Source organism: Bdellovibrio reynosensis, assembly GCF_022814725.1.
Classification (GTDB): domain Bacteria; phylum Bdellovibrionota; class Bdellovibrionia; order Bdellovibrionales; family Bdellovibrionaceae; genus Bdellovibrio; species Bdellovibrio reynosensis.
The window spans coordinates 2,704,998-2,762,188 of the sequence record NZ_CP093442.1 but is presented as its reverse complement, the minus strand read 5'-3'; the positions used below and the strand labels follow the sequence as shown (position 1 = coordinate 2,762,188).

Annotated in this window: 57 protein-coding genes, 1 tRNA gene and 1 other RNA gene (2 of these 59 cut by a window edge); 30 read left to right on the top strand and 29 right to left on the bottom strand. The window is 42.3% G+C overall.

The genetic code is table 11. From position 1 onward, the window contains the following. On the bottom strand, window positions 1-365 hold the 5' portion of the coding sequence (locus MNR06_RS12945; protein ID WP_243536724.1) for a hypothetical protein. 544 nt of this gene lie to the left of the window's left edge; 365 of the gene's 909 nt are visible here — the first part of the coding sequence; it begins with the start codon at window positions 363-365; the stop codon falls past the left edge of the window. A 151-nt stretch (window positions 366-516) separates the two neighbouring features. Continuing rightward, window positions 517-1,767: a hypothetical protein gene (locus MNR06_RS12940; protein WP_243536723.1), complete on the bottom strand. Its 1,251-nt coding sequence runs from the start codon at window positions 1,765-1,767 to the stop codon at window positions 517-519. Window positions 1,768-1,890: 123 nt separating this feature from the next. On the opposite strand from MNR06_RS12940, the gene MNR06_RS12935 reads away from it, so the two are divergent. Then, window positions 1,891-2,583 carry a phosphatase PAP2 family protein gene (locus MNR06_RS12935; protein WP_243536721.1) on the top strand — a complete coding sequence of 231 codons (693 nt, stop codon included), beginning with the start codon at window positions 1,891-1,893 and terminating at the stop codon, window positions 2,581-2,583. On the opposite strand, the gene MNR06_RS12930 is transcribed toward MNR06_RS12935, so the two are convergent. Beyond that, a complete protein-coding gene (locus tag MNR06_RS12930) occupies window positions 2,580-3,335 on the bottom strand; it encodes a M48 family metallopeptidase (RefSeq protein WP_407933182.1) in 756 nt (251 codons plus the stop codon). The genes MNR06_RS12935 and MNR06_RS12930 overlap by 4 nt on opposite strands. 80 nt (window positions 3,336-3,415) lie before the next feature. Here MNR06_RS12930 and MNR06_RS12925 point away from each other — a divergent pair, with 80 nt between their 5' ends. The 3 genes from MNR06_RS12925 to MNR06_RS12915 all read left to right on the top strand — a co-directional run bounded on the left by MNR06_RS12925 (window position 3,416) and on the right by MNR06_RS12915 (window position 6,100). Then, window positions 3,416-4,390, top strand: coding sequence for a serine/threonine protein kinase (locus MNR06_RS12925; protein WP_243536717.1), 975 nt, complete (start codon window positions 3,416-3,418; stop codon window positions 4,388-4,390). 179 nt (window positions 4,391-4,569) lie between these two features. After that, entirely contained in the window at window positions 4,570-5,436 is an 867-nt protein-coding gene (locus tag MNR06_RS12920; RefSeq protein ID WP_243536715.1) for a LysR family transcriptional regulator, read from the top strand. 364 nt (window positions 5,437-5,800) lie between these two features. After that, complete coding sequence (locus tag MNR06_RS12915) at window positions 5,801-6,100, top strand: hypothetical protein (protein WP_243536713.1); 300 nt, start codon at window positions 5,801-5,803, stop codon at window positions 6,098-6,100. A gap of 35 nt (window positions 6,101-6,135) precedes the next feature. On the opposite strand, the gene MNR06_RS12910 is transcribed toward MNR06_RS12915, so the two are convergent. Both MNR06_RS12910 and MNR06_RS12905 read right to left on the bottom strand, forming a co-directional pair. Continuing rightward, complete coding sequence (locus MNR06_RS12910; RefSeq protein ID WP_243536710.1) at window positions 6,136-6,543, bottom strand: COG4315 family predicted lipoprotein; 408 nt, start codon at window positions 6,541-6,543, stop codon at window positions 6,136-6,138. A 116-nt stretch (window positions 6,544-6,659) separates the two neighbouring features. Further along, entirely contained in the window at window positions 6,660-7,310 is a 651-nt protein-coding gene (locus MNR06_RS12905; RefSeq protein ID WP_243536708.1) for a hypothetical protein, read from the bottom strand. Window positions 7,311-7,508: 198 nt separating this feature from the next. On the opposite strand from MNR06_RS12905, the gene MNR06_RS12900 reads away from it, so the two are divergent. After that, entirely contained in the window at window positions 7,509-8,738 is a 1,230-nt protein-coding gene (locus MNR06_RS12900) for an isocitrate dehydrogenase (NADP(+)) (RefSeq protein ID WP_243536706.1), read from the top strand. A 194-nt stretch (window positions 8,739-8,932) separates the two neighbouring features. Further along, window positions 8,933-9,502: a lipocalin family protein gene (locus MNR06_RS12895; RefSeq protein ID WP_243536704.1), complete on the top strand. Its 570-nt coding sequence runs from the start codon at window positions 8,933-8,935 to the stop codon at window positions 9,500-9,502. 52 nt (window positions 9,503-9,554) lie between these two features. Here MNR06_RS12895 and MNR06_RS12890 read toward each other — a convergent pair whose 3' ends face one another. Further along, window positions 9,555-9,926: a hypothetical protein gene (locus MNR06_RS12890; protein ID WP_243536702.1), complete on the bottom strand. Its 372-nt coding sequence runs from the start codon at window positions 9,924-9,926 to the stop codon at window positions 9,555-9,557. Window positions 9,927-10,359: 433 nt separating this feature from the next. Here MNR06_RS12890 and ffs point away from each other — a divergent pair. The 8 genes from ffs to MNR06_RS12850 all read left to right on the top strand — a co-directional run bounded on the left by ffs (window position 10,360) and on the right by MNR06_RS12850 (window position 16,103). Further along, window positions 10,360-10,457, top strand: an RNA gene (gene ffs, locus MNR06_RS12885) — signal recognition particle sRNA small type. A gap of 48 nt (window positions 10,458-10,505) precedes the next feature. Then, entirely contained in the window at window positions 10,506-12,281 is a 1,776-nt protein-coding gene (dnaX, locus tag MNR06_RS12880; protein WP_243536700.1) for a DNA polymerase III subunit gamma/tau, read from the top strand. Window position 12,282: 1 nt separating this feature from the next. Beyond that, window positions 12,283-12,606: a YbaB/EbfC family nucleoid-associated protein gene (locus MNR06_RS12875; protein ID WP_243536698.1), complete on the top strand. Its 324-nt coding sequence runs from the start codon at window positions 12,283-12,285 to the stop codon at window positions 12,604-12,606. After that, window positions 12,607-13,221 (top strand): recombination mediator RecR, encoded by a 615-nt coding sequence (gene recR, locus MNR06_RS12870; RefSeq protein WP_243536696.1) that lies wholly within the window; start codon window positions 12,607-12,609, stop codon window positions 13,219-13,221. Next, the gene (gene mglA, locus MNR06_RS12865; protein WP_243536694.1) at window positions 13,221-13,814 is read left to right on the top strand and encodes a GTPase MglA; all 594 of its coding nucleotides are present in this window, start codon (window positions 13,221-13,223) and stop codon (window positions 13,812-13,814) included. Before recR ends, mglA begins: the two co-directional genes overlap by 1 nt. 316 nt (window positions 13,815-14,130) lie before the next feature. After that, on the top strand, window positions 14,131-15,096 hold the full coding sequence (gene nadA / locus MNR06_RS12860) for a quinolinate synthase NadA (protein ID WP_243536692.1): 966 nt from the start codon (window positions 14,131-14,133) through the stop codon (window positions 15,094-15,096). Window positions 15,097-15,115: 19 nt separating this feature from the next. Then, entirely contained in the window at window positions 15,116-15,646 is a 531-nt protein-coding gene (locus tag MNR06_RS12855; protein ID WP_243536690.1) for a 4'-phosphopantetheinyl transferase family protein, read from the top strand. A 64-nt stretch (window positions 15,647-15,710) separates the two neighbouring features. Beyond that, window positions 15,711-16,103: a hypothetical protein gene (locus MNR06_RS12850; protein ID WP_243536688.1), complete on the top strand. Its 393-nt coding sequence runs from the start codon at window positions 15,711-15,713 to the stop codon at window positions 16,101-16,103. 32 nt (window positions 16,104-16,135) lie between these two features. Here MNR06_RS12850 and MNR06_RS12845 read toward each other — a convergent pair whose 3' ends face one another. The 3 genes from MNR06_RS12845 to MNR06_RS12835 all read right to left on the bottom strand — a co-directional run bounded on the left by MNR06_RS12845 (window position 16,136) and on the right by MNR06_RS12835 (window position 18,095). Then, window positions 16,136-16,561 (bottom strand): hypothetical protein, encoded by a 426-nt coding sequence (locus tag MNR06_RS12845; protein WP_243536686.1) that lies wholly within the window; start codon window positions 16,559-16,561, stop codon window positions 16,136-16,138. A 72-nt stretch (window positions 16,562-16,633) separates the two neighbouring features. After that, on the bottom strand, window positions 16,634-17,272 hold the full coding sequence (locus MNR06_RS12840; protein WP_243536684.1) for a hypothetical protein: 639 nt from the start codon (window positions 17,270-17,272) through the stop codon (window positions 16,634-16,636). A 94-nt stretch (window positions 17,273-17,366) separates the two neighbouring features. Next, window positions 17,367-18,095: a L,D-transpeptidase gene (locus MNR06_RS12835; RefSeq protein ID WP_243536682.1), complete on the bottom strand. Its 729-nt coding sequence runs from the start codon at window positions 18,093-18,095 to the stop codon at window positions 17,367-17,369. A gap of 280 nt (window positions 18,096-18,375) precedes the next feature. Between MNR06_RS12835 and MNR06_RS12830 the strand changes: the two genes are divergently transcribed. Then, window positions 18,376-20,544: an adenylate/guanylate cyclase domain-containing protein gene (locus MNR06_RS12830; protein ID WP_243536680.1), complete on the top strand. Its 2,169-nt coding sequence runs from the start codon at window positions 18,376-18,378 to the stop codon at window positions 20,542-20,544. 1 nt (window position 20,545) lies between these two features. Here the strand turns inward: MNR06_RS12830 and MNR06_RS12825 are convergent, their stop codons facing one another. Both MNR06_RS12825 and MNR06_RS12820 read right to left on the bottom strand, forming a co-directional pair. Beyond that, window positions 20,546-21,826 (bottom strand): MFS transporter, encoded by a 1,281-nt coding sequence (locus MNR06_RS12825; RefSeq protein ID WP_243536678.1) that lies wholly within the window; start codon window positions 21,824-21,826, stop codon window positions 20,546-20,548. A 331-nt stretch (window positions 21,827-22,157) separates the two neighbouring features. Then, entirely contained in the window at window positions 22,158-22,328 is a 171-nt protein-coding gene (locus MNR06_RS12820) for a hypothetical protein (protein ID WP_243536676.1), read from the bottom strand. 276 nt (window positions 22,329-22,604) lie between these two features. On the opposite strand from MNR06_RS12820, the gene MNR06_RS12815 reads away from it, so the two are divergent. The 5 genes from MNR06_RS12815 to MNR06_RS12795 all read left to right on the top strand — a co-directional run bounded on the left by MNR06_RS12815 (window position 22,605) and on the right by MNR06_RS12795 (window position 26,937). After that, window positions 22,605-22,913, top strand: a complete 309-nt coding sequence (locus MNR06_RS12815) for an RNA recognition motif domain-containing protein (RefSeq protein ID WP_243536674.1) — start codon at window positions 22,605-22,607, stop codon at window positions 22,911-22,913. Window positions 22,914-22,948: 35 nt separating this feature from the next. Continuing rightward, the gene (gene infA, locus MNR06_RS12810; RefSeq protein ID WP_243536673.1) at window positions 22,949-23,170 is read left to right on the top strand and encodes a translation initiation factor IF-1; all 222 of its coding nucleotides are present in this window, start codon (window positions 22,949-22,951) and stop codon (window positions 23,168-23,170) included. Between the two features lie 173 nt (window positions 23,171-23,343). Continuing rightward, complete coding sequence (locus tag MNR06_RS12805) at window positions 23,344-24,522, top strand: sensor histidine kinase (protein ID WP_243536672.1); 1,179 nt, start codon at window positions 23,344-23,346, stop codon at window positions 24,520-24,522. Window positions 24,523-24,690: 168 nt separating this feature from the next. Then, window positions 24,691-25,500 (top strand): DUF3187 family protein, encoded by an 810-nt coding sequence (locus MNR06_RS12800; protein WP_243536671.1) that lies wholly within the window; start codon window positions 24,691-24,693, stop codon window positions 25,498-25,500. A gap of 6 nt (window positions 25,501-25,506) precedes the next feature. Then, window positions 25,507-26,937, top strand: coding sequence for a HAMP domain-containing methyl-accepting chemotaxis protein (locus MNR06_RS12795; protein WP_243536670.1), 1,431 nt, complete (start codon window positions 25,507-25,509; stop codon window positions 26,935-26,937). 187 nt (window positions 26,938-27,124) lie between these two features. On the opposite strand, the gene MNR06_RS12790 is transcribed toward MNR06_RS12795, so the two are convergent. The 4 genes from MNR06_RS12790 to lon form a co-directional block, all read right to left on the bottom strand. Continuing rightward, window positions 27,125-27,200: transfer RNA gene (locus MNR06_RS12790), tRNA-Val, on the bottom strand. Between the two features lie 56 nt (window positions 27,201-27,256). Then, a complete protein-coding gene (locus MNR06_RS12785; protein ID WP_243536669.1) occupies window positions 27,257-27,832 on the bottom strand; it encodes a hypothetical protein in 576 nt (191 codons plus the stop codon). A gap of 9 nt (window positions 27,833-27,841) precedes the next feature. Next, window positions 27,842-28,945, bottom strand: a complete 1,104-nt coding sequence (locus MNR06_RS12780; RefSeq protein ID WP_243536668.1) for a winged helix-turn-helix domain-containing protein — start codon at window positions 28,943-28,945, stop codon at window positions 27,842-27,844. 484 nt (window positions 28,946-29,429) lie between these two features. Further along, window positions 29,430-31,952: an endopeptidase La gene (gene lon / locus MNR06_RS12775; RefSeq protein ID WP_243536667.1), complete on the bottom strand. Its 2,523-nt coding sequence runs from the start codon at window positions 31,950-31,952 to the stop codon at window positions 29,430-29,432. A 407-nt stretch (window positions 31,953-32,359) separates the two neighbouring features. Between lon and MNR06_RS12770 the strand changes: the two genes are divergently transcribed. Beyond that, a complete protein-coding gene (locus tag MNR06_RS12770; RefSeq protein WP_243536666.1) occupies window positions 32,360-33,817 on the top strand; it encodes a sensor histidine kinase in 1,458 nt (485 codons plus the stop codon). Next, window positions 33,814-34,200, top strand: a complete 387-nt coding sequence (locus tag MNR06_RS12765) for a response regulator (RefSeq protein ID WP_243536665.1) — start codon at window positions 33,814-33,816, stop codon at window positions 34,198-34,200. The genes MNR06_RS12770 and MNR06_RS12765 overlap by 4 nt, the downstream gene beginning before the upstream one ends. On the opposite strand, the gene MNR06_RS12760 is transcribed toward MNR06_RS12765, so the two are convergent. Next, complete coding sequence (locus tag MNR06_RS12760; protein WP_243536664.1) at window positions 34,197-34,433, bottom strand: hypothetical protein; 237 nt, start codon at window positions 34,431-34,433, stop codon at window positions 34,197-34,199. The genes MNR06_RS12765 and MNR06_RS12760 overlap by 4 nt on opposite strands. A 226-nt stretch (window positions 34,434-34,659) precedes the next feature. Here MNR06_RS12760 and MNR06_RS12755 point away from each other — a divergent pair, with 226 nt between their 5' ends. Together MNR06_RS12755 and MNR06_RS12750 are read left to right on the top strand one after the other, a co-directional pair. Next, the gene (locus MNR06_RS12755; RefSeq protein WP_243536663.1) at window positions 34,660-36,471 is read left to right on the top strand and encodes a hypothetical protein; all 1,812 of its coding nucleotides are present in this window, start codon (window positions 34,660-34,662) and stop codon (window positions 36,469-36,471) included. 131 nt (window positions 36,472-36,602) lie between these two features. Further along, window positions 36,603-38,624 (top strand): hypothetical protein, encoded by a 2,022-nt coding sequence (locus MNR06_RS12750; RefSeq protein WP_243536662.1) that lies wholly within the window; start codon window positions 36,603-36,605, stop codon window positions 38,622-38,624. Window positions 38,625-38,708: 84 nt separating this feature from the next. Here the strand turns inward: MNR06_RS12750 and clpX are convergent, their stop codons facing one another. Both clpX and MNR06_RS12740 read right to left on the bottom strand, forming a co-directional pair. Beyond that, entirely contained in the window at window positions 38,709-40,004 is a 1,296-nt protein-coding gene (gene clpX / locus MNR06_RS12745; protein WP_243536661.1) for an ATP-dependent Clp protease ATP-binding subunit ClpX, read from the bottom strand. 6 nt (window positions 40,005-40,010) lie between these two features. Further along, window positions 40,011-40,649, bottom strand: coding sequence for an ATP-dependent Clp protease proteolytic subunit (locus MNR06_RS12740; protein WP_243536660.1), 639 nt, complete (start codon window positions 40,647-40,649; stop codon window positions 40,011-40,013). A 117-nt stretch (window positions 40,650-40,766) separates the two neighbouring features. Between MNR06_RS12740 and MNR06_RS12735 the strand changes: the two genes are divergently transcribed. Continuing rightward, window positions 40,767-42,266 (top strand): leucyl aminopeptidase, encoded by a 1,500-nt coding sequence (locus MNR06_RS12735; protein WP_243536658.1) that lies wholly within the window; start codon window positions 40,767-40,769, stop codon window positions 42,264-42,266. Between the two features lie 112 nt (window positions 42,267-42,378). On the opposite strand, the gene MNR06_RS12730 is transcribed toward MNR06_RS12735, so the two are convergent. Then, window positions 42,379-43,011, bottom strand: coding sequence for a hypothetical protein (locus tag MNR06_RS12730; protein WP_243536656.1), 633 nt, complete (start codon window positions 43,009-43,011; stop codon window positions 42,379-42,381). A gap of 228 nt (window positions 43,012-43,239) precedes the next feature. On the opposite strand from MNR06_RS12730, the gene MNR06_RS12725 reads away from it, so the two are divergent. Both MNR06_RS12725 and MNR06_RS12720 read left to right on the top strand, forming a co-directional pair. Next, window positions 43,240-43,989, top strand: a complete 750-nt coding sequence (locus tag MNR06_RS12725; protein ID WP_243536654.1) for a TIGR02147 family protein — start codon at window positions 43,240-43,242, stop codon at window positions 43,987-43,989. After that, window positions 43,986-45,227, top strand: a complete 1,242-nt coding sequence (locus tag MNR06_RS12720; protein ID WP_243536652.1) for a hypothetical protein — start codon at window positions 43,986-43,988, stop codon at window positions 45,225-45,227. Before MNR06_RS12725 ends, MNR06_RS12720 begins: the two co-directional genes overlap by 4 nt. Here MNR06_RS12720 and gshA read toward each other — a convergent pair. Genes gshA through MNR06_RS12700 form a run of 4 tightly spaced genes read right to left on the bottom strand, consistent with a single transcriptional unit; the run spans window position 45,224 to window position 49,560 of the window. Then, window positions 45,224-46,486, bottom strand: coding sequence for a glutamate--cysteine ligase (gene gshA, locus MNR06_RS12715; RefSeq protein ID WP_243536650.1), 1,263 nt, complete (start codon window positions 46,484-46,486; stop codon window positions 45,224-45,226). The two genes, MNR06_RS12720 and gshA, sit on opposite strands and share 4 nt — an antisense overlap. Window positions 46,487-46,505: 19 nt before the next feature. Then, complete coding sequence (locus tag MNR06_RS12710) at window positions 46,506-47,618, bottom strand: tetratricopeptide repeat protein (protein WP_243536648.1); 1,113 nt, start codon at window positions 47,616-47,618, stop codon at window positions 46,506-46,508. Then, the gene (locus tag MNR06_RS12705; RefSeq protein ID WP_243536646.1) at window positions 47,615-48,694 is read right to left on the bottom strand and encodes an ArsA family ATPase; all 1,080 of its coding nucleotides are present in this window, start codon (window positions 48,692-48,694) and stop codon (window positions 47,615-47,617) included. The genes MNR06_RS12710 and MNR06_RS12705 overlap by 4 nt, the downstream gene beginning before the upstream one ends. Next, a complete protein-coding gene (locus MNR06_RS12700) occupies window positions 48,691-49,560 on the bottom strand; it encodes an ArsA family ATPase (protein ID WP_243536643.1) in 870 nt (289 codons plus the stop codon). Before MNR06_RS12700 ends, MNR06_RS12705 begins: the two co-directional genes overlap by 4 nt. 115 nt (window positions 49,561-49,675) lie before the next feature. Between MNR06_RS12700 and tig the strand changes: the two genes are divergently transcribed. After that, entirely contained in the window at window positions 49,676-50,989 is a 1,314-nt protein-coding gene (gene tig / locus MNR06_RS12695; protein ID WP_243536641.1) for a trigger factor, read from the top strand. A gap of 195 nt (window positions 50,990-51,184) precedes the next feature. Here the strand turns inward: tig and MNR06_RS12690 are convergent, their stop codons facing one another. From MNR06_RS12690 to MNR06_RS12665, 6 genes are all read right to left on the bottom strand, one after another. Then, entirely contained in the window at window positions 51,185-51,748 is a 564-nt protein-coding gene (locus MNR06_RS12690) for a hypothetical protein (RefSeq protein ID WP_243536639.1), read from the bottom strand. Between the two features lie 65 nt (window positions 51,749-51,813). Continuing rightward, window positions 51,814-53,193, bottom strand: coding sequence for a S41 family peptidase (locus MNR06_RS12685; protein ID WP_243536638.1), 1,380 nt, complete (start codon window positions 53,191-53,193; stop codon window positions 51,814-51,816). A gap of 4 nt (window positions 53,194-53,197) precedes the next feature. Then, entirely contained in the window at window positions 53,198-54,313 is a 1,116-nt protein-coding gene (locus tag MNR06_RS12680) for a murein hydrolase activator EnvC family protein (protein WP_243536636.1), read from the bottom strand. Between the two features lie 2 nt (window positions 54,314-54,315). Beyond that, window positions 54,316-55,212, bottom strand: coding sequence for a cell division protein FtsX (locus MNR06_RS12675; protein ID WP_243536634.1), 897 nt, complete (start codon window positions 55,210-55,212; stop codon window positions 54,316-54,318). Then, the gene (ftsE, locus tag MNR06_RS12670) at window positions 55,209-55,871 is read right to left on the bottom strand and encodes a cell division ATP-binding protein FtsE (protein WP_243536632.1); all 663 of its coding nucleotides are present in this window, start codon (window positions 55,869-55,871) and stop codon (window positions 55,209-55,211) included. The genes MNR06_RS12675 and ftsE overlap by 4 nt, the downstream gene beginning before the upstream one ends. Before the next feature lie 81 nt (window positions 55,872-55,952). Further along, on the bottom strand, window positions 55,953-56,213 hold the full coding sequence (locus MNR06_RS12665; protein WP_243536630.1) for a hypothetical protein: 261 nt from the start codon (window positions 56,211-56,213) through the stop codon (window positions 55,953-55,955). A gap of 108 nt (window positions 56,214-56,321) precedes the next feature. Between MNR06_RS12665 and mscL the strand changes: the two genes are divergently transcribed. Together mscL and MNR06_RS12655 are read left to right on the top strand one after the other, a co-directional pair. Then, window positions 56,322-56,753: a large conductance mechanosensitive channel protein MscL gene (gene mscL, locus MNR06_RS12660; protein ID WP_243536628.1), complete on the top strand. Its 432-nt coding sequence runs from the start codon at window positions 56,322-56,324 to the stop codon at window positions 56,751-56,753. Between the two features lie 88 nt (window positions 56,754-56,841). Next, window positions 56,842-57,191 carry the 5' end (the start) of a hypothetical protein gene (locus MNR06_RS12655; RefSeq protein WP_243536626.1) on the top strand. The gene runs 820 nt beyond the window's last position, so the window shows 350 of its 1,170 coding nt (coding positions 1-350); its start codon is at window positions 56,842-56,844; its stop codon lies off the right edge, out of view.

The window sequence follows — 57,191 nt, the reverse complement described above, 5'->3', positions numbered from 1 at the left end:
TCAGCAAGCAATGCGATTTCAGCGCGAGGCCCACTTCGGCGCACATCAACTTCAACGGACTCAACCGTGTATCCGCGATATTGTTCTGTGATACCGGCTAAGTGACGAAGCTCTAAAGTTTCGTTGGCAAGACGGCGGTTAAGATAGATGATTTTTTGTTCTTGTCGGCCGGAACCATTTCCAAAGTCATCACGGCCGGGAAAAGAGTCACCGGGTTGATTAAAATCATCACCGGGATAACGGGGTCCTTCGTGCCGGGGTGTGCCTGGCGGTTGTCGTGGCCCCGGTACGATAAAAGCTTCAGCAGCTAAAGAAGTTAAAGTGATTCCAGCAAAAGCGAGCAATAAAGAATTTTTTAGAGTCATTGTGTCCCCCAATGGTTTTAAGTAGTTCCCCGAAAGCCTTCTAAAGCAACCGCCATACCAAGTTTTTTAGGAACACTTTGACACCAATAAAAAAGGCCCAAGATTGGGGATCTTAGGCCTAGGGGGGAAGGAACTATTGGGACTTTGGGATTTATTTTAAATTTTCGTCAGACAACTCAACGATCGGTTTAATCGTTCTCATGAACGTAACTAAGAACTGATCTTGAGCATGGCTGCCACGTTGTCTCATCTTAACAAGAATTTTCACTTGGCCTAAACCATTGTTAGCTACCATACGAGCTTCACCAACGGAGTTTGCATAGTTTAACTTAGCGCTGTTAAGAGAAATCAAATCTAGAGAGTCATCGTCTTCTTTGGCGATACGCGAAAGTTTCACGTTCACGCGGGTGCCAGTTTCTGGCGCAAGCAATGGACCAGCAAAACCTAGAAGCTCACCGTTTCTTGCTTTAATTGTTAATGCAACACCCGAACGGCCATTGACAACTTCCCAAGAATTCATCGTTACAGATTTAATTGTGTTATCGTGATTCAGTCTTTTAATGCTGGAGTGGACAAGTTCACGAATAACTAAATATTCTGGATTGTTTGAATACTCGCCCGGTAGATCAAAATGAACGTCTGCTTTAGAATTTCTAAAGACGATATTAGCGATCGCACTGTTTGGACTTTGACCAATCTTAAGTCTCGCGAAAGTAGTTTCACAACCGCCATCCATATCAAGACACTTAATTGTCCCGTCAACTGGACGAATACCTGTAGCAATTTCGCCATTAGCGCTAATCACCGTAGTTAATGCAGAAGCATATTCGTCTTCTGCTAGATAACCAGCTAAATTATAGACTTTAACTTCGCTACCCTCTTGAATTTTCAAGGTGACTGCCGTGTCTCTAGTTGCTTTATCAACAGTCATCTTTGCAGAAACGATCGAAGCCGCTGCTTCAAGGTTTAATCTGCGAGTATCGTGATTTACTTTTTGATTACGTGCTCTAAGAAAGTTCAACAGCTCATCTGTCGAAGTAGAAGTATAGTTCAAACCTTCTGCCGTTGTTCCACCCGTCAGTCTTTTCGAAAGACCTTTACGATCCACGTTTGAAGCATCGTTAGCTTTATAGTCTTCAGGCAATTGATATTTATCTTTAACCTCTGGGATTGAATCAACAACCGGTGGAACTTTATTTACCGGAGGAGGATTTAGTTCAGTTCCTTTAGGCTCAGGCAAACCGCCACCTAAGTTGCCAGTTGTATCTTGAGTTTCGGTTTTAGTTTGCGCTTTAACTGCGCCCGGACCGACAAGTTCTTTTTTCTTACCACATGCTGATAAGGCTAAAGTCGCCAAAAGCGCAGAAGTGATCACGGCGTGCTTAGTCATTGTTGGGAACATAAAAACCTCCAAATAAATCGTCGCTGTCCCAATAAGCAAGCACTGGGCCAGTTTTCGTCACCCCTCATCAGGCCTTGTATTGCGATTGGTTTAGGTTTTACACTCGGTTTTGGAAGGAATTACATGCGTGTACAACAATTCGGCGACTTGCTAGCGGATCCTAAAAGGCTTACTAAGCATCTAATAAAAGTGATCGTGATTTCTTTTATTTTTGCACTTATTGCGATGTACTTTCTTGATCAAAAAGTATCTGCATTTTTTGCAGTTCAAGAGGTAAAAGCATCGATCCGAGCTCCCGCTCGCTTCCTTACAGATTTCGCCTTAGCGGAATATTGGTTAATTTTGGCACTCAGTGTGTGGGCTTTTGCTAAATGGGTTGCTCCTCGCACGAAACTTTTTGATGGGTATGCGCAAAAAGTAGAATTCTTCCGTCGTTGGGGAATAAACTTTTTTGCCGCGCAAATTTTTGCTGGCATCGTCACCCATGTAATCAAGTTTTCAGTGGGAAGACAAAGGCCGCATAAGACCCCCGATTTCGATCCTTATGTTTTTACTCCAATGACGACTCACTGGCATTGGCATTCTTTTTCTTCAGGCCATTCCCAAGTCATCTTCACTGTGGCAACTATGATGAGCGTGGCTTTTCCAAAATTCCGTTGGTTCTGGATTCCGCTAGCAATTCTAATCTGTCTTACTCGGGTCGTAGTTCACGATCACTTCTTAAGTGACATTATTTTTGGAGCTTGCGTGGGGTATGTGGGAAGTTTGCTTTCTATGTTCTATATGCAAACTAAAACTAAAGCAGGACTTTATTAATTTGTTTCCGTAAGGAATTCCACGAGATATTGGGATTCCCTTAGTGCCTTCATAATATCTTTATAGTTCTCGGAATACTTTTCCACCAACCCCCAGAATCTGTCTGAGTGATTCATATGCTCTAGGTGAGCAAGTTCATGAATGATGACGTAATCAATTATTTCTTCAGCAAACACGATCAGACGCCAATTCAAGTTTATGGATTTTCTTGAAGTACAACTTCCCCAGCGAGTTCTTTGTTCGCGGAATTTAAGTTGTGCGGGATGCAGATTCATTTGTTCTGCCCAATACTTTACACGCTCCGACAGATGTTGAACTGCTTCGCGTTTATAAAAATGCCTAATTTCTTTTAAAGCCGTGGGGTGTTCTTCAATTAATGTTGTTGCGCTCCAGCTATTGCGCGGAATATGAAGCAACAAATTTTCATCAGTGACCGAAACGAAGGCTTTCTTATTTAACGTGATGACCACTTTCAATTTTCGCTCTTTACCTAAAAACGGAAAAGTTTCTAGAGATCTGATGCGTTTATCAGGAAACTTTTCTTCGATGGCGGCAAACTTTTCGAAGGTTTTTTCAATCCAATCTTTTTTAGACATCAAAAAGTCCACGATCATTTTCTGACTGGTACTTTTTGCTGCCATGACTTTGATGGGCTTCTTCGGATAGATGTATATAGAAACAGAACGGCGAAAATTTCGTCGATGCACTTCAACAGGCCATTTTGCGAATAGGAAGGTTTCTTTACCGCTCATCAAGTCAGAGAATGACTTATGCCAGCTTCAGTGGCAAGTTTGTTAACTGATAGTGAGCTGTTTTCAAAATTATAGGTGCTATGGATAAAAATGCTTCCTTCTACGATTTAAGCCCTGAAAAGGTTCTGCAAGCTGCAGAAGCAGCGGGCTTCTATCCGACCGGCGAATTCACTCAGCTTAATTCCTATGAAAACCGCGTGTTTGATATTAAGTTAGAAGAACTTCCTTCGAAGGGCTCACTAACTAAAAACGTCATCGCAAAATTTTATCGCCCCAACCGGTGGAGCAAAGAAGCTATCGCCGAAGAACACGAATTTTTACTTTCTTTGCAAGCGGAAGGCATACCCGCAGTCGCCCCGCTTTTACAGGGTCGTGATTCGACTATTTCGGAAGCAGACGGCATGTATGTGACTTTCTTCCCAAAAGTTTTAGGAAGAATGCCGCAAGAATTCTTGCAAGGTGAGTTGCAAAAAGTGGGACGTCTGATGGCGCAAGTTCACAATGTAGGTGCAAAAAAATCAGCTCCTCACCGTCCCATCCTTGATACAAGTTATTATGGTGGTTGGATTACCTTAGATGATTTACAAAACTGGATCACCCCAGAACTGCGTGATCGCTATACCATAGCTGCTGAAGATATTCTTTTTGCTATCGACGATAGCTTTGATACTTCAGAATTTATCCGAATTCATGGTGACTGCCATAAGGGAAATCTTTTAAACAACGGCAAAGAATTTTTCTTAGTCGACTTTGATGATTTCGTAAACGGTCCCGTTATCCAAGATTTTTGGATGCTTTTATCAGGTGATAACGAAACTTTGGATGAAGAAAAAATGCAAATCATCCAAGGTTATGAAGAGCTGCGCGAGTTTCCTGACCATCAATGGTCATGGATTCCACTTTTGCGTGGTTTAAGAATTATATCCTACGCTGGTTGGATTGCAAAACGCTGGGATGATCCGAGCTTCCCGCGCTTGTTCCCTGAGTTTAATACTTATCGCTACTGGGCTGAAGAAGTTGAAGCCTTAGAAAAAATCGCCTGGCAGATCCGCTAGGTTCATTTATACCTAACAACAAAAACTAATAACTTATCCACAATCCCAATGTGGATAAGATCCTTTGCTATTGCAGTTTCTAGAGAACTTTAGTGCTGCATTTATTTTTTGTAAAAAATGAAATTATCTTAAATAAAGTATTTGAAAAAATCATAAATAATCATTTATTATCATTATTAATGAGTTTACTCAGCCCTTCCCTTGAAGCCTTCTGGGCCGTTGTCAAAGCTGGCACGGTCCTGGAGGCGGCTACTTTAGTGAATCTCACCCAGACCGGGGTGACTCAAAGAATCCGGAGCTTGGAAAAGCAACTGGGTGTGACGTTATTTACCAGATCCAGAAAAGGCATGCGTTTAACCGCAGAAGGCGAAGCCCTTCTTCGTTACGTGCAGGCAGCAAGTGATTTAGAAGGGGAAACTCTTTCTAATCTCAGTGGTAAAAGCGCGACAGCCGTGACAGAAGTTTGTATTAGCGGCCCAACAAGCATCCTTCGTTCACGCCTGGTTGAGGAAACAGGTAGCGTACTAAAAAAATACCCGCAACTGCGCTTGCGTTTTGATTTCAGTGAAGACGGCGATGTTTTAGGAAAATTAAAATCAGGTTTTGCTCATATTGGTATTTTGCCGAAAGCTGATCTTGTTAAAGAGTTAAGCTCAAAGCCGCTTAATAGCGAACGCTATCTTCTTTATGGATCTACAAGATGGAAGAAAAGAAAGTTCGAAGACATTCTAGAAAACGAATCCATCATAGATTTAAAGCCGGAAAGCTCACTGACATTTGATCTTCTTAAAAAGAACAGAGTCAGTAAATTTTCCAAACACCGTCACTTCGCAAATCATCTTGATTCCATCGTCACACTGGCCGAGCAAGAAGCAGGATACTGCGCTTTAAGTGAAGAGTTTGCGAAACCCTATGTTAAATCCGGATCTCTGTTCTGTTTAAATCATTCTGTATGCCTAGAGCGTCCGATGGTGATGGCTTGGTATGGTCGTTCAGCAATGGCTCCTTATTTTAAAAATCTGATTGATGTGCTTTCGAAAAAATAAAGTTCCAAGATGGAACTGATTTTCTCTCTACATTTCAATCATTTCAGTTTACTTTTTTAAGTTTCTCTAAGATATTAGCGATCACTCTATTGAAAGGAGGCCATCATGGTTATGATGTCGATTGAAAATCATATTAGTTCTCAGTGTGTATACGGAACAGACGTGGCCTCCACCAATCAATTCTAAAGCACCAAGTTCTAATTCATTTAAAAAACTTGAACTTTACCTAAGATCGATAAAATCGATTTGGTTTTATTTTTCTTAGTCTTTAACCCAAAACAATTATTCAACTCTTGCGTGAGCTCTGCACAACGGCCTTTGTCGTAGCGCTTTCGCAAGCATTATCAATCCTGAGGAGGAAGCTATGAACGCACTATTGCGTAAGAAAAAAGAATGGGAATTCCAGAACGAGCGATACTTATTAAAGCTCGTTGAAACCTCAGCTGATATGTCGATTGAAAGCGTAAAAAAGGCCGGTCTACTAACAAGCTTCCTCGTGTACCTAGTGTACAAAATCTTAGGAGGAATGCTTGCGATAGCATCTGCTATGTTCAGAGGACCGCTACTGGTACGCTACTCTGCTCCAGAAAAAATGTATGAGCAGGTTGAATTATCGACTTATCAACTTGAGTCCCGCATCCGAAACCCTTTTATGCAAGGGTAATTCATTAAGGGAGATCCCACGGGGTCTCCCTTTTTTTATTTTCCGATATCGCCAACAACAATTGAGTGCCAAACTCCCCCGACTGCATTACCTAAATCATCACCAACAGAGCGATCATAGGCGTAGGTATAAACCGGGCGACCCTCGTAGGTGAGTTGTTGTCGACCATTCATTCTTATGATTTTTCCTAAAGGTCCACTTAAGCTTGCCGCATCCTGATCAGTAAGCAAATAAGGCGGCCACACTTCGGCACAATCCCCGTTGCAGGCTGGAACTGTTTGATTTAGATCCGCATCGAAAACATAAAGGGTTCTTCGGTATGCATCGGCTACAAGTTGCTCGCCTTGAGAGTTTGTCACGAGTGACGTCAAAGTTGACGCTGAAGCCACTAATGAAATGAGTGATAAACAAAGAACTGCAATGAAGATAATAAAAATTTTCACGGGGTCCCCCAAATTTATAAATATCCTGGGGAGCGGTACCATCTAAGTCTAAATAAATTCAAGCCCGTTGTGATGAATCACCACATTAGCAAAATTCAATATTCTTCATTCTGCCCTTAGTTGTCTCGGTCGATCCACATGGCCCATGGAACAAAAATCCACATTGCTAAAGCAGGTGCTGCAATCATAATTCCTGTTGCTTCACTTGGTGGAGGCGGTCCAAAGGAAGCAAAGCCAAAGATAGTTAGTAAAAAGGCAGCGAAGACAGCTAAGCCTATTTTTCTCGCCGTTGTTTTTGGCGGATATGATTTAAGATAAATAAAAACCCCGACAAAGAAGAATAACAATTCAACAAACACCGTGGCAGGGATTGAATTCCACAATCCCAGACCGACTTTTTGGGACAAATCATCGGTGATTGGTAGATCAGGACGGTGGGAAATGTAATCCAGTATCCAATGACTGAAAACCACCGCACCCAAAATCACCGCGCACAATTTCTTAGGGTTTACGAGAAAATAAACAATGGCTGCAAGAGCAGAAAGAAGAAGGCTCCCCACCAAACTGTGCGAATACGGATAGGATTCGAAATTTAAATAATTATAGGCGGTCGCTCCTGGCTGTACAGAAACTTTCTCAATTCCCAATAACACTAACATTGGCCAAACAAGGTCCATCAACTGACAGCCAAGAACCAAAGTCCCTAAAGAAATTTTGGGTGCAATCTTTTTGGCAGCAAAGGCGACTCCAAAGTGACTTAGGAACATGGGTAGATTTCTCCTTTGGCTTGAAGGAAAAACATAACCCTATTTAAGTTCCTGCGACCAGCAATTTGTGACCGACCTTGTCATTACTGGGTCTAGAGTGGGTTTGACAGATTTTCAGGCTATTTTTCTTTGAAACAAAAGCCTGTTCATTCTATATTCCCAGAGCTTTTAGCAATCAAAGAACAAAGGACCCGACCTATGAATAAAATCAAAGTTGCCAATCCCGTCGTTGAACTCGATGGCGATGAGATGACAAGAATCATCTGGAAATTCATCAAAGAAAAACTAATCCTTCCTTACCTAGATATCGACATTAAGTACTACGATTTGGGCATGGAACATCGTGACGCTACCAACGACCAAGTAACTGTTGATGCTGCTGAGGCGATCAAAAAGTACAACGTAGGTATCAAGTGCGCGACTATCACTCCTGACGAAGCTCGCGTAAAAGAATTCAATTTGAAACAAATGTGGAAATCACCAAACGGCACTATCCGTAACATTTTGGACGGTACTGTTTTCCGTGAACCAATCATCTGCAAAAACGTACCTCGCCTAGTTCCTAACTGGACAGCACCAATCTGCATCGGTCGTCACGCTTTCGGTGATCAATACCGTGCAACTGATTTCGTGACTAAAGGTAAAGGTAAATTGACTGTGACTTTCCAACCTGAAAACGGTGGCGAAACAATCACTCACGAAGTTTACAACTTCAAAGGCGACGGCGTTGCTTTGACTATGTACAACACTGACGAATCCATCACTGGTTTCGCTCGTTCGTGCTTCAACCAAGCTCTTTCTAAAAAATGGCCTTTGTACCTTTCTACTAAGAATACAATCTTGAAAAAGTACGATGGTCGTTTCAAAGACATCTTTGAAGAAATCTACCAAAAAGAATTCAAAGCAAAATTCGACGTTGCTGGCATCACATACGAACACCGTTTGATCGATGACATGGTTGCATCTGCTTTGAAATGGAATGGTAACTTCGTATGGGCTTGTAAGAACTACGACGGCGACGTTCAATCAGATACCGTTGCTCAAGGTTTTGGCTCTTTAGGTTTAATGACTTCAGTTCTAGTGACTCCAGACGGAAAAACAATGGAATCTGAAGCTGCCCACGGAACAGTGACTCGTCACTACCGTCAGCACCAACAAGGTAAACCAACTTCTACAAATCCAATTGCTTCTATCTTTGCTTGGACTCGTGGTCTTGAGCACCGTGGAAACTTGGATAACAACACTGATCTAGTGAAGTTCGCTCAGACTTTAGAAAAAGTTTGCGTAGAAACAGTTGAAGCTGGCTACATGACTAAAGACCTTGCAGTTTGCATCTACGGCGACAAAGTTCCTGCAGACAAATACATGAACACTGAGCCGTTCCTTGAAAAGCTTGATTCAAACTTGAAAAAAGCTCTTTCAATGTAATTAGATTTTTAAATCTGATTCCCAAAAAGCCCTTGGATAAAACCAGGGGCTTTTTTTTGACCTTGGCCTGTGCGACGAAATACCTATTCATTAAAAACTCGATAATCGCCTGACTTAAGACAGCTGTATTTCACCACTCCCGTTTAGAAGCTGCTAAGGACAACATATAATTAAGAAAACAAAAGAGGTGGCTAATGAAACTCTTAATAGTTTTATTCCTATTCCTTGCTGCGTTTTCTTTAGAAGCAAAACCCTTAGAAACCGTGATGTACGTGGATCTAGCAAGATACCAAGGCACCTGGCACGAAATCGCCTCCATCCCTCAATTCTTCCAAAGAAAATGCGTTAAAGACACAACCGCTGAATACACTGTGCTATCAAGAGAAGAAATTAGAGTTTTAAATTCCTGCACAACTGAAAAAGACGAACGCATAGTTGCTGAAGGCCGAGGAAAAGTAGTTGAACCAAAAACCAACGCGAAACTAAAAGTCACCTTCGCCAACTTCAAGGACAAATACATTTATCTGCTAGCAGGAAATTATTGGATCATTAAATTAGACGACGATTACCAAATCGCCGTAGTAGGGCACCCTACAAGAAAATACGGATGGATCCTTTCAAGAACCCCTGGGATTCCCGACGACACACTCGCTGACTTAACCAGATTCCTAGAAGATCGGGACTACGACACCTGCGACTTTTTTACGACCCCACAAGAGGGCGGCCTGACAGAAAAAAGAAAATTGTGTGACATAGGAAAATAAAAAAGCCCAGCCGGAAAACGACTGAGCTCCATAGATTTTCAAATGTAGAAAACTATTTTACTCGAACCTTAACTTTGTACTTCGAAGTCGAAGAACAAGTAGACTCCATAGCCACAGTAGTACAAGTCATCTTCCCGCAGCTTAAAGAAAGAACTTGGTTTTCTTTGTTAAGATCTTTCGTTTCAGCTTTCCAATCAGCACAAGCCTTTTTCCAATTAGCACGAGCCTCTTTCAAAAGCGGAGCCGCCTCCCCTTCAAGTTCATCTTCGTTAGTGACGATTTCAAATTCACGATCGGTGTTGCGACCTTTTTTAACTTCAATGGTAGTAGAAGATTCACCATCAGCAGGAATGTCTTTAACCCCAATAGTTTGAGCAGAAGCAAGAAACGGAAGAATGATCAAAGCGCAAATAAGGTTTTTCATAAGATCTCCTTTAGAAAAAATCCTATCATCGCAAAATAAAGCACTCCCATCAGTAACGCGCTGTAGACCCAAAAAAGAAGCAGGCACCTTCCGGTACTGCGAAGTGCCAAAGGCACCAGCCTACCCTCGAGGGCGCATAGCGCACGAGCAAACCGCGAAGTGCGCCAAGCGCACCAGCCAGAAACCCTGCTCAGATGGAAGCAGTTCTATCTGACGGAACTTTCCTACGAGGACCTCGGTTCCATCGAGGGAATCTTTGGAGGTAAATTCCTGTTGGTCGGCCTTCGCGGGGCCTGGATGGCCCTCCCCGAAGGGGAAGCGACGAGGCCTGGAAGGCCGTGCCGATCAGCAGGAATTTACCTCCAAAGATTCCCTCGATGGCACAGAGAGTTATCGAATGAAACAAGCCCCCGAGTCAGGTAAACCTGCCCATGGCCGGGTCCCATACAATAGCGCCCTTGACGAATCCGCTAGGTCCGGAAGGAAGCAACGGCACTCGAGGGACTATGTGATATGGGGTGCTCGGCCACTTTTTTGTTCTGACTAAGTCAGAATCAAGTCTGCTACGTAGGGGTAATTTTGTCTTATCAGGTGATTGCACGCAAATGGCGTCCACAATCTTTCACTGACGTCGTCGGGCAAAATCATATTACCCAAACTCTGACCAATGCTCTGAAAAATGGCCGCCTTCCTCACGCACTTCTTTTCACAGGTCCTCGTGGTACTGGTAAAACTTCCTCTGCGCGAATCTTAGCTAAGGCCCTTCGTTGCCCGAATGCTCAAGGTTTTGTGCCATGTAACGAGTGTTACTCTTGTAAAGAAATTGCGTCGGGTTCTAGCGTTGACGTGATCGAAATCGATGGAGCTTCCAACAACGGTGTTGATGCCATTCGTGAACTTCGCGAAACCGTGGCATTCATGCCTTCAAGTGGCAGCTACAAAATCTACATCATCGACGAAGTTCACATGTTGTCGACAAGTGCCTTCAATGCTCTTTTAAAAACTTTAGAAGAGCCACCAAGCCATGTGGTTTTCATTATGGCGACAACTGAAGTGCACAAAATCCCGCAAACGATTTTGTCGCGCTGTCAGCGTTTTGATTTTAGAAGAATTTCCACTCGCCAAATCACGGAAAGATTAAAACTGATCTGTGATCAAGAAGGCGTTTCAGCTGAAGATGAAGCTTTGTGGGTGATCGCCCGCCAAGGTGACGGTTCCATGCGTGATTCGCAAAGTTTATTAGACCAAGTGATCACGTTTGCAAATGGTGCTCTTACTCGCGCGAACGTTGTCGAAATTCTTGGTCTTACTGATCGCGCGCTTTTATTTGAAACAGTAAACGCCCTGATCGATCGCGACTCCCAAGCAGTTTTAAAAGTGATCGAAAAAATCGCCGCTGCTGGTTTTGAACCGCATTTATTCTCTCAAGATCTTTTAGAAATGATCCGCAATCTGTTGTTGGTGAAGGTTTCTGAAAGCCAAGCGGGTCAAATTTTAGAAATGCCTGATTCTGAATTACAAACTTTAACTGAAATGTCGCAGAGACTTTCTGAAGAAGACATTCACATGCTCTTCGACATGGCTTTAAAGGGCGGTAACGATATTCCCCGTGCCCAAGATCCAAGAATCGTTTTAGAAGTGACGCTTTTGAGAATGGCTTCTGCCCCTAAGCTTGTTGATTTGAAAACTTTGTTACAGGGCGGTCTTCCATCTTCTCACAGCGCAGGTGGGGCCAGGCCCTACACTCCGCCGGTAGCTCCTGCCGTTAAAGGACATCGCAGACTGAATGAATCGCAAAAAGTCAGTGATGCCCCTGCAGGATTAGAGGCGATGAAAGCAGCTCTGGATAAAAAAGCTGCGGCTCCTAAAACAACTCCACAACCAACAAAAGCTGAAGCCCCTGCGAGTGCAGAAGCATCACCTAAAGTGGCAACAGGAAGCACTCCTGCTGAAAAATGGGTGAACTTTGTTGAACTGATTCGCCAAGATGATGCTCTGTTTGCTGCGAAGGTTGAAAATTTACTTTTTGCGAAAGAAGAAGGAAAGCTGATCAGCCTTGGCGTTCCTGCAAAATTAGCGTTTTTAAAAGAGCAAATGGCTGACCCGCAAGTGCGCAAAAAACTTCAAGGATTTATTGATTCGTACTGGGGTGGTGGGTATTCTTTTGAGGTATTAATGACACGCGATCAAGTCGGAGAATCTGCTCAGGCTTTGCAGCAAAAAAAGGTGCAAATGGCTGAAGAAGATCTTCGCAATAAGATCGCTGAAAACCCTATGGTGAAAGCCGCCCAAGATGTTTTCAAAGGGCAAATCAAATCCATAGTGGACACTAAGCGCGACGGCGCAGGGAGATAATATGAAAGGCATGCCTGGTGGAATGGCTCAGCTGATGAAGCAAGCCAATCAAATGCAAATGAAAATGAAAAAGGCTCAAGAAGAGCTTTCTAAGAAAGAATATGAAGCTTCTTCTGGTGGTGGGGCTGTAAAAGTTAAAGTAAACGGCGATCATCTTCTTACTTCTTTGACTATCGATGCAGAAGTGTTGAAAGCTGGCGACGTAGAAATGCTTCAAGACATGATTTTGTCTTGCACGAACGAAGCAATCAAAACTGCCAAAGATACATCTTCAAAAGAGATGGAAAAAATCACTGGCGGCATGAATATTCCAGGGATGTTCTAGTTGTTACACATTGGCGCTTTAGAAAAATTAGTCCATGAGTTGAGCCGTCTTCCCGGTATCGGGCCAAAGACTGCTCAGCGCTTGGCTTATTTTATTCTAAAGACCAATAACGACTACCCTGAGCATTTAAGCGAAGCCCTTCTTCGCGTAAAGGCAGAGATCCACGAATGCCCACGTTGTTTTAACTACACGGATTCAGATCTTTGCCGTTATTGTGAAGACGCTCACCGCGCTGACGACTCAATCTGTGTGGTCGAAGAACCTGCTGATATCATGAGAATTGAATCTTCGGGCGCTTTCCGCGGTCGTTACCATGTTCTTCACGGAGCTATTTCTCCGCTAGAAGGCATTGGTCCCCAAGAATTGAAAATTAAAGAACTAATTGAGCGTATCGACGAAGGAATCAAGGGCAACGGCCCGGTGATTAAAGAGGTTATCCTAGCGTTGGATGCCGATCTTGAAGGCGATACGACCATTTTGTACTTAGCAAAGCAACTTCAAGGGAAAGGTTTGAAACTTTCTCGCATTGCCCATGGAGTTCCTATTGGCAGCGACATCGATTTCATAGATGATAGAACTATGGGTCGCGCCCTGCAAAACAGAGTGGAGCTGTAATGTCCTTTATTAACTACAATGCTAAAGAAATTCACTGCAAAGTTGTCTATTACGGTCCTTCATTGGGCGGTAAAACAACGAACATTCAGTGGGTTTACCAAAAAACGGCTGAGGATCAAAAATCCAAGCTGGTGGCATTGAATACCGACATTGAGCGTACACTGTTCTTTGACTTCCTACCTTTGAACGTCGGTGAAATCCGAGGCTTTAAGACGCGCTTTCACTTATATACTGTTCCAGGTCAGGTTGTTTACGATGCATCAAGAAAGCTGATCCTAAAAGGTCTTGATGGAGTCATCTTCGTCGCTGACTCGCAAATTGAGCGTATGGATGAAAACTTAGAGTCTCTAAGAAATCTAGAGCGCAACCTTGAACAACAAGGCTATGACATCCGCGAAATCCCTTTGATCATGCAATACAATAAGCGGGATCTTCCAAATGTAGCTTCTTTAGCTGAAATGAGAAGCGCCCTAAATCCTTACAATGCCCCTGAAATCGAAGGCTGCGCATCTGAGGGAAAAGGTGTATTTGAATCGCTTAAAACTGCTTCTAAATCTATTATTAACGTCCTTAAAGGCGGAACTACGCTTTAGAAACACGAACGCTTGAGATTGGGAGGGAGCTCTTTGCTCTTCGGACAGTCCTCGCTCGTGATTTTTCTCGTTTTTTACTCGGCTTTTGCCCTCGTCTGCGGAACTTGATCAAAGATTTCCCTCCCAATCTCAAGCTCTGTGCTTTAAATCGTTTTTAGCATTAAGAAGAAATTCGAGAAGTTGGCAGTTTTAGCTTCTTCAACAGAGAAGTCTTGTTGGGTATGGCTTTTGGGCTAGTCAAAGGGGCTATTTCGGGAGTATATGAGCCCTCTCAAGGTTTGTTTTTGATAGAATGAAACCTTAAAGGGATTGGGTTATGGCTTACGATATTGTGGCTGATATTCAGCGACTTAAAAAAGAAAAAAACGCAGTCATTCTTGCTCACTACTATGAAGACGGAGACATCCAAGATGTGGCCGACTATGTGGGCGACAGTTTTTATTTAGCTAAGATGGGGCAACAAGTTCAGCAGGATACAATCTTGTTAGCTGGTGTTGTGTTCATGGCTGAAAGTGTGAAGATCTTAAATCCTACTAAGACTGTTTTAGTTCCTGATATGGAAGCGAGCTGTTCCCTTGTTAAGGGTGCGCCCTATGACAAGTACCTAGCTTGGCGCCAACAATATCCAGATGCGGTTGCTGTGACCTACATCAACTCTAGCGCCGAAGTTAAATCCATCTCTGATGTGATCATCACTTCTTCCAACGCTCAGCAAATCGTTGAATCAATTCCTAAAGATCGCAAAATCCTATTTGGCCCAGATCAACACTTGGGTCGTTGGTTATCTAAAAAACTAGGTCGTGACTTTGAATACTGGAATGGCGCTTGTGAAGTGCACGTTCTATTTAATGCAAAACGCCTGGTTGAATTGATCGCTCAACACCCAGATGCCGTCGTCATCGCGCATCCAGAGTGTGATGATTCCGTTCTTCAGTACGCAAGCGTGATTGGCTCTACCTCTCGCCTGCTGGAAGAAGTAGAAAAAAATCCAGCAAAGAAATTCATCGTGGCAACTGAAACAGGAATCTTCCATCAGATGCAAAAAAAACGTCCCGATGTTGAACTGATTCAAGCTCCGGTTCTTGATTCTGGCTGTTCATGCAATAACTGCCCTTACATGAAGATGAACAACATGGAAAAAATCAAATGGGCTTTAGAAACTTACAAGCCAGAAGTAAAACTTGATGAAGCTTTACGCCTGAAAGCCAAAGTTTCCTTAGACCGCATGATGGATATCACTAGCGGCAAACAAGTCTCTTGGCCTGAGGCATTCACAGTTTAGTCTTATACGGGGACTTGTTATGACTCTTTCAAAAAGCGTTATCGAGTCCCTGCAAAAATATCTGCAAAATTCTGATTTAAATATTTATACAGACGAATGCTGGGGATCAAAAAACCCTGGGCATCGTGAGCTTATTCACAGCTTCCGCAGTTCCTTGGGTCTTACCGAAAAAATCTTTTCATCCATTTCCCATTGTGCGGATGTGGGAGTCTTAGCTAGCTGCACTTTCCCAATTGGTGTTGATGTGGAATTAAAAACCAGAGTGTCTGAAGCCGTGATAGCGCGCATTTCATCAGAGGGTGAACTTCACGCTGCTCCATCCTTTTCCGCTTTGTGGTGCGCGAAGGAAGCCGCTTTCAAGGCTCTAAAAACCTTCGAACAGCCCTCGGTAGTCTCTGCAATTACTGTAGGGGACTGGCAAAAAATTGATTCTCATCTTGAGACATTCAAATTACTGAACGCCGCAAACTTCAATTCTCCCTCTGAAAATAGAGGCGTATGCATTCACACCGACACTCACTCTTACAGCTTTTTTATATTTCACTCTTAACTTTGGTCCAGGACTGCCGAAGAGTTTAGTAAGAAGGATATTGAACTCTTTAAGGTAGGTAAAAATGGGAAGCACAAAAACAAATCGCAGAGTGGCTCCAAGGAAAGAAGTCTCTCCCATTCATATTTCATATCTCACGTCGCTGGATGACTTTGCAAAAATCGCAAAGAATAGTGAGATCGTAGAAGCTTCATCAACGGGACTTTTGCTTTTGATAAAAAGAGAAGATTTAATCCCGCAAGCTTTACGCAAAAATCTGACTTTAGATGCTTTGATCGGTGATCGTGTATTCATGCATCTTGAAGAAATGAATCTGGAAGTTTCAGGTATCATCACACGAACGCAGCTTTTAGGTAAAAAAGGTTTCTATGTGGCTGTTGATTACAGTGATGAGGCGCCAGAGTACTGGCGTGAATGTCTGATGGATTTATTGCCGAATCCAGGCGAATTGGATTAATTAAAAAGGGACCTCGCGGTCCCTTTTTTTATTTACGGAATATATCTTAGCACTGGGTTCGCCAAGCCAGGAACAGTTGTCGCAAAAACTTTAAAGGTCATAACTTTTCCAGGAACTTTGCTATTCGCAACCCAAGCACTTGGCGCCGAAACCAGAGTCGGCATTCCTTTGTAAGTCACCTCATAGATGCTCATTATATTTATCGAGATTTCAGCAAGAGTCGTAGGCTCACTAGGATGCATTCCGCGATCCATCCACGCACAGTAGCCTTGGGGTAAGCTATCAGTATATTTCGTTGGTGACTGCTTAAACGACATCCAAGAAAGCACATTGCTTGAATTTAGAGATCTCCAAACAGCACCCATATCGGACATTTTGCACTTAAGTTCATAAGTAGTATTTGCAGATGCGATCGAACCGAAAAAAACAAAAACTAAAACGGCGCCTAGAAATTTCATAAGGACACCTCCTTCATAGGAAGCAAGTACCCTTTAATCCGTCACCATTCAAATTTCATTAGGGAAATCTAACTAAGCTAAATCAACGAAGGCTGGCAAACCCTTTTCAGACACAAGTGCCACCGAATAATGTGGCGGCAAGAACCAGCTGATCGCTTCAGCGATGCCTTGATGCTCTCTGGTTGGTGGGTTGCCTAGTGATTCTAAAGAGAATGCCAGATCGTAGTGTTTACGATCCATGCTCATCACTAGAATTTTTGGACGATGAACACCTTGGTCTCTAAAGAATTCTTTTAAGATGTTACGAACATATTGTGGAAGATAATGGGGCGCCGGCGGACCCGCATGAAGTTTTTGACCTTCCTGTAGTTCCAATGTTCCAACGGGGCTTTCTTCAGCGGTTCTATAGAACAAACCTGTTTCTTTAAAATGCCAAAGCATGCCGTAAGTAAAAACATAATCAGGATAGTCTTTACGAGGGTTCACAACTAAGCCCACGCCTTTTAGTGCTGTCCACTGCATGATCTTATTTGCGGATTCTGTAGCGTCAGGCCCAGTTTCAGCCAAAAGATATGGCCAGTTATCAGGTCCTTTTTGAGGAGCATCATGAAGAAGCTTTAGGTTTCCCTTCGTCACTGCCATGAAAAAATCGATTTCCCATTGATGGTCACGTTTTTCGTCAGGGATGTTCACTAAATCTAAAAGTTCCATGGTGGGCTCCAAATAAAAAGGCAGGTACCAAAATACCTGCCTTTTCTATGCCCCTTTTTAAAAGAGGTCAAGACTGTGTCCGTCGAAGTAAAATCTAGTATTCTTCAACAATCACAAGGGTTTTATAGCCACGCTCATAACGAACCTGGCCATATTGGTCGCGAAGAGGTTGCCCAGTTTTAGTATCCAGTACTGGGATGTGGCCTCTGTCTGCTGCAACAACAGTCGCATGAATTTGGTAAATAGTATTTTTATGAACGCGCACACAACCAGAAGAAGCGCGTTGGCCTAACATAGCCTCGCCCGCTGATTCACCGCCAGAAAGATCTGGTGGCACTTGGTGAACTGCTAAACCGCGTTTTTCATTAAAGAACATAGCGTAAGGCATTTTGAATTTGCTTTCGCCTGATCTGTAGTTTGGTCCTTCAATGCGTTTAACAGAATAAAAACCGCGAGTCGTGTGTCTCCAGTGAGAAGAAGTAGCACCTTTAAAGATTTTGTTAACTACACCACGAACTGCACCGATTTTTTCGATGTCTTCGCGACCCGTAGAAACATCCGTTGTAAGGATCAGTTGGCGGTTTGTGTAAAGACGAAGTGTTTGCGCCGTTGGACCTTTAGCAGCTTTGTTGATCACGATGACGTTCGTGTATTCGTTAAGGTAGGTATTACCTTTAAAGTAAGCGGCTTCGTTGAATAGACGCCCTACTGGAGCTTCATAAGTATCTTCAATCATAAGATTCTTTTTTGATTGAGCGAACGATTGAACCGAAAGCAACATTGCCACTAACAAAAGAGAGAAGACAGTAACTAGTCTTTTCATGAACGATAACTCCTGCAATTCACGAATTGCGAAAATTCTATTAATTCAAGCCGGAGGAGGTTTAACAAAATCTTTTCAAACCGCGTACAAATTTTGGTCACGTTGTAACAAATGGCCTGTCAGAAAAAATTTTCCCAATGACCTAAATGCTCTGAAAGGACCAGTTAACTAGCTAAAATCGAAGGGCTTTTCCCAGACCTAAGAACAGAATCCCGAGCCCTCCTATTCATTTAAAGCCACTTTATGTCGATCACTTTTGAGGCTTAAGGAGTTTATTATCGTGGCATTTCTAAGGTACTTTTCATTCGCAGCGATCTTCGTGTTGGGACTTGTTCTGACTCCTGCAGCTTTAGCGACCGCTAATCCTGAGCAACTCCGCGCCCTTAAAGACAAATTAGCCCAAGAATCCCCTAAGGGTTCATGCCTTTCATCTTTACCTTTAGCTCGTTCTATTTATGCCCTTGATGCCAAAGACCTAGCAGCCTTGCAAACCATCGCAGAGTGCACGCAATCAGAACAAAGCATTGGTCGGTATGCTTCTGAAACAAAACAGATCTTTGAACAATCTAAGATCCTATCCATCGTTCCAAAGTTATTGGATATGGCGCAGGTCAAAGACCTGGTGCCGATCCTGCGCGAAGTGGAAGTGAAAAAGGATAAAGACATCTCAGACTATCTGATGATCAATGAGATCTATGAGCGTTTGGGAGATCCAGAAAAACAGATCAGCACTTTGCAGGAAGCTATCAAAGCCGCGCCTGGCGATCCTCGTCCGCTATTGATGTTAGCTTCAAAACAATTTGAAAGCGGACATCGTGATGAGGCTGAAGGCTTGTTTAAAACCTACATCGAAAAAGCAGCAGACCATCCGGGCCGTATTTACTTGATGGCCTATGTGTTGGCATTAGTTTATCCAACTGCTCTTAGTATTTCGATCGTTGCTTTGATTTGGATGTTGGGACTTGTTCTAGCGTACAGAAAAATTCGCGCTTTCAGTGACTGGCAAGAATTCAATATCGGGATGCCGCTGATTATTCTTTTTATTCCGCCATTACTAGCATTCCGCTTCTGGCAAACTGGCAAAGCCTTACCAGTAGGTGCTTTACTTTTGGTTGTCGCAGTTCAAGTGTTCTTACTTTTCAAACCATTGTTATCGATGGTGTACTCCCCGATTTTTAAATTTATCGGTAAGTTATTTTATTTCGTGTTGAATGGTACGTTATTAGCTAAAAAACTGCAGCAGATGTCAGCGGGAACAAGAGTTCTCATTTCTTTCACAACACTTGTCGTGTTAGGAACGATTGCGCCGACAATTGATATCCCAGATTTAAAATACGGTATCATCACTTTCTGTTCGTTAGTTCTATACGCAACAATCGGTTCGTTGATGGTGAGCTTTCTGCATTCACGCCAAAGTCTTTCTGTATCTTTGCGCTGGATTGGTATCGCAGCGACATTCCCGTATCTGATTTCTTACTTTGTTTCTAACTGGGCAACGTTAGGCGCTCCGTTACTAATTGGCCAAATGCCATCCGCAAAAGTGGTAGATGGCTTAGTTAGCTACTTAGTTTTCTGGGGAGTTTCTCTTTTCTCTGCTTTGCACTTAGGAAAAATTATCGCCCAAGCCTTCACTCAACCTCTGACTGAGATGATGGAAAAAGTAGCGATGATTGAAAAAGGTCAATTCGACACAAAAGTAAGAGTCTTTTCCCAAGACGAAATCGGTCACCTAGGTCACGCGATCAATCGCATGGGTGCGGGATTAGAAAAACGTGAAAAGATCGAAAAGACTTTCAGAAAATACGTAGATCACCAAGTGGCAGATAGAATTCTAGATGGTTTAGAAACAGAAATGCGCATCGACGGTCAAAGCGTAGATGCAGTTGTGATGTTCGCCGATATCCGTGGCTTCACATCGCTTTCTGAAAAGACGAGCCCACAAGAAGTCGTAAAAATGTTAAACCACTTCTTTGAACGCATGGTTAAAATCGTTCAAAATCACGGCGGAGTTATCGATAAATTTATTGGTGATAACTTAATGGCCGTTTGGGGCGTACCAAACTCAATTGAAAACAAAGAACAAAAAGCAGTCGACGCAGCTTTAGAGATGTTAAGACAAGTAGATAGCATCAATGAAGAACTAAGATCCCAAGGCTTACCAGAGATCGGCGTGGGCATCGGCTTAAACACAGGCTTAGTAGTAGCAGGCAGTATCGGCAGCTCAGACCGCATGGAATATACAGTGGTAGGTGACACGGTAAACACCGCACAGAGAGCGGAATCCACAGCAAAACGGCAACAATTAGTGGTCACAGATAAAATGTACGAAAAGATAGGAACAAAGTTGGTTGCCACTCCCCTTGAACCAATAAAGGTAAAAGGAAAAGAGCAATTACAACAGTGGTGGCATGTCACTGATGTAAATAGCTCTCAAAGATATGCAAGCTAGGCTAAGTTGCCTGGCTCGAGTTATTTCTTTTCACAGATAGAAATAAAAGCCACATTGCTCCGAGGGCAAAAATAAACTCCAAAGTTCCAACTGCAATAAACAACAAACTTAAGCCTGCCCCAACCTGTGAGGCTAAGGCTTTCGGTAGCCAAAAAGCTGCTAATGAATCGGTAAAGTAACCAGCAGAAAATCCCCCGACAGCAACAGCAATGGGATAGAGGCCTTGTCCTAAAACACGACGTGCTCCAAAAATTCGCCCCTGGACAGATTTGTCTACTCGTTCCTGCCAATAAGTCTGATTACAAGCATTGATAATTGGAGTTAGAAATGAGCGAATTGAAAAACCAATAGCTAAACCAAGAATCCCCAGGCCAAATCCGATAGATATTCTACCTGCTAAAGCTCCTAAAGCAGTTAAACAGAATATTAAAAAAGTAATTTTCTTAGCAGGAAAGGTGCTTTGCCAAACTCCACCAAGAACGGCTGCAGCACCCATAAAGGAACTTACCAGCGCTAATGAAGAATTATCACCTAAAAATCGCGTAAGTATAAAAGCCGATACGAGTCCTCCGGTAATTCCATTAAGAAAATTTTGAATCGTGAAAAAGATTTGCATGCTTAATAGGGATCTATTGTTGAATATCTGCTCAAACCCCAACACCAAATTTTTTGCAAAGGAAATAGATTTAGAAACTTGAATCGAAGATGATTTCTTTGAAGGCAGAAAAACAACTGGAAATAAAGCAAACATAAATGAAAACGCATCAGCGCATAGCAAAGTCTCAACTCCAACCAGAGAAATAGCGGCAGCAGCTAACGGCGGGCCTACAACCAACGGTAAGCTTTCAAAAATAGAAGCTACGCCGTTAAATCTCCCGAGAGAAGATTCATCTACTAGTTCAACCACTGAGGCTTGAAACGTCAAATTTTTAATGCTGTCAAATATACCCATCGCAGCCATCAAAATATATAGCTGCGCCATTGATCCACCGATTCTGAAATGAAAAACCAGAAGAATTGAAATCACTAATAACGAGGTATTTGATAGCAAAAGAAGACTTCTCTTAGGGAACCGATCAACCAGAGGCCCGGCAAATAGACTAAAATAAATCTGCGCGAAAAACTTCCAGAAGACTAATCCAGCCATTGCAGAAGCGCTGCCGGTTTTATTAAAAACAGACGTCGCAACTCCAAAGGATGTTAAGGACGAACCTAACAAAGATAGAAATTCACCGGTCCACAGAAAAATAAAAGGAAAGTGCTTGTTTTTAAATACTTGCATTGGAAACTTCAGAATTATTCACTTCAATTAAAAATTAATCGTAAGTCGTGGACATAGTCGTAACTTAAGGCCGAAGAATAGTGCCGGTAGGAGTGTTGACTGCTTTTTCATATTTCCTCCCTGGAAAGTTAGTAAAACACTACTCAGCAAGGATGGTGCCAGGAATTTTTAAAATTGCTGGTTTTAAAAGGATCTGGAGAAAAGACCCATCTAAGATCTAAGAATTTGGTCCTCATTTCCAGATAGATGGTATCAATTTAAAAAATAAAAGAAGGTGACACTCCTTAGAAAAAGAGTGTCGGAGTTAGTTTTCAACACCCGATAACCTTTTCTATTTTTCTTTGCGAATACCTTTAAAAGGTTTTTCATCTGCTTTCTGATCCAAAAACTTTCCATCAGGCCCACGCTTAGTCCAATGATCCGTCTTTGAATTATTAACTTGAGAACGACCTCTGACTGCGCCATTACGGTGTCCATCACCTTTAGGGGGATTTGTAGCCATGTGATTCCTCCTGATAGATAGTTCAATGATGATCTAGCTGATTTACCGATCAATATGTAAATTCACCGAGCCTACTGCCATTTGAAACATTCTCCCTAAGATTCACAGACTAGACGCGCTCAAGTCAGTGGTGTTCGATATGGCAAAATTAAAAATTTAAAAGTATCTTTGCCCACATAAAGGTGGTGTATGGTGATCTAAATAGTCGTTCACTTAATTCATTAGATTTCCTTTTGTCTTTCTTCGAATGGCCCCGAGCTTTTTTAGGAGGCAAAAATGGGAAAAAAATTATACGTAGGCAACCTTTCATACAATATCAGTGACGAACATTTGGCTGATCTTTTTGCACAATACGGACAAGTCGAATCTGCACGCATCGTTATGGACCGTGATTCTGGTCGCAGCAAAGGTTTCGCTTTTGTTGAGATGTCGAGCGACTCTGAAGCACAAACTGCAATGGAAAAACTTAATGGCAGCGAACAATCTGGAAGAGCTTTAAACGTAAGTGAAGCAAAGCCAATGGCTCCAAGAGACAGCAACCGCAGCAGCGGACGTAGCAGCTATAACAATCGTTCTCGTTACTAAAAAAAGAACTTTCCTTTCACTGAAAGGAGGTTCCTTTGGCGAAAGACGATCTAGTAAGCATTGACGGAAAAGTTTCAAGTCTATCCGGCGGCGGGGTTTATTATATAACGTTGGAAAACGGTGTTGATATCTCAGCAAAGCTGTGTGGAAAGATGAAAAAGTTTAAAATCAAAGTTGTGGTCGGAGACAGAGTGACAGTTGGCATGTCACCTTACGATCCCACCCACGGTTTAATTCTTCATCGACATAAATTCTAAAGTGCATTTTAAAGAGAACGGATAGATACCGTTCTCTTTTTTTATTCATCCTGCGATATTTTTTTTTCGCAAATTTGAATTATTGTAGTTACTGATTCAATACAGATTAAACATCCAAGTTTCCTCGGCTACCATTGATTTATTTTATCGCAAAGTCAGAAGGACACATCTTCATGGAGCCAACTTCCCCAGAGCGAGATACTTTTGGAAAAAGCACGGCTGTCAATAAAAAGGCCGCCGACGTGCTAAGGACTAACCGTGAAAAGATTCGTGCTGAATGGGAGAAAAATGTACGGTCGGTATTAGTATCCCAAGCAAAGGATAAAAGTTCGGCTGAAATGTCAAATACGCTGCAACTGTTTTTAAATGAAGTTATTCAAAAAATTGAAAGAAATGACAATCCCGAGCATGCAGACATTTACAAAGGAATGTCTGGCGAACACGGTGGGCTTCGCGCAACTTTTCGCGGATACTTCCTTCCTGACCTTTTTAAAGAGTTTAGCATCTTACGTCAGATCATAAATAAAGAGCTCCACGACCACAAAGTCCTTTCGTATGAGGTTCGCTCGATAATAGATGAATCGATAGATAGTGTTATTTCTTCTGCGGCTACAGAATTTGCCAGTGTTCAAAAACAAGGAATACAGGATGCTTTATTTGATGCTGAGGTCAGCAATCGAGATCTTGACCAATTTGCCTCAGTCGCGGCCCATGATTTAAAGTCGCCACTTGCAACAATCGCAGGTTATCTAGAGCTTCTTAAAGACGAATTAAAGGAGCCCCCCGAAAGTGACTCGATCAAATATATAGAAACAATGCAAAAGGCCTCAGCAAGAATGATGCGGCTGATTGATTCCCTACTCAACTATTCAAGACTATCTACTCCCGTTAAAGAATTTAAAAGTGTAGATATTAATGAAATTTTAAAATCTACTGAGCAAAATCTAAAAAAAATAGTGCAAGAAACCGGCGCCACCATAGATTATGAAAATCTTCCCCTGGTTCTAGGTGATGAGGATTTCATTAATCAGCTTTTTCAAAATTTAATATCAAACAGCATAAAATTCCGACGTGCAGAGCCCCCGAAAATAATTATTACCGCCGAGGATGACGGGGGTATGTGGAAATTCATTCTGCAAGATAACGGTATCGGTTTTGATCCCACCTATAAGACTGAAATATTTAAATTATATAAAAAGCTTCATGGCAATGACACCTATCAAGGATCAGGAATCGGATTGGCAACATGTCGAAAAGTTGTCGAACTGCACGGAGGAAAAATATGGGCAGATTCGAGCCCTGGCAAAGGAACAATATTTTATTTTACACTTCCAAAAGGACCAAAGAATTAGTGTCACAGCCCACTATCATCGTTCTTTCGTTTCGGTATAGATGAAGGAATGTATGAAGCAAACCCTGATCTAGATTAGTGTTGGTTGAAATCTAGACTTATTTTTTCTACCTGAACCTGATCAGTTTTTTTACCCTAAGTGCATCTTAATAATAAAAAGGAAGTGCACGTGCTAGGTAAAACAATATTAAAAATTTTTGTTCCATTCTTAATAACTCCGGTTGTCGTTTTTGCGGCACCGGTGAAAGACAATTCATTCTTAATCGAAGAAGCCTATAACCAGGAAGAAGGCGTACTTCAATTCATCCAAGGTTTTCAATATTCCGATCGCAGCAACGATTGGAACTATACTTTCACTAATGAGATTCCGCTTGGGGGCGAGGCCCACCAGATTTCTTACGTAATTCCTGTAAATAAAAGTTTAGACCAAAACGGCGCAGATCAAACTGGCATCGATGATGTGCTAATCAATTACAGATACCAACTTTTTAACAATCAAATGATTTCAATGGCGCCCCGTCTGTCACTGATTATGCCTACGGGCGATTATCAAAAAGGTTTTGGTTCCGGAGTTTTAGGTCTTCAATTCAACCAATCCGTTTCAATCACCCTGAACGATAAATGGGCAAACCATTGGAACCTGGGTTTCACCTATCTGCCCGATGCAAAAAATGCTGCCGACCAAAAAGCATCATTGTTCGGATATAATTTCGCTAGCAGTGTTGTCTATTTCATGACAGAGAAAACCAATCTACTTTGCGAGTTTGTGTTTAACAGTCAGGAAGAAGTGATAGGCGAAGGTCAAAAGGCAGAAGGCACCTCATACCTGCTTGTTCCCGGAATCCGCACAGCCTTTGATGTCGGAGAAGAAACAGAAATTGTTCCGGGCCTAGGTGCGGTGTTTGGTTTGGGACCATCCGCCGTTGAACATGAAACTGGTGTGTTCGTTTATTTATCGGTTGAATCAAAACTTTGGTAGCGCTTAATGAAGTTCACTTTGAAGACTCAACTATGGATGTTGTGTGGCGGCTTTTTAGTTATCCTTCTTTTAGTCGCCATAATTTCTAACTTCAGCTCATCACATTTAACCACACAGTTTGATAACGTGGCCAATGTGCAACTGCCTGCAGTTAGGAATATGACCCTGGCAGATATGATGCATGACGGGCTAAGATCCGTGGTACTAGCTTCCTTGGTGGCTGCCGAAAGCAAAGATGAACAAGGATTAAAAGAAGCCATTGAAGAGGCCAAAGCTAAAGCTGCTGACTTCACAGCCTATTTAGAAAACTTAGAAAGACTTCCACTAAATCAAGATACAAAGGCCGCCATTCTGGAAACAAAACCCAGAATGAACACCTATATTGATCAAACAAATAAAATCGTTCAATCCGCAGCCAATGAAGGCTATGAAAGCGCAAAAACTTTACTTCCAGAGTTTGATAAGAGCTTTAAAGACCTTGAAGGCCGAATGGAAACCTTGGGTGAATTGATTGAAAAAGACGCCGCCAAAGCGCACGCCTCGGGTGGCATTTATACTACTCTGAATATAGTAATATCAATTATCGGAGTTCTGTTTTGCTTGGTGTTTGGATCTTTCATTACGATTGGTTTGATTAAGACCATGAATGCATTTTCGCAAAAAATCCATCACGCTGGCAGTTCGCTAGAAACAGCAAGCTTTCAATTAAGTAGTGCAAGTCAGGTGCTAGCAACAGGAGCCAGCGAATCCGCTGCTTCATTAGAGGAAACTGTCGCCTCGTTAGAAGAACTTTCAAGCATGGTTCGACTGAATTCCGAAAACGCAGCAAAAGCCTCAGAACTTTCAAATGAAAGCGTTGAACAATCAAGGTTAGGATCAGACGCGATCAAAAAATTAACAACCTCTATGGGCGAGATCCAAGAATCCTCAAAGAAAATGGAAGAGATCATTAAGGTCATTGACGACATCGCTTTTCAGACCAATCTATTAGCGCTAAACGCCTCAGTAGAAGCTGCAAGAGCCGGAGAAATGGGTAAAGGCTTCGCAGTCGTAGCAGAAGCCGTAAGAAGCCTAGCCGCAAGAAGTGCCGAATCAGCAAAAGACATTTCAAAGATGATCCAAAATAGCGTAACGAGAACACAAGAAGGCGGACAAGCCGCCGAACAAAGCGCAACACTGATAGAAAAATTCTTCGAATCAGCAAAATCCGTCAGCGAATTAAACAATCAAATCAGCGAAGCCAGCAAAGAACAAGCAATGGGCATATCGCAAATAAACCAAGCAATGAACAAAGTAGATCAATCTTCACAAAGCAACGCCCAAGTAGCTCAAGAGGTAGCCCAAAACAGCGAAGAAATGTCAGGCCTATCGAAAAGAATGAACGAAATAGTAGAAGACCTAAACCAACTAATCTCAGGCCAAAGAAATCAAACCTAAAGGAGTTTTCTGCCAAAGGCAGAAAACGACAATCCATCCACAAAAAACACGGAGTAAATTGCCGGCGGCAATTTACGACTAAACCCAAAAACGACAATCGAAGGCGGGAAACTTTAGAAACTACTCCAGCGAAGCTGGAGTGCTAACGGCACAAATAAAAAAACCGCCAGAGGGCGGTTGTTTTATTTGGTAGGGAGTACAGGATTCGAACCTGCGACATCCACCTTGTAAGGGTGGCGCTCTACCAACTGAGCTAACTCCCTATTGTGTAGAAGGACCACTTTGTAACAAGGGTCCGACCTCAATACAATATCTTTTTTTAAAAATCCTGATTTTTTATATCTTCCATGCAAGTTTTTTGCGTCAGGTACGCTGAGACCTTCATAATTTGCATATGAACCATCTCTTCAGGGCCTTTATTATCCAGAGCACCCATTGAAAGAACCATAACGCCTTGAACAGCAACGCGGCCTTTTAATGGTGGAATTGGAGAATCGCTTTCCTTAAACGCTGTCAACTGCACACGGTAAGTAGTTCCCGCTTTGCTAGTCATTTGCGCCAATACTTTTTGTTTATTTTCGATGCCTACGCCCGTAGCTAGCAAGCGGCAAGTGTCACCATCGTACTGCTTCACTTGAAGCTGACGAAGACCCGTGCTCTTCTGACGAACTACTTTTAAAGCAAAGTAAGATACGAACTCGTCTTGCTCTACTTTCCATAGACCTTGGATATCTTGCCAAGGGAATGGTTGAGCCAAGCTCCATGGCCATGGAACCCAACGATCATCGCTGGCTGGCATGACATGTTCTTCTCTTGGATAAACTGCGTGAGAATTCAAAGAGATGCTTAAGCCGGTAAATAAAATCAGTGCTGTAAATAAAATTTTGCGCAACATGAATCCCCCCTAGTGCTCGAAATGAACTCGAGCCGCTTTATTCATGTAATACCCGTTCTTGGCTCTAAAAATATACTTTGGTTTTTCATAATCCGGTTCAATCAGCTTACGTAAACGTTTGATCGTCACGTAAATCTTATTGTCGTGGATTGCAGGATCATAAGGCTGCTTCCATACGTTTTCAACAAGGTATTCTTTAGAATAGATCTGTCCTTGATTCTGAACAAATAAACGTAGCAAATCTAACAAAATGAACTGATTCTTAAAGTCGATGCGACCCAATTTCTTTTCGATAACAGAATGATTTGGTTCATCAAAGATAAGATCGAAGTTTGTTTGCGTTTCGCCGCCAATTTTTTCAGCAAGCTGGCGAACCATTCTGCCTAAACGTTTGTGGTTTTCACCATCGACAGAACGTTGGGCAAGAGTGATGTATGTTCTTGCCATATCTTTATCGCCGATTTCAAAGTAAGCATCAGCCAAACCACCCATAAGGTAGTTAGACATGACGACATTGCGAGTCTCCTTCACGATGTCGTAAGCCTTCCAAAGAACCTCGATCGCTTCATCGTACTTTTTCATTTGTTTTAGAATGTCAGCATTCAAGAACAATGAAGACGCTTGCAGATCAGGCATTTGGTAAACTTGGAAGAATACTTGGAGATTGTAGATTTCTTTTAAAGCGTCAGAGTGGCGGCCCACTGCTGGATGAGAATAAACCATCGCAAGACCGAAAATAGCATGACAGATATCTTCTTTGTTATCCGCAGCTAAAGCGATAGCTAATGCTTTTTGCAAATAGTCCATCGCTGTCTCTAGTTGTCCTTTGTAAGAAGCGCACACCGCAAGCGTGTAATAAGTTTTGGAGTTAAGCTCGAAGCCTTCTTTAAGAACTAAATCTTGAAGTTTTTCTTTTGTAGAATTGATTTCTTCAAATTGCTCTCGCTCTGCATAGATACGTAGCAATAGGTTTAAGCACTTCAGGTAGTGAGAGAAATTTTTCTCAGCAAAATAGCCTTTCGAAGCATCAAGAAGATGCTGAACAGCTGGATCGAATTCACCTCGATCACAATACAGTTTGCCGAGCTCAAAAGCGCGCTCTAGTTGATTCATGGTTCTTCCAACTCCAAACAAAAGAAGAATTACTTGCGAGGGAGTTGTTTTTTCAGATTGTCAGTATTTCGTCAATGTAAGACGCGAACAGTTGCATAAAAACCGGGCAGAGTTGGAATTGATTTCAGTAATTTAATGTAACTGCCCGCCTGTAAGGCATTGACGCGACAGGCGAAGTTGCGAAATTTAATAAAAAAACGCTTTTTAAATACTGCCGTGTTTGCCTTGAAAATGAGGCATTTCAAGGGGTTTAAGGCATTTAAAAAGGAAACCGAAACTTCACTGCCCTTTGATAAAAGTAATGGGATTTAAGATCAGTTTAGAAATTTATCGAATCATCACAATTTCTGAAATATCTATAAATTGCTTTCAGTTTGAAGGCAAAACAGTTGAAGAATAGGTTGCTGATTTTTTGACTGCTAGTTTTAAGAATAAAAAAAGCCCTCTTGCGAGGGCTTTTTAAGTTTTAATTGTTTCTTAAAATCTAGTGATGATGAACCGCTTGGCCTGTGTATTGAGCTTTGATACCGAACTCTGTCTCCTTCTGAACTTTGAAAAGTTCTTTCGGAGATTTGATATCAAGAGCGTTGATCAATACTTGGTCCACATGGTCTACCAAGATCACTTTAAGGTCTTTCATAACATCCTTAGGGATGTCCTTAAGATCCTTTTCGTTTTCTTTAGGGCAGATAATAATCTTAATACCACCACGATGAGCAGCTAAGATTTTCTCTTTTAAACCACCGATAGCCATCACCCGACCGCGAAGTGAAATCTCTCCAGTCATTGCCACAGTACGTTTTACTGCCACTTTCATGATTGCTGAAACAATCGAAGTCGTCAGAGCGATACCTGCTGAAGGACCGTCCTTAGGAACAGCACCTTCTGGCAAATGGATGTGTACGTCGATGTTAGAGAAGTATTCTTTGTCCAAACCGAACAAAGGACCTCTTGAACGAACGTAGCTCATCGCTGCTGAGCAAGACTCTTTCATCACGTCGCCTAGTTGACCAGTGACGGTGAATTTACCTTTACCAGGTACCACACTCACCTCTACGGCTAACAGGTCACCGCCCACTTCAGTCCAAGCCATACCGTTAGTCAGACCGATTTCATTTTCAGTCTCAATAACACCGAACTTGAATTTGTGCGGACCAAGAAGCTCAACAAGTTTCGTCGGAGTTACAACGTAACCAGCGTTTTTACCCGTGGTAGTCGCCGTCGCCTTCGCAGATTTTCCAGCTCCCTTTTTAGCAGCCGCTGCGGCTTTCTTACCTGTTGATTCTGAAGTTTTAGTATCGTTTCTGAAAGTTTCTAAAGTTTCGTTCATCACGATGTCTTTAGCAACTTTACGAGCCACGTTACCAACTTGTCTTTCTAGATTACGCACACCCGCTTCACGAGTGTAGTAACGGATCACATCACGAATAGTTTCGTCTTTGATCGTCACTTTATAATCTTTCAGACCATGGTTTTCCAATTGCTTAGGAACTAGATAATTCTTAGCGATATGGAATTTTTCCTGCTCGATATAACCTTCAAGATTGATGATTTCCATACGATCCAGTAACGGACGAGGAATCGTGTGCAGCGAGTTCGCTGTCGCGATAAACATCACCTTTGAAAGGTCATACTCAAGTTCCAAGTAGTGATCTTGGAAGTTGTTGTTTTGTTCTGGATCCAACACTTCTAACATCGCTGCGGCTGGGTCACCACGGAAGTCGTTGGCCATTTTGTCGATCTCATCCAGCAATACAAGCGGATTACCTTTATCAACTTTACGAAGAGCTTGCAGGATTTTACCTGGCATCGCACCCACGTATGTTTTTCTATGACCACGAATCTCCGCTTCGTCTCTTACGCCACCTAAAGAAATTCTGGCGAATGGACGGTTTAACGATTCAGCGATGGATCTAGCCAAAGAAGTTTTACCCACCCCTGGAGGACCTGCTAAGCAAAGGATAGGACCTTTCATATCTTTAGAGATTGAAAGAACCGCCAAGTATTCAAGGATACGGTCTTTGACTTTTTCTAGACCCCAGTGGTCGTCATCAAGGATGCGCTGAGCATTCTTAATGTCATGTTTTTCTTCGTTATAATCATACCAAGGAAGAGAAAGCACCCAGTCGATATAATTACGAACTACGGTTGCTTCCGCAGACATAGGGGACATCATTTTGAGTTTTTTAATCTCTTTCATGACCTTGTCTTTGGCTTCTTGGCTCATTTTTTTATTCTTAGTTTTAACTTCTAAGTCCTGCAATTCAGCTTGATAGTCGTCTTTTTCACCAAGTTCTTTTTGAATCGCCTGCATTTGCTCGTTTAAGTAGTATTCTTTTTGCGAGCGTTCCATTTGCTTTTTCACGCGCGTGCGGATCTTTTTCTCTACTTCTAGGATTTCGATCTCGCCGGTCATTAAATTCAACAAATGTTCTAAGCGTTTAGATGCATCGATGATCTCTAGAACCGTTTGCTTGTCTTCAAGCTTTAAGTTCAATTGAGCAACGATGATATCAGCTAGTTCACCAGGGTTTTCGATAGTCGATACACGCATCAAAATTTCTGGTGGAATACGCTTATTCAGTTTTACGTAGGTTTCAAACGTTGATTTGACTGAGCGAACCAAAGCTTGAGCCTCAACAACGTTTGTAGCGTCTTCTTCTAAGGGCTCTGCAGCCACCATAAAGAAGTTCTCATTGTTAATGAAATTCTTAATCTTTACGCGACGTTTGCCTTCAACAAGAACTTTCACAGTTCCATCTGGCAGGCGTAAAAGTTGGATGATTGTACCGACTGTTCCGATTGCAAAGATATCTTTAGGTTCGGGATTGTTTGTTTTGGCGTCTTTTTGTGCCGCCAAGACAATGTCTGTTTGCTTGCTCATCGCTTCTTCTAGAGCATTGATGCTCTTTTCGCGACCTACAAACAACGGCATCATCATATGTGGAAATATGATGAGGTCTCTTAGGGGTAAAAGTGGTAGTTGTTGTACTTTTCCCTCGCTCATATCCGATCCCTCCCTGTGGTTAACGAGCACTTGCGCTACTTAAAGACACAAGAGGTTTTTGCGGGGGTTAATATCCTTATCAACCGTGAGCAAATTCCTAAACTCAGTCTAACTATGTGTTCGATTACTGGGAAGTAAATATATCACGAGAAAAAACAGTTCTGGCCCTGACAAATAAATAATCTGCTTAAGAACTAGGCAGTATAAAAACGGCTAATGTTAACCGAAAAGCTTTTTAATTGCGGACAAAATCCGATTATATTTCTTAAATGTAATTTACCACAGATATTAAATGGTCCCTTTTTATCCGGATTAGATTATAAATACGCACTGTGACACCAAGTTTTGCCAGTAGATGGTTCCGCCGAAATTCACTTTCTCTTAAGCTCCTCATTGCTACATGGGCGGTGAGTTCTTTTGCCACGTTAGTACTAACGGCCTTCCAATTAATTATGGATTATCAAAGGGATTTCGAAAAGTTGCAGAACAACTTTGCGATCATAAAGAATTCCTATCTTGATTCCATGGCAGAACATTTGTGGTCCTATGATACTCGTCTTTTAGAGATTCAATTAGACGGTTTAAGTCGACTTCAAGGCGTGAGCTATCTACGTCTAGTGGCAGATAACAAAGACATTTACGAAACCGGCAAATCAGATCCGACAGATGATAACTACAAACGATTTGATATTTATCACAAGAATACCAACGAGATCTTAGGTACCTTGGATGTCGAATTAGATGTTAAAAATCTGCGGGCAAAATACTTCCAAGAAGCGATTTGGATTTTCATTCGACAAGCCGGAAAGACCTTAGTTGTTGTCTTCTGTCTTTACTTTATCTTCAATCACATCCTGGTCGTACATATTCAAGACATAGCTGAATACTTACGAGGGCAAGGTAAAGGGCGAAGCGCTGAAGAGCTCAAACTGCGGCGGCCTCATCACAAGGGCGAAGATGAACTTGACGTTCTTGTAGACTCTTTAAACCGATTCAGGCGCGAACTCTTGCAAGCCAATGAGCAGCTTGAAACTTTAAACCAGGCACTTGAACAAAAAGTCACTGATCGCACGCGCCAGTTAACGACTAAAAACGAAAGTCTTGAAAAAGCCATGCTGCAGATCAAGCGCATGCAAGCCACTTTAGTCGCACAAGAGCGTTTAGCTTCTTTAGGAAGTTTAACTGCCAGTGTGGCCCATGAGATTCGCAATCCATTAAACTTTGTTTTGAACTTTAGCGAACTCTTAACGGATACAGAAAATATCGCGGAAGTTAAAGAGATCAGCCGCGTGGTCTTAAAACACTCTCAAAGAATCGATCAGATTGTTCGCTCTATGCAGATTCTTTCTGGGTACGATAGCGATATTTTAGAAACATCTGACGTGAACGAAATCGTTAAAAGAGCTTATCAAGAAACAGTCTCTAGCCGCTCTTTAGGATCAAGCTATGTTCCGCCGAAGGTGAACTATCGACTGGCCGATAAAGCCTTGGCTCCGGTTTATTCGACGTCGTTATTACGTGCTTTATCAAATATCGTAGATAACGCTATTCATGCCTTAGAAAAGAAAGTTATCACGAATAAGAATTTCGAACCGGAGTTGACATTATCTACAGCCGTCCGTGGTGATATGATTGAGATCTCTATTCGCGATAATGGAATCGGTATTCCTGCAATTCTTGGGGAGAAAATTTTTGATCCATTTTTGACCACAAAATCTGCAGGCGAAGGGGCTGGTTTGGGTCTAACGGTAGCTTTTAATATTGCCCAGAAACATGGCGGCACTCTAAAATATACGAGTGAGTTTGGCCAATGGACTGAGTTCGTTATGGCATTACCGTTAGTACATGAAAGACCTAATGCATGATTCATATCGTGATTGTAGATGATGAGGCCGACACCCATCTTCTATATAAGCTAAAGTTTAAAAAACTTTTCGCCAGCATCGGTGAATTGAATCTTGTCTCGTTTCTTTCAGCGCCAGAGACGCTGGATTATCTAAATAAGCCGACCACCCCGCCAGTAGATCTTATTCTTTCTGATATTAATATGCCTGATATGGACGGTTTCGAGCTGTTGCAGGAACTTCGCAAAAACCACAGCAAAATTCCTGTCTATATGGTGAGCGCCTATGAGTCGCCTGAATATAGAATGAAAGCGGCATCACTTGGGGCAGCTCGCTTCCTTAGTAAGCCCGTCGACTTTCATACGCTGATAGAAATGATCAAAAAAGATTTGCAATTAGGCTAATATCCCCAAGCATAATTTTGATTAAGATTTGAACAGGGCTCGGGGCTTTTGTTCATGTCTTTAGCGCCAAGGACTTCCGCAGCGCTAGAATTTAGACATGCTTCTTTATTGGAAGCCAAACATGCACATGGTTCTAAAATGTTTCGGCTGTTCTGTGCTAATCCTTCGATTGAAAAAATGAATCCAACAGCGAAAGCAAGTGTCAGCATTCCTACTAGTATTTGCTCTCTCATAACGATCCCCCGGCTGAGGAAAAGTATAGAAGCGCTCTTTTCGGCCATACATAAGAATCTCAGGCGGATGCAATCTTGCAACCAGCAGCTTAATCCACAATTTCGGCAATGTTCGGCTGAAAAATACCCCTGGGCTTCAGTCCAAGATTTTAAGTTTTTAAACAGACACTAAGGATGTGGTTCATTATGCTAAGTCATAGATATTCTTTAAAAAGAAGGAATTCTTGTGCTTCAATGTTTAGCAACTTTGACATTAGCGTTTTTATTTAATAGCCATGCCTTAGCGCAGACTTCTGCCGAAGAAGCGCCGCCTTCGCCTGTTGCGCCTGCGCCAGTTAAGCAAAAGCTTACAAAACCTTTAAATTTCTTAGTCACGGATCATGAAGTAAAAGTAAAAAATCCGCTATTGCAGTATGATCTGAAAAAGACTGATGGCAAATCACTGGAAATTGGCAGCGAGGTTTTTGATAACGAATCTTTCACTGCGAAACTTGAAGGTGGAACTTTAAATTTCAAATGGAATAGCCGTCTCATCGAAACCGGAGAAATCACGATCATTGACGAACAGGGTAATGAGCTTTGGAATTTCGAGGCTACGACCGCTGGCGCAGCAAGCTTTTCTGATCTTTCAAGTTCTAAAGCTCCCCGCTGGCAGAATGGATCGGCCTTTCGCTTTTGCCTTCGTTCAGATATCGGCAACGGGTTTACTAGTATGTGCACCCAGCTTTATGCAGTTGAGATTAAAGGCACAGACATTCAGTTGGGACTAGCAAGATCGACTGGCTCTGCTCGTATCATTTTACAAAATGAAGAAAAAAAATTAAGTGGGGCCGAAGAAGTAACAGTGGGAAGTCCCGTGCAATTTCTTGCCACGCTTTCATCAAACGCCAGCTATGAATTTTTATCTGAGCCACATCCTTTGTTAATAAAAGACCTCGTGGTTTCTGAAAAGTCGAAAGATGCAGTGACTGTAACTGCAGTGGCTCCTCGCCCCATCAATCTTGAATCAGAGTTGATCGAAGGAATTTCATATAACAAGTTTACAAAGATCCTAGGTTTTGAAAACACTATGCATTTACGCCCTGATTTATGGCGGGGCGACGTCAAAATAAAAGATGCTAAGATCGTTCTGCCTGGCAAATCTGGCGGCGCCTTTTCGTATGAATTAGAAATAACCGACCCGCCTGAAGCGAAAGACCGCCGATTCGTAAGCGAAAAAGTGATAAGCGGTACCTATAGATCAAAAGAAAAAATTGTTGTTTCTGATAGCGAAGGAAATGCCCAAGACTGGGAATTTGAAGTTCCAAAAGAATTTGGACTTAATACGGTTTCGCTTGAAGTTCCCGGTAAAAAAATGACTCACAAGCCGTACTTAGAAATTTACCGTGGCTCCGCTGGCCAAGCCAGTTTGCGTCTTACTGGGATTAGTTCGGCCAGTGGATTTTTAATTTTAAGTGAAGGACACGTTGCTTACTGGTTTAATGATATTGCTGGGCTTGATAGTTATTATTTTTCAAAACAACGTTGGGGCGTTAGCGCTCGTTATTTCTTTTCCTTAAACAAGTTGCCAGCTTCAACGGAAGATCAAACAAGTGACATCGATCTTAAGACCATGGATTTTGATTTACGCTATCGCCTAAATCCAGGTCTTTGGGAAAAAGATGAAACCGTAGGATTGATCGCCGCTTATGAAAGTTTGCAATTTGGTACATACAGCATCCCAAAAATGGGTGTGGGTGCTTTCTGGGCTCGCTCTATGCCTAGGTCGATTGATTATTGGTTTAGCAAACTTCCATTCATGAATTATCCAAAGTGGTTGGATATGGAATTCATCCAATATGTTTCTTCTTTAGATAGCAAATTCAATTTAGGAAGTGATTATGTGTTAAACTTCCACGGTAAGGTTTTGTGGACTCCGACATTCTTCGGAGAAGCGGGCTTCGGTGTTAAGAGTTATTACTTTGAAAGCGCGACCACTGGCGAAGGTGCAAAACTTACAACTTTCTTTGGAACTGTAGGGCTGGGAGTGAATTTCTAGTTTCTATGATCAAAGAAGGTTTCCCAAAGTACGGACAAATTTTGCCTTAAAACAAACTCATTGGATCTGAGCTACTCAAATTTTTGGCTCGGCCCTTGCTTCTTCAGACGTGAATCACGTTTGGAGAAACAATGAATTCAAAAATTTACCTCGCCGTCGCCATTTTAAGCTTAGGACCTGTCTTGGGATGCGCCCCGGATTCATCTGGGGAAAATAACAAAATTAAAGACGAGGTCACCGGTTGGCCAGAGCCTGGCACCCCATCACCAACTGCTGAATACATTGAGGCTGAGTGTAAAAAAGCTTTCACACAGGAACAAATTAACGCCTTTATGGCCTCAAATAGAACCAACTCAATTGGTGGAATTCGCGGCGAAGGCAAGATTGCTTGCTATAAATCTAAAGTAGAAAACGGACGAACTTCTAAAGTTGAATTCAATGGATTCACAACCGCTAGTATTATCCGTAAGGAAATTGCAAAATCTGTAGACTTCGACGGTACTGAAATCAAAATCAGGACGGAGAGCCTTGATGTAAGTGCAGAAGACCTGGCAACGTTTGAAGAATCTTTTGGCAAGCCAATCCGTCTTTATCCATCTTCTATAAGTAAAGCTGAATTGGGCTTTCTTGGCGAAGTTCCCGTTTATAATATTAGCGAATACCCGGGATCTGATGGCGGTCGCCTCTATTCAATCAAATTCACTAAAATGGAAAATGAACTTGCGAAAAAAGCTGTGCAAGACTTCCGTAATGGTGAAGCACTTGTGATAGCTAGTCAGAATTTTCAGAAAGATATTGAAACCATGACTGCTTTTTATGGACGGGAAATGGTTCCTGGGAAAGCCGATGTTGTCGCTTTCTTAAATGATCTTTGGGAGTCATCTGAAAGCGCTGACTTAAGCGCATCTGAAAAAACGAATTTGAAATTTAAGTGGATGAAAACCTCATTAAAATGGGCGAATCATATTCAGCCATCAGTAAAGCTAGGACAACCCTCTTGGGATCGTGCGCTTAAAGTTGCCAAAGATCTTTGGAGTCCGCGATCTTCAAAGCTAGAGACTGCAGATGCTGATAGCAGCCTTATGGCCTTAGAATTTTTAACTGCCTTGGACCCATCTTCTTCAGCAATGAAATATAGAACGTACGCCATTAAGTTGAATGCGTATATCACGGGTGATTCTCGGTATCTTTTAAATGAAACACTTCGCTTAGCTGAAAAACCTTATTCTGTGAGCCATGAAGAAATTCTTTTTGCTACAGCCAAAGAATTAAATGATTGGAAGATCAACGTTGAAATCTGTACAGCAACTCAATTTGATGAAACTAAGATTGATCTTATTATCGATCTTTCTAAGTGGCTTGTTTCTGCAGGCCATTACAGTGGTTCCAGTGCCTATAAAGCCAAGGAATTGGTTTTAGAAAATAATTTTAATTCAGAAAGAATTGCAGAACTAAAAGTGGCCTATGCGTGGATTAGCAAGGATTCGTCTTACAGAGCTTTAGATAAAGCTGAAGAACTTGTTAAAACAATGACATCCCAGCAGCTTAAAGATCTTAAGGAAACATTCCAATGGGTTGCACAAGATAGTTCCTACCGTGCCTATGAAAAAGCAGTAGACCTTGTTAGAACTATGACCTCTCAACAGCTTAAAAATCTTAAAGAAACTTATGTCTGGGTCAGACAAGACAGTACCTATCGCGCTTATGAAAAATCAGTAGAACTTGTCCAAACAATGACTTCCCAGCAGCTAAATGATCTTAAAGAAACATATGCCTGGGTCAGACAAGACAGCACTTATCGCGCTTATGAAAGGTCAGTACAGCTAGTGCAAACCAGATCTTCTCAACAGCTTAAAGATTTAAAAGAAACCTATGAATGGGTGAAACAAGAAGGCTCTTATCGTGCTTACGAAAAATCTATAGATTTGCTTAACACTTTGAGTTCTGAACAACTTAAGGTTTTAAAGGAAGCCTATTTATGGATTAAAACATTTGAGTATCGCGCCTATGACAAAGCTAACAGCTATGTTGTAGAAAAAGGCATGACTGCAGATAAGCTGCAAGCACTGAAGAATTCATTTGCTAAACATCGCAAGAAACTGAGCGCTTCAAGTGCGCTTAGCGAAGCTGAAAAAGAAGTGTTTGGAAATTAATTTTGAAAATGATTTTAAATAAAAAAAACCAAGCTTTTCGCTTGGGTTTTTTTATTTGAAGCTGCTTCAGCCTGCCTTCCGGCCCTACGCTGAGCTCTTCTTTTTAGCTTCTTCTTCAGCTTGGATTTCTTCTTCTGTTTTATAGACAAGCATTGGTTGGCCGCCATCGTTGATGACGTTTTCATCAATGATCACTTCCTTCACGTTATTTTTTGAAGGAATGTCATACATGATATCAAGCATTGCTGTTTCTAAAACCCCACGAAGACCGCGGGCACCAGTTTTACGTTTCAAAGCCATTTGCGCTACTGCACGAAGAGCTTTGTCAGTAAACTTTAACTCAACACCTTCAAAGCTGAAAAGCTTTTGGTATTGCTTAGTGATCGCGTTTTTAGGTCTTACAAGGATATCCATCAACGCTTCTTCGTCTAATTGACCAAGAACTGCGATGGCTGGAAGACGACCGATAAACTCTGGGATTAGACCGAATTTAGAAAGGTCATCTGGCTCACACTTCGCAAGAAGGTTTGAGCTCTTTTCAACTTCTTCAGCTGTACGGATATCAGCAGCGATCCCCATCGTTTTATTCGAAGTTCTGTTTTCGATGATTTTATCCAAACCAACGAAAGCACCACCCACGATGAAAAGGATGTTTGTCGTATCCACTTGGATGAATTCTTGTTGTGGATGTTTACGACCACCTTTTGGAGGTAGGTTCGCTACAGTCCCTTCAAGAATTTTTAGCAACGCTTGCTGAACACCCTCACCGCTCACGTCACGTGTGATTGATGGGTTTTCAGACTTACGTGAAATCTTATCGATCTCATCCACGTAGATAACGCCACGTTGAGCTTTTTCTACGTCATAGTCTGCCGCTTGCAATAGATTTAAAACTACGTTTTCAACGTCTTCACCGACATAACCAGCTTCAGTTAATGTCGTTGCATCCGCCATTGCGAATGGAACGTTCAGGATTTTAGCAATCGTTTGCGCTAGCAAAGTTTTACCAGAACCTGTTGGACCGATAAGAAGGATATTGGATTTTTGCATCTCAACGTCGTTTGTTTTCTTACCGCCCGTAGAAATAGAGTTCACACGTTTATAGTGATTGTGAACCGCTACCGCCAAAGTTTTCTTCGCTTGAACTTGCCCGATAACGTAGTCATCAAGATAAGTTTTGATATCAGCTGGTTTTGGAACTTTGAAAGTGCCTTTAACCGCTGTCTCTCTGTCTTTTTCCTCGTCAATGATGTCATTGCAAAGATCAATACACTCATCGCAGATGTAGACGCCAGGACCGGCGATCAACTTTTTAACTTCTTTTTGGCCTTTGCCGCAGAAGCTGCATCTTAATGCTCCGTTAGTATCTTTCGTAGTCATCTGCAATTATCCTTTTTTTGCCTTACGAGATTCAACCACATGATCAATCAAACCGAATTCTTTAGCTTGATAAGGGTCCATGAAGTTATCGCGTTCCATTTGGTCTCTCAAGAACTCGTAACCTTTGCCCGTGTGCGTTTCGTAAATGCGAGTCAATTTTTCTTTAGTTTTGATCAACTCACGCGCGTGAATTTCGATATCCGTCACCTGACCTGACAAGCCGCCTCCAGCAAGAAGGGGTTGATGGATCATGATGCGCGTGTTCGGAAGGCTGTAACGCTTCCCTTTTGTTCCAGCTGTTAACAGCAAAGAACCCATGGAAGCTGCCATACCCATGCAATATGTCGCCACATCGCACTTTACGAATTGCATAATGTCATAAATAGCCAAGCCCGCAGACACGCTGCCGCCTGGTGAATTGATGTATAAGTGAATATCTTTTTCTGGATTATCAACTTCTAGGAAAAGAAACTGCGCGATAATTGCATTGGCAACCTCATCCGTCACTTGTGATCCAAGGATCACGATACGGTCTTTAAGTAGGCGGGAATAAATATCATAGGATCTTTCGCCCTTGGAGGTTTGTTCTACGACGTATGGAATGAGTGCCACTGCTGTCTCCTGTGGTTGTAATTGAAGTGTCATTCTGTGCTACCTATCGGAATACTATCGTAGGACTTTATCAAAAAGCCTTGGTCCAGGTCATCCGCTGTGCTACATCTATTGAAGTTTGACAAAACCGAATCATTTTAAGGGGTTCATATGGCTTTCAATCTATTAAACAAAGACATCGAAACACTTTCTAGCCCGGCCTTGGTCGTGTTTTCGAAGGCTTCTTCACAAAAAGACAAACCAGCGAAAGTGACTCATTCTGAGCTTAATAAAACTTTGGCTGATGCAATTGCTGACAAAGCAATCACTGGTGGTCATCAGGAAGCAGTTACTTTCCGTGAACTGAACTACAAAGGTTTCCGCCATGTAATCGTAGTGGGTCTTGGTAAAGAAAACGCACTTACTCATGAAAGCACTCGTCAAGCTGTTGCTTCTGCATTCGAAGCAATCAAAGCATTGAAAGTTAAAGAAGCTGTTTTGCATTTTGATGGCATCACTGCGAATAAAAAAGAAGCGGCATCACTAGCAAAAGCAACTGCTGAAGGCTTAATTTTGACTTCTTATGTTTTCAACGAACTAATGTCTGCGAAAAAAGAAGAAAAAGAAATTGATGTTCACGTAGTAACTAAACTTGCTGCTGACAAAGCTTTCAAAGCGGCTTTCCAAGAAGGTGTTATCCTTGCGACATGCACTAACTTCTCTCGTCGCCTTGGTGATTTGCCTGGGAACTTGATGACTCCAACAATCCTTGCTGACTCTGCTGTTGAAGCGGCTAAAGGCACTGGCATCAAAATGACAGTTTGGGATAAAGCGCGTATTAAAAAAGAAAAAATGGGCGGACTATTAGGGGTTTCCCAAGGTTCTGACCAAGAACCACGTTTCATCATCATGGAATACAAAGGAGCTGCTGCTTCTAAAAAACCAGTGGTGTTCGTAGGTAAAGGTCTTACTTTTGACTGCGGTGGTATTAGCATTAAGCCTTCTGCTGGTATGGAAGAGATGAAATACGACATGTGCGGTGGCGCGAACGTTATCGGTACTGTTCTAGCAATCGCGAAGCTTAAACTTAAAATCAACGTTGTTGGTTTGATTGCTTCGACTGAAAACTTGGCGGGTCCTTCTGCAACTAAGCCAGGTGACGTCCACACGGCTCGTAACGGTAAAACATTTGAAGTGAACAATACTGATGCTGAAGGACGTTTGATCCTTGCTGATGCTTTGTCTTACGCAACTGAACTTGATCCACAAGTTATCATCGACGCTGCGACTTTGACTGGTGCGATGGTTGTTGCCTTGGGTAACACTCACACTGGTTACTTCACTCGCAATGGCGCTTTGAAAACGAAAGTTGAAAAAGCGGCGCAAGCTTCTGGTGAATGGGTATGGAACATGCCTCTGACAGATTTCCACGTAAAAGATATGAAAGGCACTTTTGCTGATCTTTCAAATATCTCTGCGGGTAAGGGTGCGGGTTCTGCAACTGCAGCTGCGTTCCTTGAGCAATTTGTTGGTGAAGGCATTCCTTGGGCGCACTTTGATATCGCAGGAACAGGTTGGGCTGTTGGTAACCGCCTTCCATACTGCCCTAAAAAAGGTGCTTCTGGTGCGATGATCCGTACATTCGTTGAAATCGCGAAATTGCACGGCTAGCTGCTTCAGCCTACGCGCCCCACGGTGCTTCGGCACTGCCGGCGGTCCGCCGAATAAAAAAACCCTCAATGGTTTTGCATTGAGGGTTTTTGTTTTTTAGAGCTTTGTGAAATTAGAAATTTAGAACCATCGGGTGACCAAGGTATTTTGCGACCTCGTCGCTTTCAACCGTCAACGCTTCAGAGTCTTTTTGGTTGATCAGTTTTACTGATTTCAAAAGCCAGATTCTTGGCCAATCTTCTGGAAGATTTGTAAATCGCACTGTCAGTGCAGAACCTTCGTTAAATTGAAACTCGCCGTCGCCAGGGCGCTCCCCTAAGATTTTTGTGATTGGTAAAAATAGAGGGCTGATTTTAGCCATGTCTTGGCTGTATTCACACCGGCCTTCAAGTTCCATTTCTGGTTTATCGCCGCCAACAGAAACGCCTTCAGCTTCGAAAGTTAAAGAGATCTTACCAAACTCTTGGCAGGCCAATTTCTTTTCGCCGGAATTGTTGATGAAAACAAAGTGGCCTAAGCCGATCGCAGCACCACCAGCACCTTTTTTAAGTTCTAAGCCGGTTAATAGGCGTTGCTTTACCGCCTCCTGAAGTTTCGAACCTGACAAATGTGAGAAATCAAATCCCGTCTTAACGGCGGCAGGGTCACGGTTCACTGGAACCGCATCAGTAGTATAGGAAATGACAGAATAACCCGCGGTGAACGTAAGGGCGAAAAGAACAAAAACGCCATAAAATTTTCTCATGAAGCGATCTCCTTTTTGTAGGATAGCATCCGGATATTTCTGGCTCCTCTGTTTTTATCTCTTCCGGGCTTTGGTCTATTTGAAAATTTTTCTGCGTGGAGTTGGTAAGCCCGCGAAAAACCCACAAAACTCAGCCAAAAGTTGGTAATTACCGCCGCGGATTTTACCAATTATTAAGAGTAAAATATGCCTTTGACTACGTAATGAAGCTTGGCCATAAACCGGACCATGAACAAGACTTCGGAATTCTTATTAACTGAGTACCAACGTCGCCGTAATCAGGCACCTAACCTTACTAACGCCCAATTCGCTAAAATGCTGGGGATCCCTTCCAGCCGCTTAAGCGACTATATCAATGGCCGCCGTATCATGACGACCACCATGGGTAAGCAGGTAATTAAAGGTCTTGGACTTCCTGATGTGGACTTTGAACACCTTAAAAACCTGATTGAGTTTGATAAAAAGAAAATCAAAACTTTGCAGCCTGAAAGTCAGCTTAAAGAAGACGAGTTCGCTGTCGTTTGTGATTGGTATCACTTTGCTATCTTGGCGTTAGTTCCACTTAAAAACTTTCAACCTACCCCACAGTGGATTGCTGACCGTATTAATATCCCCGCAGAGGTTGCTCATGCTGCTATCGAACGTCTTGTTCGTCTAGGGTTGCTATCGATCGAAGAGGGAAAGTTTGTAGTCACTCACAAGCAACTTGAAACGACTCATAACATTCCTTCAGAATCTTTGCGTCGTTCACACAAACAATCTTTGGTGCAGGTGATTGATAATCTTGATCGCGTGCCAGTTGAAATGCGTGACGTAACTTCCATCACTTTCCCAATGAATCGCAAAAAAATTCCTGAAGCGAAACGTTTGATTAAAAACTTCCGCCGTAAGATGGCGACCTTAATGACTCAAGGACCGAAAACCGACGTTTATAATTTGAACGTACAGCTATTCCCTGTAACGAAGGTGACAAAATGAAATATTTAAATCTTCTTCTTGTACTTTTTGGCTTCTTTTTTTCTTCAGTCTCTTTCGCGAACAACTGGTATGACCGTGGTAACGGTGGCTTCACCGTTGTATGCCCTGATTCGTCAGTGGTTTTGGATTTATTTGAAACGGATATTAATGGGCTTGTGAAAGTTCATTACTCTTCGCAAGAAACGGCTTTAGCTAAAGCTCAAGATATCGTAGGTCGCTTGAAAGGGCTAGATCCTGCTAGGGAAGCTCTTTACCAAACTTGGCTTCAAGATTTTTTCACTGAAGTAAGCTTTGTTAAGAACGCTAACTTTGCCCCGGTGAATGATTTAGGTTTAGTGGCCTTGCCTTCAAACTGCGCCTTAAAACAAGTTGTATTCCAACGTAACCCATCCGTTTTAAATAGCTCTCGTTATTTAATTGATTCTGAGCTTTGGAATTCCATCGATGAAAATCAACAAGCGGCGTTGATGGTTCACGAAATTATCTATCGTGAGTTTATCAACGGCACTTCTTTTGAAACAAGCTCCGAACGCGTTCGTCATTTCAACGCTTTATTGCATTCAAATGTTCTTAAGAACTGGAACTTAAAAACATACCTTGATGTTCTTAAGGGTTTGCATGTTTCTACTTACACTTACGAAGGTCTTTCATTTTTGATCGGCTATAGCGATGAGCGTTTTAATTACGTAGCATCAAATATCGAAGTCCAAGAAGGCAGAATTCTTTCAGGAACTCTTTCAACTTTTGCGGCTATTGATTTGCCATTGCTAAAATGGAATTGCTCTACGAAGAATGCACCGGCAGCTCTTGGTAATGTTGTTCTTGCTGAAGATGGCAGAATCAAAAACCTAAAAGTGAGTGCACAGTGGTTAGCATATTCTGACTGCTTGCCTAGTTTTACTTTGGCTCCGCAGTTTGTAGTCGTTGGTACCGAGTGGCTATTTGACTTGCATGAAGCTTTAATTGACGTAAAAGCCCCCGCTGAGCTTTATAACAACCGTGAACTTTTGTTTGGCAAATGGAGCATCACTAGAAGAGTAGGTCTTACAGACGTTCCAGCTGAAGCGTTCTTCGATTTTGATCAAGATTCAAATCTTAGAATCCTAAGCCTTGGTGGCAGTCCTTGTTTGCGCGCTGATCACAAAATCGTCTTTATGCCAGCGCCTGAATTTCAACAGCGTGAAATCACGTTTGATATCAAAGGTAACTTAGAAACAGCAATCCCTGCTTGCTTCTAAGTCGTCATTTTATTGCAGCCCACAGGTTTATAACCCTTAAAGACCGCGCCCATTTCTTGGGCCTCGTGGGCAATCGCTAACAAGCCTAATTTCGCGGTCCAACCGTAAACGTTTTCTTGCGGGCAGCCTGGCGTATTGATCGCTAGGTCTGATACGCAAAGACGTTTAAATACGGCACCCGGACTATTTAAGCTTTCTTCCGCGGACTTTTCAGCGTGGGTTCTTAAAAAGCCCCCCGCTAATTCACAGCCAATCATGTAAATAACTGGCTCAGCGCTGCTGCCATCGGCTTGAACGATGGAAGGGATACCTTCTTGGATAATCACTTCTTCAACGTCTCTGCCGCCCTTAGCGGCCTTCATTTTTTTGCGGGATTTATAAGACCACGTTTTTACTTCTTCGCCGGAACCAACACGTATAACTGCTAAGCCATAGGTACCAGCATTGTTTTTTACGAAAACAAAAGGCTCTTGAGTGATCCCGCGTTTTTTATATTCTCCGCGAAGATGCTCTAGCATAGCGTCTACTCTAGCAGCTAAAGCGTTGCGGCTGTTTTCATCAGCGATATCGAAGTTTTCAAAAAGTTCCGTTTCAACTCTTAGCAAGAATGGATCAATCTTCGTGATTGCTGCAAATTCATTCACAAGTTGATTGTAGTATTTAAAGTAGGTGCTTTTCTTTCTTTGATACCAACCAAGTTCTCTTGGTGGATTCATTGAATACTCAGTCACAGTACCCGCCCATTCTTCATAGGCTTCAGAAAAGTCGTTATTACTGATAATAAGATCTGGCTTGAAAGTTTTAAATAGTTCCCCGTTCACAAGCGCAGAGTGCACAGTCACTTCGTTACCAGCGACACTGGTTAACTTCATTGGTTCTGGCAATTCGCGGGGAATCGCTACTTTCACCACACGGTCTGAAGCTTCAATCAGATTTTTTATTGTATAAACATTTTCCCAATAAAAAGCATTGTTCGTGTGTTCTTCAGTCACTAACAAAACATTTTTTACGTCGGCACCATAGTGCTTGGTGATGTATTTGTTCATCAATCCAACGGAAGTTTCTTTGTCTGTAGGACAGATGTTGTTGAAACCTGCTGGGAATATATTTGCGTCGACATTTGAAATCTTGTAACCAGAATCACGAACATCGTAGCTAGAGTAAATAGGCACAGATAAGTTTTGTGTTTTTGCAGAAAACCACGCGCAAATCTCATTCATGTTGGCGAGGGTTTGTTTGTGCAGCGTTAATTTCGCCATGTTTGCTCCTTGGTCCATACTACAAATTCGGATCTTCTGATGGAACCACTTTGGGGGGAAAAGGTATAGAAGACTTTTCCTTTTCTGGCAACAAGGGCTTTATCGTCAATTTGCTTTCACGTTTAAGACTATTTAGTTTTTGAGATTCTGTAGTCAAAACCATAGATTCGCCACCGCTGTACAATGCATGTTCGGACTGCTTACGAATTTCTGCAAGCTGGCGAAAGAATCTTTCCTCGTATTGGTTCTGTTTTTGTTCTTCATAAGGCTTGTACAGAATTGCCTGATCCATAAGTTCTAAAAGACTGCCACCTAAGTCAGCGCGCTTCTGCTGGCCGTTAAGAACTTCTAGCTGCCGATTTAAATCGCGAAAAGTTTCCGTCAGTTTTTGTTCGGCGCGCGCGGACCATGTGGGGTCGTTCGCTTTTAAAGCTTTGATTAAGTACGCTTGAACAACTTTCTGGCTATTCACGACTTGTTCAAAGTTGTCTTCTGAAAGTTGGTTAGTCGTGATGTTGCCCATTTGGAAATAGGCTTTGGCTATCCATTCTTTTTTTACATTCGGACCCGCCGATTGCAAATACCTGTTCATCCCACTTTCAGCTTCGTTAAGGTATTGAACCGCTTCTTTTTCACGGCCTAAGCGCGCATACACTGCTGCCAGTCTTGCTGGAATTTCAGCAAGGACTGTTTCTGGGGGAAGATGTTGCCCCATTTTTTTTGCATCCATCAAGGTTGCAATCGTCTTTACGTCATCGCCCATGGCTTCATAAGCTGAAGCCATTTGATAAAGAGCCAAAGCTGAAATTTGTGGCTGCTCTGTTTGCGTCTTTAGCCATATTTCACGATATAGATTGATAGCCTCTTGGTGTTTGCCTGCGCCATCCAAGGCCTGGGCTTCACCCAATCTTGCAGATTGATAGAATACTGACTGTGGCTTTCTGCCTGAAAAATCACGAAATAAAATGCGGGCTTCTTCGAAACGTCCTAACGCCAAAACTTTTTCAGCATTAGCAATTTCATTTTCTTCGGCTGTTCTTTGGGCTTTGGCCTGCTCTTCTTCGACGTTATTTTTAGCAAAGTGACCGCATCCTGAAAGCACCAACAGAGTCATTAAACAAAGCAGTTTCATGCTTTCTTTTCCCCTTCTACAATCAACGCACTGACTTCTTCAAGACCGGAAAGGTCTGAAATATCTTTAACTAAATCGGGAATACGAAAAATTCGTGCATCCTTTTTCATGGTTGCTTCAAATTTTTTATATAACTGATCCTTTTGATTGTAGTAGTTCCTCATCTGCGAGTACAAGTTCACAAGTTCGCTGTGGGCTTTTTCAGCGGCAGCTTCGGCACTGAGGTCTAGCCAGTAAGGAAAAACTCTATTTAAAACCACAGTAGTTAAATTGTGTCCGCCCAATCTGATTTGATGAGAGAAAAATTCGGCCTCTTTTAATTTCGCTTGGTCAAAAGACGTTACAAGACAAAACCGAGTGCTGGGCGCTGTTAACATGCGATGCACTTCGGTGGTTCGCTTTAAAAGCTGCTCCTGCCATTGTTCAATGTTGATAAAGAAATCACCCAGTTCATGAATGAAGTTTGATCCAGTCAGAACTTCCAAAGCTTTTAATACTTGTTTTGTTCCGGTATGTAGCATTTTGCCGAGAAAACTTGTTTTTTTACCGGCAGGATCACGGAACCACTTCGCGACACCTTCAGTAAATAACGCTGATAGCTTCTGCGGGGCTTGTAAAAAGTCTAAAGCATGTTTCGTAGGTGGAGTATCCAGAATAATCAAATCGAAAGCTTGTGATTCATAGATCGAATAAAGTTTTTCAAGTGCTGTGAATTCTTGCGAACCACTAAGGCTTGTTGAAAGCTGTTGATAAAGTTTGTTTTTATAGATCTTTTCAACCGCTTCACTTTTTTTAGCAGCCCTTGCGACAAAATCATCAAACGTTTTTTTATGATCGATGACAGAAGCGTAAAGTTCGCCTTTAAAATCCTGGCCTGGGACACGGGTGACATCTTTAGTGCCTTCGATTCCCAAAGTTTGCGCTAATCTTTTCGCGGGATCGATGGTCAGAACTAAAACTTTTTTACCTTCTTTAGCTGCCAGCACTGCCAATGATGCTGCCACCGTGGTTTTGCCGACGCCGCCACTGCCAACGCAAACCAAAATTTTGGTTTCTTGAAAAATAGCTGAACTCATTTTAATGCCTCCGCTATTTTTTCAGTCAGTGTCCAAGCGTAAGTTTCATATAACAACGGCAAGTGCTGAACTTTTTCTGTAGCTTGCTTGGTTCTTTCAAGCATTTCACTTTGACGAGTCAGCTGATAATCCAAGTATTCAGCGAATTTTCCTAAATCACTATTTTCTGCCTTGGCATCTTTTAAATCTGCTGAAGTCAGTTTGGTTTGAATAATTTTATTCATCAAGATTTCGGCGGAAACTGAAAATTCTGCTTTCAAGCGATGAATAAGTTCGCTGGCTTCTTTGACTGGAAGTTCTTCAGGTAAAGTAACAACGTGATAGTGGCATAGATCAGTATTTCTTAAGCAAGCATCGATACTGCGGCTTTGTTCACCCATCGGACCAAACTGAACCGCTTGGGCCATGCCCCTAGGTGCTTCCAATAAAGCAATGAAGTGGCCTGTAGCAAAGCCATCAACAACAATGCAATCAAACGGCAGTGGAGGCCCGTGTTTGCGCGGCCCACTTGTGACTTTTCCGACGATAGCCAGCTCTGAAAGCCCCGGTGCTACGTTGACCAAGGCTTTCATAACTGCATTTTCAAAGAATAGTTTTACGATGGCTTCAACTTTGATGAAGTGACGGGCGTACTCTTTTAAAGCCGCCTCCCCATCCCACAAGGCTACTGACAGGTTGTCTTTAATGCGCGTTGGCTGATAGCCGACTGAAGGTAAGTCAAAGAAATCCTTAAAAAAGCTGATATCACCAAGTTCCACGAGAAGGACTTTTTTACCCTCGCGGCTTTTTTTTAAGGCCATAGCAGCGGCTATAACTGACTTACCAACGCCGCCTTTTCCCGTCACGAAGTGAATCTCTTGCTTCATAAGTTCTTTGAGTGTGAATGACCTCTGAAATATAGGCATTACGCGGTGCGATGAGTTTGCCTTAAAGCAGGGCCTACTCTACTATCCAGCGGCTTTTAATTTAGGAGAAAAAGACATGAAATCGAATGTAGAAAAAGTCTCTAATCTTTCCCGCAAACTGAATGTTGAGATTCCTGCAGCAGCTGTACAATCTGCTTTCCAAAAAATCTTCACTGGTATTCAAAAAGACGTAACAATCAAAGGCTTCCGTAAAGGTAAAGCGCCTTTGGCTACTGTTAAAAGCTTGTACGGCGACCGTGTAAAACAAGACGTTGTTCAAGATTTGATCCAAAAACACTACGCTGAAGCTTTAACTGAACACAAACTTGAGCCTATCAGCTACCCAGAATTTGAATTTGCTGACCCGACAGAAAACAAAGATTTTTCTTTCTCTGCAGCATTTGATGTTCGTCCAGAAATCAACTTGAAGAAATACGAAGGTCTTGAAGTTGAAAAAGAGAAGTTTGAATTCGACGCTAAAAAAGTAGAGCAAGTGTTGGAAAACATCCGCGCTTCACGTGCTACTTTTGAAACTGTGACTGAAGCTCGCGCAGCGAAATTGGGCGATGTTGCTGTTGTTGATTTTGAAGGATTCATCGACGGTAAACCTCTTGAAAACGGTTCAGGCACTGATCACCATCTAGAGCTTGGTGCAAAACAATTCATCGAAGGTTTTGAAGATGGCATCGTTGGTATGAAAGCTGGCGATACAAAAACTCTTTCTTTGAAATTCCCAGATCCATACCACTCTGCTGACCTTGCTGGTAAACCAGTAGACTTCAAAGTTACTTTGAAAGAAATCAAAGCAAAAGTATTGCCAGAGCTAAACGATGAATTCATCGCTACTTTGGGCGGTCCAAAAGACCTTGATGCTTTGAAAAAATCTATCGAAGAAGATTTATCGCAAACTGAAACTAAACGCATCGAAGATGCTTTCAAAAACCGCCTTCTTAAAGCGTTGGTAAAAGAAAACCCAGTTGAAGTTCCACCTTCTTTGATGAAAGAACAAAAAGCTTCATTGGTTGAAGACTTCAAAAAACGCATGACTGAACAAGGCATGGGTCCAAACGATTTCGCTTCTTACCTTGATAAATGGGACAGCGATTTCGAAAAAACTGCCGCTGAAATGATCCAATCATCTTTCCTAGTGGATGCGATCGCTAAAAAACACGATCTATTCGCTAAGAAAGAAGATCTTGATGCGAAATTTGCAGAGTACGCTCAACAAACTGGTATTGAAGAATCACGCATCCGTGAATTCTACGGTCGTCCAGAGCAAGCTAGCCGTTTGACTTACATGATCACAGAAGAAAAAGTGATCGCGTTGTTGAACAAGTCAGTAAAAATCAAAGAAGTTCCAGCTGGTTCTTTAAAAGACGAAGCTAACTAATTCGATCGATTAAATTCAAAAACAAAAAAGGCTCCTCAAAAGGGAGCCTTTTTTTATTTCCAAAACGAGAACTCTAGTAGCGATCAAAAAGGGCAAGATGCAAGGCGGAGGGGTTTCCCACAGCGCAGGCGTAGCAGAGCTACGTCGGAGCGAGGACAAACCCCGACAACGCAGTCAGCTTGCCCTTTTTCATCGCTACGGGTGGCAGTTGTTGTATTCTTCGAAGTATCGCTGACAAATTGAGTATTGGCTGTTGCAGTCGTTGTTGTCTGTCGAGTTGTATTGAGCGTTCGGACAGGTGCGCGCCGCTCCTCTTGTCACGACCGCTTGAAAGCGACCTTCAGTAAGCAAGATTTTGCCAGAGAAAATACGATATTGAACGGTGTTTACCCCTGCTTCCAAAATGGGTTTTTGGAAAAGAGTTGAAATCCACAAGTTGAAAGCATCATGGCTTTTTCCGCGCACACCATCATACGAAGAAGCGCGATCGCGTACAGAGCCGTCTTCATGTTTAACAATTAGAATAACGCCATCAGCACGGCTGTCTTTAGGGCCGATGAAATGATCATAGGCTGCGGGGTTCAAAATTACGTCATGGCAGGAATACAAAGCAGCGCCGGTTCCGTTAAAACCGTTGCAAACAACGTGGACTCTTCCTTGAACTGGAGTTGCAGAGAGCTGATTGCCTTTTGCGAAGCCAACATACTGGGCGTGCGCAAAAGAACTAAACGCAAAAACAAAAAGTAGTGTTTTTAACATGAAAGGCCCCCTCTGCCCGTCTTGTGTGCGGCTAGAGTAGGGCCACTAAATTCCAAGATCAATAACTAGCGCGTCAAAGCCTTGAGGGTCTCCCAAGCCTTCAAATAACTGAATGCCTGATACGCCTGATAATCAGTCTTGAAGAGCTTTTCACGAGGAGAGAGTTTCTCGTCTTTCTTAGATCCAACTTCTTTCCACCATGCCAATGCACCTTCTTCTTCACCTTGTTTTGCATCAAGTTTTTCAAGTGCTTTTTCTTTGTCACCTTTTAAGTGCCCTGCGATATCACCTTCGCGCGTGGATTGTGATTTCACAACTGCTTTAGAAAATGCCTCTGGATCTACTTCATCGATTTCGATATCAGGATGAATTCCTTCTGCTTGGATAGAAACTCCGCTTGGGGTGTAATAACGTGCCACTGTGAGTTTCAAGCCGCTGCCATCACCTAACTTAATAACTGACTGAACAGAGCCCTTACCGAAAGTGCGCTGCCCCACGATCAATGCGCGTTTGTTATCTTGAAGGGCGCCTGACACGATTTCACTGGCACTAGCTGTATATTCGTTTACTAAGATAACAATAGGGAAATTTGTATATTGACCGCGTTTAGTTGCTACAGCCACTTCTTTATCATTTTGATTTCTGCCAATCGTGCTGACGATCGTTCCATCTTTTAGGAACATGTCGCTCACTTTGATAGCTTGGTCTAGAAGTCCACCAGGGTTGCGGCGCATATCAATTAACAAGCCAGAGATTTTTCCGTCGTGTTCTTTTTGATGTTTTTCGATAACTTTTTGCAGATCTTTAGCAGTGTTTTCGATGAAGCTTGTGATTTTAACATAAGCAAAACCATCACCGATGTCAGTGTATTTAACTGATTTAATTTTTACGCTGCCACGAACCACTGTGATGTCGCGAGGCTTTTCTTCGCCTTCACGCACAACTCTAAGAATAACTTTGCTGCCACGTTTACCACGCATCAGTTGGGATGCTTCAACTAAGCTCACACCTTTTGTTGAATTGCCATCCACTGCAATAACTTTATCACCGGCTTTGATGCCAGCTTCCCACGCTGGAGCATCTTCGATCGGCGAAATAATTGTTAGAACGCCATTTTGAATAGAGATCTCAATACCCAGTCCGCCGAACTCGCCACTTGTTTCAGTTTCAAAATCTTTGAAGATATCTGGTGGCATAAAGTTCGTGTGCGGATCTAATTCACGAAGCATGCCTTTGATTGCACCGTAGACAAGTTTTTTAGTGTTAACTTCTTCGACATAATATTGCTGGATCAAGTTAAGTACTTTGCTGAAGTTTTGTAAATCAGCGTAACGCTCTTGTGCGAATGCGCGAACTTGAAAGCCCGTTTCAGCCATGATGAAAAGAGTTACTAGAAGGATGCCCCCTAAGATGTAGGTTTTCCAGTAACGTTTAAGTGATTGCATAGTGTTAGAGTCCTTTCATCCACTGTTGCGGGTCGTAGGGTTCAGAAAAATGTCTAATTTCAAAATATAATCCCGGGTTGCTTTCTTGCGGAGCTTCGCCAACTTGGGCAAGAACTTGAGATTCTTTTATCTCTTCGCCGACAGCCACCTGCACATCTTGTGCATGGGAATAAACAGTATAGTAGTGATCGCCGTGATCGACAATCAAAGTCGTACCGAATCCAGGAACTTCGCCCACAAAAGATACTTGCCCTTCGAAGATCGATTTAACCGGCGTCCCCTTAGCAGCAGAAATATAAATTCCTTTATGACTTAAACTGTAAGGATGATCTTCACCTTTAATAAGCCCGAACTTCTTTGTAACTACCCCATAGATTGGTAATGGCAAGTTGCCTTTTTGATCAGCAAACGATGCCTTATATAACAAATCAAATACTCCTGCGTCTTCGATATTAAGATGCAAAGATTTTTCGCGAATGCCGTTCATCTTGTTTTGCGCGAAGTATTTACTTTTACGGATTGAGTCCAGGACCGTACCTTTGAGCTCTTGTTCTTTAATCAGGTCCTTTTCTTGGGCAAGGATCTTAACTTCAATGTTTTTTAGGTTTTCAAGCCGGCTTGCCAAGGCGTTTCGTTTGACCTGCAGATCCTTTAAGTCGCGAGAATAGTTTTTGATTAAATCTAAATCCCGGCTAGCCACTATTCCTAAAATTTTTAAATTGCGTTCTAAAGATGACGAATTGTTAGAAGAAAACAGAAAGCGCGCCATCGAAGGTCCGCCCAGCTTATATATAGCTCTTAGACGTTCCGCCAGTAGAGTCCTTTGGGACTTAGAACGCGAATCCAGATCCTCTACTTTTTGTGAAAGGTTTCTAACATTCATTTCTAAAAAGGCACGCTGTTGGGATAACTCCCCTTTTTCACGAACGATCTTTTTAATTTTTTTATTTATTTGAAAAAGGGCAGAAAGAACTTGGCGTTGTTTTACTTCGGCGGCTTCTAATTTCTTTTTAGTGGCAGCAAAATCTTGTGACAACGAATCCACATCAGCAGGTTTAGCCGCAAAGGCCCCTATGCTGAAAAAGAGCGTTAAAATGATAACAAGATTCTTCTGTAGCAATTCTACCCCTGGCTTCCTGCGTACCCGTCATTAAGTCGGCGAATACATAGATACGATGAGAAGGCCCCTAGGCAAGTCCCGCCAACAATAAAGAATACAACTGACATAGGACTGATAAATGAAAGGTGCTCGCCCAGTTGAAAAAAGCTAAGTTTTGTAACGAGCAAAGTCCTAATTCCTGAATAAAGACCAAAACAAAGGATGATGGCCAAAATGGATGATGTGAAACCCAATGTCGCACCTTCAATTAAGAATGGCTTGCGTACCATCGAAGTTGTCGCACCGATCATTTCAAGTACGACGATTTCTTCTTTGCGATTGGCAATCGAGGCGCGGATCACGTTGGCGATAACAAATAACGACGCCATAAGAATAATGAAACCAAGACTGCTCATAGTGGCTTCGATGGCTGAAACGAGTTTAGCGTACTTTTCTACCCATTCTTGACCATAGCTGACTTCATCAACGCCATCGATTTTGCGAAATTTTTCAGCTAGGTTTTTAAGTGTATGGCCTTGGTTCGCAGCGCTGACATTATCGGAAATTTTGATTTCCATGCTTGCAGGAATCAGGTGCAATAGTTCATCGTCTTTTGCCATATCCGGAGCATAGCTAGCAAGTTGGGCGCGAAAATCACCCAGAGCCTTATCCTGATTTACAAAGGTGACCTGTCCGACTTCATCAGACGCCTTGATACTGCTTTCAATAGCTTTCAGCTCTGATTCATTAAGGTCATTTGCAAGATAAACAGTCATCTGAACATCTTCACCCCATTGGGTCAGGATGTTTTTAAAGTTTTGGGAAATAAGAAGGCCTGAGCCCATAACTACAAAACACGCAGTGACCACAATTAAGGTTGATACTTTAAGAGCCCAATTCTTTTGCGGAGCTTTCATCATTTGGTATCTCCCGTGATGATTCCATCTCGCAAGGTCAGGGTTCTTTTGTTTCTTCTTTTCACCATCTCATGATCATGGGTCGCAACAAAGACCGTTGTTCCTTGCGCGCACACACGCTCTAACAAATCCATGATCTCTTCGCTAAGACGCGGATCTAAATTTCCCGTCGGCTCATCGGCGATCAAAACACCAGGTTGGTGAATAATAGCTCTTGCGATCGCCGTTCTTTGTTGTTCACCACCAGAAATAAATTCTGGATACTGATCGTGCTTATGACCAAGACCCACTTGTTCTAAAACCTCGTGAACACGGCGATGAATGGCAGGATTTTTATCCCCGCGTATTTGCAACGGTAAAGCGACGTTTTCAAAAATCGTTTTATCTTTTAAGAGTTTAAAATCTTGAAAGACTACGCCGATTTTTCTGCGAAAGAATGGAATCTGGGAATTTCGTATTGATAACAAATCATACCCAGCTACTTTGACATCACCCGAGGTGGCAGTGTCATAGGCTGAAATCATTTTGAATAAAGTCGTTTTCCCTGCACCACTCGGACCAGTTAAGAAAACGAATTCGCCTTGATCAATGCGCAGATCTACATTTTTTAGAGCATGAACCGGGCCGGGATATGTTTTATAGACGTGAGAGAATTCGATCATCCCTTTATCTTAGGGAAGACGATGCAGGATGAATACTCGCCTGAAGTCGAGGTTTTATAAAATATTAAAGGAATTTTGCTATTAAGGAGTTCCGCCAGCCATCAATGTGTCGATGATTGTCGAATGCTGACGGCGTAAAGCCAATTTTATAGCTTCTTCCGATTGCGTCGAACCAAGGCGCAAAACAGTATCGTAGGGTGTTTTGATAGTTTTCATCACAGCACCATTGCAGAAAATACGACTGACTAAAAATGGATTCTGCAATCCCCAGTCTTCTGTTTGCACATGATACTTTTGTCCGCGCACTGTGATGTCTGAATTAAAACCTTTTTGCACTTTCACAAACCTCGGCAAAAAAGTTATCAGAGATTCTGGTTTATCTCATCAAATTTTTTTTTATATGATCACATTAACGAAGCCCGTTAATTTAAAACCGAAGGGACAGCAAACATGTTTAAAGAATTCAAAGCCTTCATTATGAAGGGAAATGTTTTAGATCTTGCGGTGGGTATTATTATCGGAGCTGCTTTTGGCAAAATCGTTTCTTCATTCGTTTCAGATATCCTAATGCCAGTTCTGAGTTTAGGAATGGGAAAGGTCGACTTTTCAAACATCTTTGTTTCTTTAGATGGAAAGACTTACGCAACCTTAGAGGAAGCCAAGAAAGCGGGAGCTGCCACTCTTAACTTTGGTATTTTCACCAACTTCGTTATTGATTTTTTGATTGTCGCGTTTGCTGTTTTCTTAATCGTACGCACGGCCAATCGTTTGAAAAAAGAAGAGGTGCCGGCAGCACCGAATACCAAACTTTGCCCTGAGTGTTTATCGAATGTCCCGATAGGGGCAAGAAAGTGCGCTTATTGTACGTCTGCTTTGGGGTAACAATTCTGCGCCAGTGATTATTTTTTAGACAGTCTTCTTAATTACAATCTGAATGAAACTGGATCGGCACTTGCATTAAATCTTGCAGGTGAAAAATCAATTCAACTTTTCTATTTTAATCATCCTATTGCTTGCAGTGTTTGCAGTGGGGTGTTCTTTTAGGAAAGACGGAAAGAAATTAAGCCATGATGTTCCCGATAAGACAATGGAACATATGGTTCATCCGCTTGCACCATTAGAGGAAGTTTTTGATCAAGGCGAAGAAAGTGAAATCGTTAGAAATTTGGCATTTAATTTCAATAAATATGAAAAGGAAGCCAAGACCGCCAACGAAACACTTTTGGATGTCGCTATCCGATGGCGTAAAAGCGAAGTAATCAAATATCTTATGTTTGAAAAAGGTGTAAATCCTTTTCACATAAATCGCAATTCTACAGA

What these genes read in the sequence shown, in the direction of transcription:
- MNR06_RS12920 (WP_243536715.1), top strand. Translation starts at nt 4,570, where the DNA reads ATGAGTTTACTCAGCCCTTCCCTTGAAGCCTTCTGGGCCGTTGTCAAA.
- MNR06_RS12720 (WP_243536652.1), top strand. Translation starts at nt 43,986, where the DNA reads ATGAAATATTTAAATCTTCTTCTTGTACTTTTTGGCTTCTTTTTTTCT.
- MNR06_RS12815 (WP_243536674.1), top strand. Translation starts at nt 22,605, where the DNA reads ATGGGAAAAAAATTATACGTAGGCAACCTTTCATACAATATCAGTGAC.
- MNR06_RS12875 (WP_243536698.1), top strand. Translation starts at nt 12,283, where the DNA reads ATGAAAGGCATGCCTGGTGGAATGGCTCAGCTGATGAAGCAAGCCAAT.
- ftsE (WP_243536632.1), bottom strand. Translation starts at nt 55,871, where the DNA reads ATGATCGAATTCTCTCACGTCTATAAAACATATCCCGGCCCGGTTCAT.
- lon (WP_243536667.1), bottom strand. Translation starts at nt 31,952, where the DNA reads ATGAGCGAGGGAAAAGTACAACAACTACCACTTTTACCCCTAAGAGAC.
- MNR06_RS12785 (WP_243536669.1), bottom strand. Translation starts at nt 27,832, where the DNA reads ATGTTGCGCAAAATTTTATTTACAGCACTGATTTTATTTACCGGCTTA.
- MNR06_RS12835 (WP_243536682.1), bottom strand. Translation starts at nt 18,095, where the DNA reads ATGAAAAGACTAGTTACTGTCTTCTCTCTTTTGTTAGTGGCAATGTTG.
- MNR06_RS12750 (WP_243536662.1), top strand. Translation starts at nt 36,603, where the DNA reads ATGAATTCAAAAATTTACCTCGCCGTCGCCATTTTAAGCTTAGGACCT.
- MNR06_RS12675 (WP_243536634.1), bottom strand. Translation starts at nt 55,212, where the DNA reads ATGATGAAAGCTCCGCAAAAGAATTGGGCTCTTAAAGTATCAACCTTA.
- mscL (WP_243536628.1), top strand. Translation starts at nt 56,322, where the DNA reads ATGTTTAAAGAATTCAAAGCCTTCATTATGAAGGGAAATGTTTTAGAT.
- MNR06_RS12930 (WP_407933182.1), bottom strand. Translation starts at nt 3,335, where the DNA reads ATGAGCGGTAAAGAAACCTTCCTATTCGCAAAATGGCCTGTTGAAGTG.
- MNR06_RS12925 (WP_243536717.1), top strand. Translation starts at nt 3,416, where the DNA reads ATGGATAAAAATGCTTCCTTCTACGATTTAAGCCCTGAAAAGGTTCTG.
- MNR06_RS12805 (WP_243536672.1), top strand. Translation starts at nt 23,344, where the DNA reads ATGGAGCCAACTTCCCCAGAGCGAGATACTTTTGGAAAAAGCACGGCT.
- mglA (WP_243536694.1), top strand. Translation starts at nt 13,221, where the DNA reads ATGTCCTTTATTAACTACAATGCTAAAGAAATTCACTGCAAAGTTGTC.
- MNR06_RS12900 (WP_243536706.1), top strand. Translation starts at nt 7,509, where the DNA reads ATGAATAAAATCAAAGTTGCCAATCCCGTCGTTGAACTCGATGGCGAT.
- MNR06_RS12915 (WP_243536713.1), top strand. Translation starts at nt 5,801, where the DNA reads ATGAACGCACTATTGCGTAAGAAAAAAGAATGGGAATTCCAGAACGAG.
- MNR06_RS12685 (WP_243536638.1), bottom strand. Translation starts at nt 53,193, where the DNA reads ATGCAATCACTTAAACGTTACTGGAAAACCTACATCTTAGGGGGCATC.
- MNR06_RS12765 (WP_243536665.1), top strand. Translation starts at nt 33,814, where the DNA reads ATGATTCATATCGTGATTGTAGATGATGAGGCCGACACCCATCTTCTA.
- MNR06_RS12855 (WP_243536690.1), top strand. Translation starts at nt 15,116, where the DNA reads ATGACTCTTTCAAAAAGCGTTATCGAGTCCCTGCAAAAATATCTGCAA.
- nadA (WP_243536692.1), top strand. Translation starts at nt 14,131, where the DNA reads ATGGCTTACGATATTGTGGCTGATATTCAGCGACTTAAAAAAGAAAAA.
- MNR06_RS12725 (WP_243536654.1), top strand. Translation starts at nt 43,240, where the DNA reads ATGAACAAGACTTCGGAATTCTTATTAACTGAGTACCAACGTCGCCGT.
- MNR06_RS12850 (WP_243536688.1), top strand. Translation starts at nt 15,711, where the DNA reads ATGGGAAGCACAAAAACAAATCGCAGAGTGGCTCCAAGGAAAGAAGTC.
- MNR06_RS12895 (WP_243536704.1), top strand. Translation starts at nt 8,933, where the DNA reads ATGAAACTCTTAATAGTTTTATTCCTATTCCTTGCTGCGTTTTCTTTA.
- MNR06_RS12795 (WP_243536670.1), top strand. Translation starts at nt 25,507, where the DNA reads ATGAAGTTCACTTTGAAGACTCAACTATGGATGTTGTGTGGCGGCTTT.
- MNR06_RS12840 (WP_243536684.1), bottom strand. Translation starts at nt 17,272, where the DNA reads ATGGAACTTTTAGATTTAGTGAACATCCCTGACGAAAAACGTGACCAT.
- MNR06_RS12690 (WP_243536639.1), bottom strand. Translation starts at nt 51,748, where the DNA reads ATGTTAAAAACACTACTTTTTGTTTTTGCGTTTAGTTCTTTTGCGCAC.
- MNR06_RS12710 (WP_243536648.1), bottom strand. Translation starts at nt 47,618, where the DNA reads ATGAAACTGCTTTGTTTAATGACTCTGTTGGTGCTTTCAGGATGCGGT.
- clpX (WP_243536661.1), bottom strand. Translation starts at nt 40,004, where the DNA reads ATGACTACGAAAGATACTAACGGAGCATTAAGATGCAGCTTCTGCGGC.
- gshA (WP_243536650.1), bottom strand. Translation starts at nt 46,486, where the DNA reads ATGGCGAAATTAACGCTGCACAAACAAACCCTCGCCAACATGAATGAG.
- MNR06_RS12760 (WP_243536664.1), bottom strand. Translation starts at nt 34,433, where the DNA reads ATGAGAGAGCAAATACTAGTAGGAATGCTGACACTTGCTTTCGCTGTT.
- MNR06_RS12825 (WP_243536678.1), bottom strand. Translation starts at nt 21,826, where the DNA reads ATGCAAGTATTTAAAAACAAGCACTTTCCTTTTATTTTTCTGTGGACC.
- MNR06_RS12940 (WP_243536723.1), bottom strand. Translation starts at nt 1,767, where the DNA reads ATGTTCCCAACAATGACTAAGCACGCCGTGATCACTTCTGCGCTTTTG.
- MNR06_RS12735 (WP_243536658.1), top strand. Translation starts at nt 40,767, where the DNA reads ATGGCTTTCAATCTATTAAACAAAGACATCGAAACACTTTCTAGCCCG.
- MNR06_RS12935 (WP_243536721.1), top strand. Translation starts at nt 1,891, where the DNA reads ATGCGTGTACAACAATTCGGCGACTTGCTAGCGGATCCTAAAAGGCTT.
- MNR06_RS12705 (WP_243536646.1), bottom strand. Translation starts at nt 48,694, where the DNA reads ATGAGTTCAGCTATTTTTCAAGAAACCAAAATTTTGGTTTGCGTTGGC.
- MNR06_RS12820 (WP_243536676.1), bottom strand. Translation starts at nt 22,328, where the DNA reads ATGGCTACAAATCCCCCTAAAGGTGATGGACACCGTAATGGCGCAGTC.
- MNR06_RS12890 (WP_243536702.1), bottom strand. Translation starts at nt 9,926, where the DNA reads ATGAAAAACCTTATTTGCGCTTTGATCATTCTTCCGTTTCTTGCTTCT.
- tig (WP_243536641.1), top strand. Translation starts at nt 49,676, where the DNA reads ATGAAATCGAATGTAGAAAAAGTCTCTAATCTTTCCCGCAAACTGAAT.
- MNR06_RS12700 (WP_243536643.1), bottom strand. Translation starts at nt 49,560, where the DNA reads ATGAAGCAAGAGATTCACTTCGTGACGGGAAAAGGCGGCGTTGGTAAG.
- MNR06_RS12780 (WP_243536668.1), bottom strand. Translation starts at nt 28,945, where the DNA reads ATGAATCAACTAGAGCGCGCTTTTGAGCTCGGCAAACTGTATTGTGAT.
- MNR06_RS12740 (WP_243536660.1), bottom strand. Translation starts at nt 40,649, where the DNA reads ATGACACTTCAATTACAACCACAGGAGACAGCAGTGGCACTCATTCCA.
- MNR06_RS12905 (WP_243536708.1), bottom strand. Translation starts at nt 7,310, where the DNA reads ATGTTCCTAAGTCACTTTGGAGTCGCCTTTGCTGCCAAAAAGATTGCA.
- MNR06_RS12730 (WP_243536656.1), bottom strand. Translation starts at nt 43,011, where the DNA reads ATGAGAAAATTTTATGGCGTTTTTGTTCTTTTCGCCCTTACGTTCACC.
- MNR06_RS12845 (WP_243536686.1), bottom strand. Translation starts at nt 16,561, where the DNA reads ATGAAATTTCTAGGCGCCGTTTTAGTTTTTGTTTTTTTCGGTTCGATC.